The sequence below is a fragment of the Humibacter sp. genome (genome assembly GCF_051954055.1).
GTDB lineage: Bacteria > Actinomycetota > Actinomycetes > Actinomycetales > Microbacteriaceae > Humibacter.
In genome coordinates, this window is record NZ_JBQCIE010000033.1 from 1 (window position 1) to 57,671 (window position 57,671).

The 57,671-nt window shown below is 68.2% G+C and carries 51 protein-coding genes and 1 pseudogene (1 of these 52 running past the window's edge); 15 read left to right on the forward strand and 37 right to left on the reverse strand.

All coding sequences use genetic code 11. The annotated features are described in order from the left end of the window. Nucleotides 1-34: 34 nt before the first annotated feature. Nucleotides 35-979 (forward strand): annotated as a pseudogene (locus ACTHNC_RS03610) (sugar phosphate nucleotidyltransferase); the annotation flags it as partial. Beyond that, the gene (serB, locus tag ACTHNC_RS03615; RefSeq protein WP_440293230.1) at nt 976-1,635 is read left to right on the forward strand and encodes a phosphoserine phosphatase SerB; all 660 of its coding nucleotides are present in this window, start codon (nt 976-978) and stop codon (nt 1,633-1,635) included. The pseudogene ACTHNC_RS03610 and the gene serB, both read left to right, overlap by 4 nt. Before the next feature lie 74 nt (nt 1,636-1,709). Here the strand turns inward: serB and ACTHNC_RS03620 are convergent, their stop codons facing one another. Together ACTHNC_RS03620 and fabG are read right to left on the reverse strand one after the other, a co-directional pair. Then, nucleotides 1,710-2,864 carry an SURF1 family protein gene (locus tag ACTHNC_RS03620; RefSeq protein WP_440293231.1) on the reverse strand — a complete coding sequence of 385 codons (1,155 nt, stop codon included), beginning with the start codon at nt 2,862-2,864 and terminating at the stop codon, nt 1,710-1,712. Between the two features lie 211 nt (nt 2,865-3,075). Continuing rightward, nucleotides 3,076-3,786, reverse strand: a complete 711-nt coding sequence (fabG, locus tag ACTHNC_RS03625) for a 3-oxoacyl-[acyl-carrier-protein] reductase (RefSeq protein WP_440293232.1) — start codon at nt 3,784-3,786, stop codon at nt 3,076-3,078. A gap of 168 nt (nt 3,787-3,954) precedes the next feature. On the opposite strand from fabG, the gene ACTHNC_RS03630 reads away from it, so the two are divergent. Together ACTHNC_RS03630 and ACTHNC_RS03635 are read left to right on the forward strand one after the other, a co-directional pair. Next, nucleotides 3,955-4,377 carry a DUF3099 domain-containing protein gene (locus ACTHNC_RS03630; protein WP_440293233.1) on the forward strand — a complete coding sequence of 141 codons (423 nt, stop codon included), beginning with the start codon at nt 3,955-3,957 and terminating at the stop codon, nt 4,375-4,377. Beyond that, nucleotides 4,374-4,601, forward strand: coding sequence for a hypothetical protein (locus ACTHNC_RS03635; protein ID WP_440293234.1), 228 nt, complete (start codon nt 4,374-4,376; stop codon nt 4,599-4,601). Before ACTHNC_RS03630 ends, ACTHNC_RS03635 begins: the two co-directional genes overlap by 4 nt. Before the next feature lie 15 nt (nt 4,602-4,616). Here ACTHNC_RS03635 and ACTHNC_RS03640 read toward each other — a convergent pair whose 3' ends face one another. The 10 genes from ACTHNC_RS03640 to ACTHNC_RS03685 form a co-directional block, all read right to left on the reverse strand. Continuing rightward, a complete protein-coding gene (locus ACTHNC_RS03640; RefSeq protein WP_440293235.1) occupies nt 4,617-6,215 on the reverse strand; it encodes an ABC-F family ATP-binding cassette domain-containing protein in 1,599 nt (532 codons plus the stop codon). A gap of 99 nt (nt 6,216-6,314) precedes the next feature. Next, on the reverse strand, nt 6,315-6,644 hold the full coding sequence (locus ACTHNC_RS03645) for a metal-sulfur cluster assembly factor (RefSeq protein ID WP_440293236.1): 330 nt from the start codon (nt 6,642-6,644) through the stop codon (nt 6,315-6,317). Nucleotides 6,645-6,649: 5 nt separating this feature from the next. Then, nucleotides 6,650-7,456, reverse strand: coding sequence for a Fe-S cluster assembly ATPase SufC (gene sufC, locus ACTHNC_RS03650; protein ID WP_440293237.1), 807 nt, complete (start codon nt 7,454-7,456; stop codon nt 6,650-6,652). A gap of 3 nt (nt 7,457-7,459) precedes the next feature. Next, nucleotides 7,460-7,786: a non-heme iron oxygenase ferredoxin subunit gene (locus ACTHNC_RS03655; RefSeq protein ID WP_440293238.1), complete on the reverse strand. Its 327-nt coding sequence runs from the start codon at nt 7,784-7,786 to the stop codon at nt 7,460-7,462. After that, the gene (sufD, locus tag ACTHNC_RS03660; RefSeq protein ID WP_440293239.1) at nt 7,783-8,943 is read right to left on the reverse strand and encodes a Fe-S cluster assembly protein SufD; all 1,161 of its coding nucleotides are present in this window, start codon (nt 8,941-8,943) and stop codon (nt 7,783-7,785) included. Before sufD ends, ACTHNC_RS03655 begins: the two co-directional genes overlap by 4 nt. Nucleotides 8,944-8,946: 3 nt before the next feature. Next, entirely contained in the window at nt 8,947-10,365 is a 1,419-nt protein-coding gene (gene sufB / locus ACTHNC_RS03665; RefSeq protein ID WP_440293240.1) for a Fe-S cluster assembly protein SufB, read from the reverse strand. Between the two features lie 227 nt (nt 10,366-10,592). Next, nucleotides 10,593-11,276: a DUF899 domain-containing protein gene (locus ACTHNC_RS03670; RefSeq protein WP_440293241.1), complete on the reverse strand. Its 684-nt coding sequence runs from the start codon at nt 11,274-11,276 to the stop codon at nt 10,593-10,595. Nucleotides 11,277-11,407: 131 nt separating this feature from the next. Beyond that, on the reverse strand, nt 11,408-12,220 hold the full coding sequence (locus ACTHNC_RS03675; protein ID WP_440293242.1) for a carbohydrate ABC transporter permease: 813 nt from the start codon (nt 12,218-12,220) through the stop codon (nt 11,408-11,410). Next, entirely contained in the window at nt 12,221-13,225 is a 1,005-nt protein-coding gene (locus ACTHNC_RS03680) for a COX15/CtaA family protein (protein WP_440293243.1), read from the reverse strand. 2 nt (nt 13,226-13,227) lie between these two features. Continuing rightward, nucleotides 13,228-14,148, reverse strand: coding sequence for a heme o synthase (locus tag ACTHNC_RS03685; protein ID WP_440293244.1), 921 nt, complete (start codon nt 14,146-14,148; stop codon nt 13,228-13,230). A gap of 262 nt (nt 14,149-14,410) precedes the next feature. Between ACTHNC_RS03685 and tkt the strand changes: the two genes are divergently transcribed. From tkt to pgl, 6 genes are read left to right on the forward strand one after another with little or no spacing between them, the layout of a single operon-like run. Beyond that, a complete protein-coding gene (gene tkt, locus ACTHNC_RS03690) occupies nt 14,411-16,504 on the forward strand; it encodes a transketolase (protein ID WP_440293245.1) in 2,094 nt (697 codons plus the stop codon). 49 nt (nt 16,505-16,553) lie between these two features. Next, nucleotides 16,554-17,681 carry a transaldolase gene (gene tal / locus ACTHNC_RS03695; RefSeq protein ID WP_440293246.1) on the forward strand — a complete coding sequence of 376 codons (1,128 nt, stop codon included), beginning with the start codon at nt 16,554-16,556 and terminating at the stop codon, nt 17,679-17,681. Further along, the gene (locus tag ACTHNC_RS03700; protein WP_440293247.1) at nt 17,678-19,291 is read left to right on the forward strand and encodes a glucose-6-phosphate isomerase; all 1,614 of its coding nucleotides are present in this window, start codon (nt 17,678-17,680) and stop codon (nt 19,289-19,291) included. Before tal ends, ACTHNC_RS03700 begins: the two co-directional genes overlap by 4 nt. 18 nt (nt 19,292-19,309) lie before the next feature. Then, nucleotides 19,310-20,848 carry a glucose-6-phosphate dehydrogenase gene (gene zwf / locus ACTHNC_RS03705; RefSeq protein ID WP_440293248.1) on the forward strand — a complete coding sequence of 513 codons (1,539 nt, stop codon included), beginning with the start codon at nt 19,310-19,312 and terminating at the stop codon, nt 20,846-20,848. Continuing rightward, complete coding sequence (locus tag ACTHNC_RS03710) at nt 20,845-21,810, forward strand: glucose-6-phosphate dehydrogenase assembly protein OpcA (protein WP_440293249.1); 966 nt, start codon at nt 20,845-20,847, stop codon at nt 21,808-21,810. The genes zwf and ACTHNC_RS03710 overlap by 4 nt, the downstream gene beginning before the upstream one ends. Next, nucleotides 21,807-22,577, forward strand: a complete 771-nt coding sequence (pgl, locus tag ACTHNC_RS03715; protein WP_440293250.1) for a 6-phosphogluconolactonase — start codon at nt 21,807-21,809, stop codon at nt 22,575-22,577. The genes ACTHNC_RS03710 and pgl overlap by 4 nt, the downstream gene beginning before the upstream one ends. A 104-nt stretch (nt 22,578-22,681) precedes the next feature. On the opposite strand, the gene ACTHNC_RS03720 is transcribed toward pgl, so the two are convergent. The 8 genes from ACTHNC_RS03720 to rapZ all read right to left on the reverse strand — a co-directional run bounded on the left by ACTHNC_RS03720 (nt 22,682) and on the right by rapZ (nt 29,223). Beyond that, complete coding sequence (locus tag ACTHNC_RS03720) at nt 22,682-23,050, reverse strand: RNA polymerase-binding protein RbpA (protein WP_440293251.1); 369 nt, start codon at nt 23,048-23,050, stop codon at nt 22,682-22,684. 42 nt (nt 23,051-23,092) lie between these two features. Next, entirely contained in the window at nt 23,093-23,338 is a 246-nt protein-coding gene (gene secG / locus ACTHNC_RS03725; protein WP_440293252.1) for a preprotein translocase subunit SecG, read from the reverse strand. Between the two features lie 51 nt (nt 23,339-23,389). Beyond that, entirely contained in the window at nt 23,390-24,136 is a 747-nt protein-coding gene (gene tpiA / locus ACTHNC_RS03730) for a triose-phosphate isomerase (RefSeq protein WP_440293388.1), read from the reverse strand. Nucleotides 24,137-24,201: 65 nt separating this feature from the next. Continuing rightward, complete coding sequence (locus ACTHNC_RS03735; protein ID WP_440293253.1) at nt 24,202-25,419, reverse strand: phosphoglycerate kinase; 1,218 nt, start codon at nt 25,417-25,419, stop codon at nt 24,202-24,204. A gap of 22 nt (nt 25,420-25,441) precedes the next feature. Then, nucleotides 25,442-26,452 (reverse strand): type I glyceraldehyde-3-phosphate dehydrogenase, encoded by a 1,011-nt coding sequence (gene gap, locus ACTHNC_RS03740; RefSeq protein ID WP_440293254.1) that lies wholly within the window; start codon nt 26,450-26,452, stop codon nt 25,442-25,444. 100 nt (nt 26,453-26,552) lie between these two features. Continuing rightward, a complete protein-coding gene (locus ACTHNC_RS03745) occupies nt 26,553-27,179 on the reverse strand; it encodes a superoxide dismutase (protein WP_440293255.1) in 627 nt (208 codons plus the stop codon). A 97-nt stretch (nt 27,180-27,276) separates the two neighbouring features. Continuing rightward, the gene (gene whiA, locus ACTHNC_RS03750) at nt 27,277-28,254 is read right to left on the reverse strand and encodes a DNA-binding protein WhiA (protein ID WP_440293256.1); all 978 of its coding nucleotides are present in this window, start codon (nt 28,252-28,254) and stop codon (nt 27,277-27,279) included. Nucleotides 28,255-28,338: 84 nt separating this feature from the next. Then, complete coding sequence (rapZ, locus tag ACTHNC_RS03755; protein WP_440293257.1) at nt 28,339-29,223, reverse strand: RNase adapter RapZ; 885 nt, start codon at nt 29,221-29,223, stop codon at nt 28,339-28,341. Between the two features lie 422 nt (nt 29,224-29,645). Between rapZ and ACTHNC_RS03760 the strand changes: the two genes are divergently transcribed. Beyond that, the gene (locus ACTHNC_RS03760; RefSeq protein WP_440293258.1) at nt 29,646-30,332 is read left to right on the forward strand and encodes a M23 family metallopeptidase; all 687 of its coding nucleotides are present in this window, start codon (nt 29,646-29,648) and stop codon (nt 30,330-30,332) included. Nucleotides 30,333-30,367: 35 nt separating this feature from the next. Here the strand turns inward: ACTHNC_RS03760 and uvrC are convergent, their stop codons facing one another. Beyond that, a complete protein-coding gene (gene uvrC / locus ACTHNC_RS03765; RefSeq protein WP_440293259.1) occupies nt 30,368-32,341 on the reverse strand; it encodes an excinuclease ABC subunit UvrC in 1,974 nt (657 codons plus the stop codon). 6 nt (nt 32,342-32,347) lie between these two features. After that, nucleotides 32,348-35,269: an excinuclease ABC subunit UvrA gene (uvrA, locus tag ACTHNC_RS03770; RefSeq protein ID WP_440293260.1), complete on the reverse strand. Its 2,922-nt coding sequence runs from the start codon at nt 35,267-35,269 to the stop codon at nt 32,348-32,350. Nucleotides 35,270-35,401: 132 nt separating this feature from the next. On the opposite strand from uvrA, the gene ACTHNC_RS03775 reads away from it, so the two are divergent. After that, nucleotides 35,402-35,626, forward strand: a complete 225-nt coding sequence (locus ACTHNC_RS03775; protein WP_440293261.1) for a hypothetical protein — start codon at nt 35,402-35,404, stop codon at nt 35,624-35,626. Here the strand turns inward: ACTHNC_RS03775 and ACTHNC_RS03780 are convergent. From ACTHNC_RS03780 to uvrB, 7 genes are read right to left on the reverse strand one after another with little or no spacing between them, the layout of a single operon-like run. After that, nucleotides 35,610-36,125, reverse strand: a complete 516-nt coding sequence (locus ACTHNC_RS03780) for a hypothetical protein (protein WP_440293262.1) — start codon at nt 36,123-36,125, stop codon at nt 35,610-35,612. The genes ACTHNC_RS03775 and ACTHNC_RS03780 overlap by 17 nt on opposite strands. Next, on the reverse strand, nt 36,122-37,456 hold the full coding sequence (locus tag ACTHNC_RS03785) for a DUF58 domain-containing protein (protein WP_440293263.1): 1,335 nt from the start codon (nt 37,454-37,456) through the stop codon (nt 36,122-36,124). The genes ACTHNC_RS03780 and ACTHNC_RS03785 overlap by 4 nt, the downstream gene beginning before the upstream one ends. Beyond that, on the reverse strand, nt 37,453-38,481 hold the full coding sequence (locus tag ACTHNC_RS03790) for an AAA family ATPase (RefSeq protein WP_440293264.1): 1,029 nt from the start codon (nt 38,479-38,481) through the stop codon (nt 37,453-37,455). Before ACTHNC_RS03790 ends, ACTHNC_RS03785 begins: the two co-directional genes overlap by 4 nt. A gap of 6 nt (nt 38,482-38,487) precedes the next feature. Then, nucleotides 38,488-39,063, reverse strand: a complete 576-nt coding sequence (locus ACTHNC_RS03795) for a hypothetical protein (RefSeq protein WP_440293265.1) — start codon at nt 39,061-39,063, stop codon at nt 38,488-38,490. Then, a complete protein-coding gene (locus ACTHNC_RS03800; protein WP_440293266.1) occupies nt 39,060-39,836 on the reverse strand; it encodes a DUF4129 domain-containing protein in 777 nt (258 codons plus the stop codon). Before ACTHNC_RS03800 ends, ACTHNC_RS03795 begins: the two co-directional genes overlap by 4 nt. 9 nt (nt 39,837-39,845) lie before the next feature. Next, a complete protein-coding gene (locus ACTHNC_RS03805; protein ID WP_440293267.1) occupies nt 39,846-40,619 on the reverse strand; it encodes an HAD-IA family hydrolase in 774 nt (257 codons plus the stop codon). After that, the gene (gene uvrB, locus ACTHNC_RS03810; protein ID WP_440293268.1) at nt 40,616-42,685 is read right to left on the reverse strand and encodes an excinuclease ABC subunit UvrB; all 2,070 of its coding nucleotides are present in this window, start codon (nt 42,683-42,685) and stop codon (nt 40,616-40,618) included. The genes ACTHNC_RS03805 and uvrB overlap by 4 nt, the downstream gene beginning before the upstream one ends. 251 nt (nt 42,686-42,936) lie before the next feature. Here uvrB and ACTHNC_RS03815 point away from each other — a divergent pair, with 251 nt between their 5' ends. Then, nucleotides 42,937-44,262, forward strand: coding sequence for an MFS transporter (locus tag ACTHNC_RS03815; RefSeq protein WP_440293269.1), 1,326 nt, complete (start codon nt 42,937-42,939; stop codon nt 44,260-44,262). Here the strand turns inward: ACTHNC_RS03815 and ACTHNC_RS03820 are convergent. Genes ACTHNC_RS03820 through ACTHNC_RS03835 form a run of 4 tightly spaced genes read right to left on the reverse strand, consistent with a single transcriptional unit; the run spans nt 44,246 to nt 51,876 of the window. After that, nucleotides 44,246-45,739: a class I adenylate-forming enzyme family protein gene (locus tag ACTHNC_RS03820; RefSeq protein WP_440293270.1), complete on the reverse strand. Its 1,494-nt coding sequence runs from the start codon at nt 45,737-45,739 to the stop codon at nt 44,246-44,248. The genes ACTHNC_RS03815 and ACTHNC_RS03820 overlap by 17 nt on opposite strands. Before the next feature lie 23 nt (nt 45,740-45,762). Beyond that, nucleotides 45,763-49,230: a thiol reductant ABC exporter subunit CydC gene (gene cydC, locus ACTHNC_RS03825; protein ID WP_440293271.1), complete on the reverse strand. Its 3,468-nt coding sequence runs from the start codon at nt 49,228-49,230 to the stop codon at nt 45,763-45,765. 17 nt (nt 49,231-49,247) lie between these two features. After that, nucleotides 49,248-50,276 (reverse strand): cytochrome d ubiquinol oxidase subunit II, encoded by a 1,029-nt coding sequence (gene cydB, locus ACTHNC_RS03830; protein WP_440293272.1) that lies wholly within the window; start codon nt 50,274-50,276, stop codon nt 49,248-49,250. A 31-nt stretch (nt 50,277-50,307) separates the two neighbouring features. Then, nucleotides 50,308-51,876 carry a cytochrome ubiquinol oxidase subunit I gene (locus ACTHNC_RS03835; protein WP_440293389.1) on the reverse strand — a complete coding sequence of 523 codons (1,569 nt, stop codon included), beginning with the start codon at nt 51,874-51,876 and terminating at the stop codon, nt 50,308-50,310. Between the two features lie 135 nt (nt 51,877-52,011). Here ACTHNC_RS03835 and ACTHNC_RS03840 point away from each other — a divergent pair, with 135 nt between their 5' ends. After that, on the forward strand, nt 52,012-52,371 hold the full coding sequence (locus ACTHNC_RS03840; protein ID WP_440293390.1) for a BlaI/MecI/CopY family transcriptional regulator: 360 nt from the start codon (nt 52,012-52,014) through the stop codon (nt 52,369-52,371). Between the two features lie 39 nt (nt 52,372-52,410). After that, nucleotides 52,411-53,397, forward strand: coding sequence for a M56 family metallopeptidase (locus ACTHNC_RS03845; RefSeq protein WP_440293273.1), 987 nt, complete (start codon nt 52,411-52,413; stop codon nt 53,395-53,397). Between the two features lie 23 nt (nt 53,398-53,420). On the opposite strand, the gene coaE is transcribed toward ACTHNC_RS03845, so the two are convergent. From coaE to ACTHNC_RS03865, 4 genes are all read right to left on the reverse strand, one after another. Further along, nucleotides 53,421-54,041, reverse strand: coding sequence for a dephospho-CoA kinase (gene coaE, locus ACTHNC_RS03850; RefSeq protein ID WP_440293274.1), 621 nt, complete (start codon nt 54,039-54,041; stop codon nt 53,421-53,423). Between the two features lie 2 nt (nt 54,042-54,043). Then, on the reverse strand, nt 54,044-54,622 hold the full coding sequence (locus ACTHNC_RS03855; protein WP_440293275.1) for an MOSC domain-containing protein: 579 nt from the start codon (nt 54,620-54,622) through the stop codon (nt 54,044-54,046). Nucleotides 54,623-54,737: 115 nt separating this feature from the next. Continuing rightward, nucleotides 54,738-56,195 (reverse strand): 30S ribosomal protein S1, encoded by a 1,458-nt coding sequence (gene rpsA, locus ACTHNC_RS03860; protein ID WP_440293276.1) that lies wholly within the window; start codon nt 56,193-56,195, stop codon nt 54,738-54,740. Between the two features lie 232 nt (nt 56,196-56,427). Next, on the reverse strand, nt 56,428-57,671 hold the 3' portion of the coding sequence (locus ACTHNC_RS03865) for a DUF885 domain-containing protein (protein WP_440293277.1). Its footprint extends 430 nt past the window's final position; 1,244 of the gene's 1,674 nt are visible here — the last part of the coding sequence; its start codon lies off the right edge, out of view; it ends in the stop codon at nt 56,428-56,430.

Sequence of the window (57,671 nt, forward strand, 5' to 3'; positions counted from 1 at the left end):
CGAAAAGCAGCGACTAGGCTAGAGAGGTTTATGGGGTTCGCCCGACGACTTCTTGCTTATCTTTAACTTTATCATAGACGTGATGCCCTATTTGGTGGTGGTGGGCGGCGCCCACCACGTGTACCGCATGGACTTCGCTCAAATGCTGGATGCCCACATCGCGTCGGGCGCGGCGGCCACGGTCGCCGCCATCCGTCAGCCGATCTCGCTGGCCAACCAGTTCGGGGTGATCGAGGTCGACCCGGCTCGAACCGAACGCATCGCAGCCTTCCGCGAAAAGCCGAACGACCCGGTCGGCCTGCCGGACGCGCCCGACGAGGTGCTGGCATCCATGGGCAACTACGTCTTCGACGCGCAGGCGCTCATCGACGGAGTGCAGCGCGACGGCGAGCGGCCGGACTCCAACCACGACATGGGCGGCGACATCATCCCCGACTTCGTCTCGCGCGACGAGGCGGCCGTGTACGACTTCAAACGCAACGACGTTCCCGGCTCGACGGACCGCGACCGCTACTACTGGCGCGACGTGGGGACGATCGACTCCTTCTTCGAGGCGCACCAGGACCTCGTCTCCGCGTTGCCCATCTTCAACCTCTACAACGACGACTGGCCCATCTTCAGCCAGCAGCTCAACTCGCCGCCGGCAAAGCTGGTGCGCGACGTGCGCGGCGCGATCGGAACCACGATCGACTCGATCGTCTCGCTCGGCTCGGTGATCAGCGGTGCCCACCTGGAGCGCAGCGTGCTCGGCCCGTGGGCGAAGGTGGAGTCCGGCGCCCACGTCGTCGACTCGGTCATCTTCGACCGTGCCGTGATCGAGCCGAACGCGTTCGTCGGCCGGGCTATTCTCGACAAGGACGTCATCGTGAGCGAGGGGGCGAAGATCGGCGTCGACCCCGAGCGCGACCGCGCCCGCGGTTTCACGATCACACCGTCCGGCCTCACGGTCGTCGGCAAGGGAGTTCACGTCGTTCCATGAGCGCAGCCGAGTCCACGTCCGCCCGCTTTCTCGTGGTGCTCGATGTGGACTCCACGCTCATCCACGATGAGGTGATCGAACTCCTCGCCGAACACGCCGGCGCCGGTGAGCTGGTGGCGGGCATCACCGAGCGCGCCATGCGCGGTGAGCTCGACTTCGAGCAGAGCCTCCGGGAGCGCGTCGCCACGCTGCGCGGTCTCAGCGAGGATGTCTTCACGGATGTCGCGCGTCGCATCCGAGTCACCGACGGCGTTCCGGAACTGGTGGAAGCAGTGCACGCTGCCGGCGGGCTGGTGGGTGTTGTCTCCGGCGGGTTCCATGAACTGGTCGACGGGCTGGCCGAGCGGCTCGGGCTCGACAGGTGGCGTGCGAACCGGCTCGAGGTGGTGGACGGCATACTCACCGGCGCGGTCGACGGACCGGTGGTGGACGCGGCCGCGAAGGAGGCCGCGCTCACGGAGTGGGCGAAGGATGCCGGCGTGCCGGCTACCAGGACCGTCGCGATCGGAGACGGCGCGAACGACCTGCGCATGATGACGGCAGCCGCGCTGTCGGTGGCGTTCTGCGCCAAGCCGGCCGTACGGGCGGAGGCGAACGTCGCGGTGGACAGCCGCGACCTTTCGCAGGTGCTGCCGCTCCTCGGCCTTCGCGGCTAGATCTCTGCACCGCGATCGGTTGATCGCCCGTTAGCCGAGGCCAGAAGAACGGCCCACCGCAGGTATCCGGCTCGTCACCGGCGCTCGTCGGCCTCGTCAGGGCCTGCATTCTGCGACGTTGCGGCGGATTCAGCGGACTCGGGAGCATCCGTAGCGCGGGAATCCGTCTCCGCGTGTTCGTCTTCGCCGGCTCGAGAGCCGGAGGCGCCCAGCACCAGCACGTGCCCGTGCTGCGACGGGTGTTCCTCGATCGGCTTCTGCTGGTCATCCTCGTCGCTCGCGTCGAACGGGATGGGCGTTCCGGTCAGGGCGGGCTTCGGTGCGGCGCCCGGTTCGATGGCGGGGCCGGCTGGGCCCATCCATCGGCTCAACGACACGTAACCGTCGAGCGACTCGTCCTCGATCTCCTCGTCGGTGAACGCTTTGCGTGCCCGCTTGCGCACCCGTTCCGCCTCGCGCCGCTGCTCCTCCGGGTCGTCAGCGTTGAGCCTGCGGAACTCCCGCACCGCGGCGCGCCACAGCACGAAGAACCCGATCAACACGAACATGAGCCACTGGATCATGTACGAGTAGTGATATCCGACGCCCTCGGCAGGCGGCGTCGCCTGAATGCGCGCCAGCTCTTCCGCGGAGGATCGCGGCGACACGATCACTCCCCAAGCGGCGGAGTACACACGCTCGCCGACGACGGGTGCGAGCTCCGACAAATCGACGGACTCGATCTGATTCGCGTTCACTCCCCCTTCGCCGCGCTTGGCCTGACTGGCCTGCAGGCGGGCGACGAGGTCCACGGCCCCCGTCGGGGGCTGCGGTCTCGAGACCGGCTCCGCCCCGCTTCCGGATGCTGCGACCCACCCTCTGTCGACGAGGAACATCGCGCCCGACTCGAGCCGGAAGGCGGTGATCACATCGAACCCGGTCTCGCCGCTGCGCACGCTGTTTCGCAGGTAGTACTGGTGGCCGGCATCCCAGTGTCCGCGCATACTCACCGCGCGCCACACCTGGTTCGGCGAATACGACGTCAGCGTCGGGAGGGCGGTCGTCAGCGGAACGGTCTCCGCTGCGAAGTTGGCCGAGTACAGGTGGTTGTCGGCCGAGGCCTGCCGTCCGCGGTCGTACTGCCACAGCGCCAGGCCGCCGCAGATCAGGGCGAACACGACGGCCGCGGCGAAGTAGGCGATCCACCGTCCGGTGCGCAGGAACTGCCACCCGGTAAGCCCTTCGGTCACCGAGTCGTAGACGGCGGCGGGCTTCGCGACCGCCCCGGGAGCGACGGTGCGACGGGTCAGCTCGCTCGCCGTGCGTGCGACGGCGTCACCCGGATGCCTGTCGGTAGACGTGCTCGGTCCTCTCTCGTTCCCGGGTCGACGCTAGTCGGTGTTGCTGTGGGATGCCCTGGGCAGCGGGAGTGCGGCCACGCGGGCGAAGGGTGCGCGATCCCTAGTGGCCCATGCCCATGCCGCCGTCGATGGGGATGACGGCGCCGGTGATGAATCCGGCGTCGTCGGATGCAAGCCAGGCGACGGCCTTGGCGACCTCGGACGGATGCCCGAAGCGGCCGACCGGGATCGCCTTCCTGTAGTCGGCCTGCTGCTCCTCGGGCAGCGCCGCGGTCATGTCCGTCTCGATGAAGCCGGGAGCGACGACGTTCGTCGTGATTCCGCGTCCGCCGAGTTCGCGGGTGAGCGACCTGGCGAAGCCGACGAGGCCGGACTTCGAGGCCGCGTAGTTCACCTGGCCGGGCGAACCGTAGAGTCCCACGACGCTGGAGATGAGCACTATGCGGCCGAAGCGGGCTTTGAGCATCCCCTTCGACGCCCGCTTCACGACACGGAAGGCACCACCGAGATTCGTGTCGACGACCGCGTCGAAGTCGTCGTCGCTCATGCGCATCAGGAGGGTGTCGCGGGTGATGCCCGCGTTCGCCACGACCACCTCGACGGGGCCGAGCTCCGCCTCGACGGCGGTGAACGCCGCGTCGACCTGCTCGCTGTCCGTGACATCCGCGCGCACCGTGAGCGATCCGTCAGGTCCCTCGCCGCTACGGGCGGTCACCGCGACGCGGTGCCCCTGCGCGATGAACTCCTCGGCGATGGCGCGGCCGATGCCGCGATTCCCTCCAGTGACCAGCACGGTGCGGGGTGTCGTCATGGGCATTCCTCGTGGGTGTGGAGCGGATGCAAACGGGCTCCAGTCTACGAGGCCGTTGGGCCGGAATCCGCACGAGCGGAATCGGTCGAGAACCGTTCGGGCCGGGGCGCGGCACGTAGGCTGGAGGGGCGGGACGCGCCGGCGATCCGCTCCCCCAGGAGCCATGCGATGAAACATCAGTCGATCACGTCGTTGCCGCCGGCACCGGCGGCTGATCGGGGTCACCGCATGCTCGAGTACACGGTGATGATGTCGATCCGCGTGCTCTGCCTGGTCTCCTTGCTCTGGGTGCGTGGCTGGTGGATCCTCATCCCCGCGGCCGGCGCTGTCTTCCTGCCGTACTTCGCCGTCGTGGTGGCCAACGTGACGAGGGCGCGCACGTCCGCGCCGGAGCGACCGGGCAGCATCGTGCGCATGGACGGCGTTCCGGGCGCCGCCACCTGGGAGCAGACCGACGAGGAGGCGCCGCGGTCCTCGCCCGGCGAGGAGCAGGGGCAGGCGGAGCCGAGCGCGCCGACGCATCCCGAGGAGCAGGCGCATCCAGAGGAGCAGGCGCAGACCGGGACCACCGACCAGGGCCCGCCGACATGAGCCTGCTCGACGTGCTCGGCGGTGCTCCGGAGACCGCAATGTGCTCGCGCGCCGGTTGCCGTGAGCAGGCGACGTGGCGCATCGACTGGCGCAACCCGCGCATCCATGCCGAAGACCGCCGCAAGACCTGGCTGGCGTGCGACGAGCACGTCGAGTTCCTGCGTGGATTCCTCGCATCGCGAGACTTCCCGCTGACGGTGGAGTCGCTCATCCCATCGACCTGACGCGACCGGACCGCACTAGGCCAGCGCGATCAGATCCGCGTAGTCAGCGTTCCAGTGATCTTCGACGCCGTCCGGGAGGATGAGCACTCGCTCCGGGTTGAGCGCCTCGACTGCCCCCGGGTCATGCGAGACCAGCACGACTGCTCCCTCGTAGTGCGCGAGGGCATCCAGGATCTGCTCGCGACTGGCCGGGTCGAGGTTGTTGGTCGGCTCGTCGAGCAGCAGGACGTTGGCACCGGAGACCACGATCATCGCGAGCGCGAGCCGGGTCTTCTCGCCCCCGGAGAGAACGCCGGCCGGCTTGTGCACGTCATCGCCGGTGAATAGGAACGAGCCGAGCACCTTTCGCGCCTCGGTCTCCGTGAGGTTCGGCGAGCTGGAGACCATGTTCTGCAGAACAGTGCGGCCCACGTCGATCGTCTCGTGCTCCTGCGCGTAGTAGCCGATGCGCAGCCCATGTCCCGGCTCGATCGAACCGGTGTCGGGCACATCGATGCCGCCGAGGATGCGCAGCAGCGTCGTCTTGCCTGCCCCGTTCAGCCCGATCACGACCACCTTCGAGCCGCGGTCGATCGCGAGGTCCACCGCGGTGAAGATCTCCAGCGAGCCGTAGCTCTTCGACAGATCGGATGCCATCAGCGGGGTTCGTCCGCAGGCCGCCGGCGTCGGGAATCGCAGCTTCGCGACCCTGTCCTGCTGCCTGACCTCCTCCAGGCCGCTCAGCAGACGCTCAGCGCGCGCCACCATCTGGTGGGCGGCGGCGGCCTTCGTCGCCTTCGCACCGAACTTCGCGGCCTGAGCCTGCAGCGCTGAGGCCTTCTTCTCCGCGTTCGCCCGTTCCTTCTTGCGGCGCTCCTCGTCCGCCGCCCGCTGAGCCAGGTACGCCTTCCACCCCATGTTGTAGGTGTCGATGACCTGGCGGTTCGCATCCAGGTAGAAGACCTTGTTGACCGTCTCCCCCACGAGCTCGACGTCGTGGCTGATCACGATCAGCCCGCCCTTGTAGCTCTTCAGGAACTCGCGCAGCCAGACGACGGAGTCCGCGTCGAGGTGATTGGTGGGCTCGTCGAGGATCATGGTGTCGGCATCCGAGAACAGGATGCGCGCAAGCTCGATGCGGCGGCGTTGGCCGCCGGACAGCGTCCGCAGCGGCTGGTCCAGGATGCGGTCGGGCAGCGAGAGATTGTGCGCGATCGACGCCGCCTCGGCCTCCGCCGCGTAGCCGCCCTGCGCCTCGAATCGCTCGGTGAGGCTCGCGTAGCGGCGCATCGCCTTGTCCGCTGCAGCTTGGTCGTCCGATCCCATGTTCATCGACGCCTCGTGCATGCCGAGCGCGAGCGTGCCGAGCCCTCTCGCGTCGAGGATGCGCGTGCGCGCCAGCATGTCGGGGTCGCCTGTGCGAGGGTCCTGCGGCAGGTATCCGATGTCGTCCGACCGCTCGACGCGGCCATCGGTGGGCAGCAGGTCGCCGGCGAGCACCTTGGTGAGGGTGGTCTTTCCGGCCCCGTTGCGCCCCACGAGACCGATCTTGTCCCCCGCGGCCACACGGAACGTCACGCCCGACATCAGGGTGCGCGCGCCGACGCGGATCTCGAGGTCGTGCACGGCGAGCACAGGCGTGGTCCAGTTCTGTCGGAGTGAAGGATGGCGCGCGAAAGCGCCATACGAGTTTAGTCGGGCGGCTGGATGCCGAGAACGCAGTCGAAGAACCCGCTAAATGGCGAAGCCAAGCGCTCGCATCATGTCGCGGCCGTCTTCGGTGATGCGCTCGGGGCCCCACGGCGGCATCCACACCCAGTTGATGCGGAAGCGCTCTACGATGCCGTCGAGGGACTCGGCGGTCTGCTCCTCGAGCACGTCGGTGAGTGGGCATCCAGCGCTGGTGAGCGTCATGGAGATGACGAGCGCATCGTTCTCGTCATCCCAGGACAGGTCGTAGATGAGCCCGAGGTCGACGACGTTCACGCCGAGCTCCGGGTCCATCACGTCCTTCAGCGCCTCTTCGACCTGGTCGTAGAGTGCGGGAGCGAGGGTGGAGGGCATATGAATCAGCCTACGCTCGCGGCCTGATCGTCGGTCAGGACGGCATCCGTGTCTTCTTCGCCCTCTGAGACGAAGCGCACGTAGCCCTCCTCCTCCAGCTGCTCGGCGAGCTCGGGGCCGCCTTCCTCTGCGACGCGTCCCGCGACGAACACGTGCACGAAGTCCGGCTTGATGTAGCGCAGGATACGGGTGTAGTGCGTGATCAGCAGAACACCGAGGTTGGTGTTGTCGTGTGCCCGGTTGACGCCCTCTGAGACGATCTTGAGCGCGTCGATGTCGAGGCCGGAGTCGGTCTCGTCGAGCACCGCGAACTTCGGCTTCAGCAGCTCGAGCTGCAGGATCTCGTTGCGCTTCTTCTCACCGCCGGAGAAGCCCTCGTTGACGTTGCGGGAGGCGAACGAGGCATCCATCTTGAGGTTGGCCATGGCCGTCTTGACGTCCTTGGTCCACGTGCGGATGCTCGGAGCCTCGCCGTCGATCGCGGTCTTGGCGGTGCGCAGGAAGTTCGTGTTCGTCACACCGGGGATCTCCACCGGGTACTGCATCGCGAGGAACAGGCCGGCCCGTGCGCGCTCGTCGGCGGTCATCGAGAGAACGTCGACGCCGTCGAGCTCGATGCTGCCGCGGGTGACGGTGTACTTCGGGTAACCGGCGATCGTGTACGCCAGGGTCGACTTGCCGGAGCCGTTCGGGCCCATGATGGCGTGGATCTCACCGGTGTTGATGGTGAGGTCGACGCCGCGGAGGATCTCCTTGGTGCCCTGGTCTGTCTCGACGGTGACGTGCAGGTCGCGGATTGCGAGTGTTGACATGGATCAGATGGCTTTCGTGATGGTCGGGTCGATGAAGATGTCTCCGTCGACGAGCTCGACGGTGAAAACAGGGACCGGCTCGTAGGCCGGGAGGTTCAGCGGCTGTCCGGTGAGCAGAGAGAACTGCGAGCCGTGCGCCCAGCACTCGATCGCCTCGCCCTCGATGAAGCCCTCGGACAGCGAGATGTCGCCGTGCGTGCAGGTGTCGCCGATGGCGTGGATGTCGCCGGCCGAGTCCTTCACGAGCGCGATCGGCACACCGCCGACCACGACGCGCTTCGCCTGGTTCTCGACGAGCTCTGACGCGCCGCAGACGCGCTCGGCGCTCATCGGGCATCCCCCGCAACGCCGCCGGAGAGCTCGGTCTCGATCGCTGCCTGCAGGTGCTCCTCGAGCTCAGGCGAACCGATCTGCTGAACGATCTCGACGAGGAACCCCCGCACGACGAGACGACGCGCCTCGTCCTCCGTGATGCCGCGCGACTGCAGATAGAACAGCTGCTCATCGTCGAACCGGCCGGTCGCGCTGGCGTGTCCGGCCCCGACGATGTCGCCGATCTCGATCTCGAGGTTCGGCACCGAGTCGGCGCGCGCCCCGTCGGTGAGAACGAGGTTGCGGTTCTGCTCGTAGCTGTCGGTGCCGACCGCCTTCTGGCCGATCAGCACATCGCCGATCCAGACCGTCTGGGCGGATGACCCCTGCAGGGCACCCTTGTACGTCACGCGGCTGCGCTGGTGCTGCTCGTCGTGGAAGACATACACCTGATGCTCGATGTACTGACCGGCATCCGCGAAGTACGCGCCGTACGCCTCGATCTCGGCTCCCGGTCCCGTGAGGTGCACTGCCGGGTTCAGGCGGATGAACGCACCGCCGAGCGAGACGACCACGTGCTTGAGCAGCGCGTCGCGGCCGACCGACGCGAAGTGCGTCGAGACGTGCCTGGAGGCATCCGTCCACTCCTGCACGCTCACCAGGGTGAGTCTCGCGCCCTGGTCGAGGATCACCTCGACGTTCTCGGTGAGGCTGGCGTCTCCGGTGTTGCGCAGCAGCAGCGTGGCCGTGCTGCCCGCGGTGGCGTGGATGACGGTGTGCGCCGCGCGGTCGGATGTTCCGAGCGCGGAGCGCGTCAGGCTGGCCTCCCCCGCATCGCCGGACACGGTGACGAGCAGCGCTTCGCCGAAGGATGTCCACGCTGCAGCGGATGCCTTCTCCTCCGGCACGCCCGCCGTGCCGATGAGCGCGTGGTCGCGAGCGACCCACTCGGCGGTCACACCGCCGGCGGCGTACTCCGAGGTACGCAGGTCGTAGTCGTACCTGGAGCCGTCGAGGCCTGCCTCGAACAGCTCTGCGATGCGTGCGACCGGCGTGTAGCGCCAGGTCGCCTCACGGCCGGTGACGGAGTCGAAGTCGGCGACGTCGGTGGACTTGAAGCGCTCGGATCGGGTCTGGACGGGAACGAAGGCTGGTTCGGTCTCGATGATCGTCATTCCTCAGCCCACGCTGCCTTCCATGCCCATCTCGATGAGCTTGTTGAGTTCGAGCGCGTACTCCATCGGGAGCTCCCGCGCGATCGGTTCGATGAACCCGCGCACGATCATGGCCATCGCCTCGTCTTCGGGGAGGCCTCGGCTCATCAGGTAGAAGAGCTGCTCCTCGCTCACGCGGGAGACGGTCGCCTCGTGTCCGAGCTGCACGTCGTCGACCCGGATGTCGATGGCCGGGTACGTGTCGCTGCGCGAGATGGTGTCGACCAGCAGCGCGTCGCACCGCACGGTGTTGGCGGCGTGGTGGGCATCCTTCTCCACCCGCACCTCTCCGCGGTACCCTGCACGTCCGCCGCCCCTGGCGATCGACTTGGAGACGATCGATGACTGCGTGTACGGCGCCATGTGGATCATCTTGGCGCCGGCATCCTGGTGCTGGCCGGGGCCGGCGAACGCCACGGAGAGCGTCTCGCCCTTGGCGTGCTCCCCCGCCAGGTAGATGGACGGGTACTTCATGGTCACCTTGGACCCGATGTTGCCGTCGATCCACTCCATGGTGGCGCCCTCGTGAGCGATGGCGCGCTTGGTGACCAGGTTGTAGACGTTGTTCGACCAGTTCTGAATCGTCGTGTAGCGGGCACGGGCGCCCTTCTTCACGATGATCTCGACGACCGCGGAGTGCAGCGAGTCGGACTTGTAGATCGGGGCGGTGCAGCCCTCGATGTAGTGCACGTAGCTGTCTTCGTCGGCGATGATGAGCGTGCGCTCGAACTGGCCCATGTTCTCCGTGTTGATGCGGAAGTAGGCCTGCAGCGGGATGTCGACGTGCACGCCCTTAGGCACGTACACGAACGATCCGCCCGACCAGACGGCCGTGTTGAGCGAGGCGAACTTGTTGTCGCCGGCCGGGATCACGGTGCCGAAGTACTCCTCGAAGAACTCGGGGTGCTCGCGCAGTGCGGTGTCGGTGTCGAGGAAGATCACGCCCTGGCTCTCGAGGTCCTCGCGGATCTGGTGATACACCACCTCTGACTCGTACTGTGCAGCCACGCCGGCGACGAGGCGCTGGCGCTCCGCCTCGGGGATGCCGAGCTTCTCGTACGTGTTCCGAATGTCTTCGGGCAGGTCCTCCCAGCTCTGGGCCTGCTTCTCCGTGGAGCGCACGAAGTACTTGATGTTGTCGAAGTCGATCTCGGAGAGGTCGGCTCCCCACGTCGGCATCGGTTTGCGCTGGAAGAGCTGGAGCGCCTTCAGACGGCGCTGGAGCATCCATTCCGGCTCGTTCTTGAGGGCGGAGATGTCGCGGACCACCTGATCGGAGAGACCGCGTCGGGCACTGGCCCCCGCCTCGTCTGAATCGGCCCAGCCGAACTCGTACTGGCCGAGGCCGGCGAGTTCGGGACGGTCGATGAGAACGTCTGACATTGTGATTACCTCGTTTTCCTGCCGCCCGTGACCGGCTTCAGACCGGCTCCCACCTACGTGTTCGTGTCATCGCGGGTCGGTGACACCGAGGCAGGATTGTGCGGATGGCTTGCGAGTGCGAACGGTGCACTCCTGAACCAGTCGATTCTACAGGGCGGCCCCGTGCCCGGGCCGAATATGCGCCGGATGCTCAGCGGATGCCGCGGGTCGGACCGGCCCTGTGGCGATCAGTCGCCGCGCGCACCGTAAGCGGCCGCGATCTCCTGTGGGGACGTCCATCTGCTGTAGGTCGGCGACTGCGGCCAGCCCTCTGGCGAGTCCTGCCACTCCTCCTGCCGGCCGTACGGCAGCAGGTCGATCAGCGGGAACGTGTGGCTGAGCTGTTCGACTCCACGCCCGCTCGTGTGCCAGGTGCGGTAGACGGCGTCGCCGTCGCGGAGGAACACGTTGACGGCGAACCCACCACCGGCCGGCGCACCCACGTCGGCGCCGAACGGGCTGTTCGCCGTGGAATACCAGTCGAAGCGATTGCCCACCTTGCGCTTGTACGCGAGCGCCTCATCGATCGGTCCCTGCGTCACGATCACGAACCGCGCGTCGTACGGCTCAAGGAACTCGAATCGCGTGAACTGGGCGGTGAAGCCGGTGCAGCCGGGGCACTGCCACTCCTCGCCGTCGAACCACATGTGGTTGTACACGATGAGCTGGCTTCTGCCCTCGAAGACGTCGACCAGTCGCACGGGGCCGTTCTCGCCCTCCAGCGTGTAGTCGGGCATCCGCACCATGGGCAGACGCCTGCGCTGCGCGGCGATCGCGTCCAACTCCCTCGTCGCCGCCTTCTCACGGATGCGCAACGCTTCGAGTTCGCGTTGCCAGGTCTCGTGGTCGGCGACGGGCGGTAATGCGGTCATGAGGTCTCTCCCACCGGTTCACTGTGTCGTAGTCGCTCATGGCCACGTTAGGCGCGGCCTGCGACAAAGGCCACAGTGGGCGCAGATCCTGCAGTCGCCGAAGGGATCTGGCGCCGTCGAAGGGAGCGGGATCAGCGATCGGCGAGCGAGCCGGCGATCCCACCGACCGAGAAGTAGCGGTTGAGCAGCCCGAAGATGAGCAGAGGCGGGATCACGATGACCAGCACGAGCCCGGGAGTGCGAGCGGCCTGCAGTCCGATCGGCAGCGTGTAGAGCGCGTTCGACTTGATGAACACGAGTGCGACCAGGTAGTCGTTCCAGGTGAGCAGGAAGCAGTAGATCGCGGTGGAGACGATGCCTGGCCAGCAGCTGGGCAGCACGACCCGCACGAAGGAGCCGAGCACGCTGCATCCGTCGAGCCAGGCCGATTCCTCGAGACGCACGGGCACCGCGTCGATCGCGGCGGTGAGCATCCACACCGCCACCGCGACCGAGAGGCCGATGTAGATGATCGTGAGACCACCGAGCGAGTCGACAAGACCCGCTCCGGCGAACAGCACGAAGAGCGGGATGACCAGCACGACGACCGGGAGCGACTGCACGACGAACAGCACGAGCGAGAAGGCGGCGACGAGCCTGCCGCGTCCCCGCGAAAGGGCGTAGGCGGCGGGTGCGGCGATCACGATCGCGACGGCGGTCGTCGTCGCCACGAGCAGGCTGTTGCCGAGCCAGGTCAGCGCCGGCGTGAAGGTGAAGGTCGCGATGATGCCCGCCAGCGGACCGCCGCCTCCCTGTCGGCCGCCGGGAGCACCGGGCAGGAATGCCGCAGTGAGAACGGGCCAGAGCGGTACGGTGACCAGTGCGCAGATGACGGCGATCGCGACGAGGCGGGCCGCAGAGGAGGCCGCGGAGCGCGCCCTGCGGCGCACCGACGCGGCCGGCACTCAGTTCGCCCGTTCGGGCAGCGGCTCGGCGTTCGTCGCATGATCCGCGTCCGAGGTCGCATCGGCCGCTGCCATGTGCACGCTCGGGAACAGCCCGGGGTTGACGTCGAGCAGCACGCGGAGCACACCGACCCAGACCAGCGCTGCAAGCAGCAGGTGGATCGCCACGAGCAGCGAGGGAAGCGCGGTCAACGACTGCGCGAGCCCGACGGCCGCCTGCACGATGACGACCGCGATGAACGTCGCCGTCCGGCGCAACGGGATGACGGCGTGCGAATGCCACAGCACGACGCCGAGCACGATCGCGACCACGAGCGTGAGAGTTCCGAGCACGCCGTGCACGATCGTGATGTCGATCCAGTCGAATGCCATGCGCGGCACCTCGACGGTGTCGCCGGAGTGCGGCCCGGACCCCGAGACCAGTGTGCCGATCACGATCAGCACCGCGGTCAGTGCCGCGAGCACCCAGCTGAGAACGCGGGCAGGCGGCGTGATGCGGGAAAGCGCATCCTTCGAGACGGCCGCCTCGTGCACACGATGCCACGTGAGCGTCGTCGTGGTGAGAAGACCCATCGCCATCACGAAGTGGAACGCGACGACGTACGGGTTGAGACCGGTCCACACACTGACCCCGCCCGCCACCGCGTTGACCAGGACGAGCCAGAACTGCGACCAGGCGAGCCGGGTGATGCTGCGGACCCGCGGCTTCTGCAACCGGGCGGCGATAATCACCCACGCGACCGCGATGCACAGCACGACCGTGAGCATGCGGTTCGAGAACTCGATGACGGCATGAATGCCCATGGCCGGAGTGGGCGTCAGCGACGTCGTGTCGCAGGTCGGCCAGGTCGGGCATCCGAGTCCCGACCCGGTCACGCGCACGATGCCGCCGCCGAGCACGATGAGCACGCTGACGACGAGGGACGCGGTGGATGCCCAGCGCAGCGATCGGGGCGAGAGCGTGTAGCGGTCGGCGAGCCAGCCGAGCGGGGTGATGATTCTCACGATCAGAACGGCAGAAGCGGGTCGATGGCGATCGCGAGGAACAGCACCGACAGGTACGTGATGGAGCCGTGGAACACACGCATGGGCGACGGGTTCTCGTGCCGGATGGCCAGCGAGTAGAGGCGGTGTGTCTCGTAGATGAACCAGACGCCCGCCGCCAGCGCGGTCAGCGTGTAGACGACACCCATGTGCGCCACAGGCACGAGGAGCAGGGAGCAGGCGACGGTCGCCCACGCGTACAGGATGACCTGCAGCCCGACGACGGCGCGGCCACGGGTCACGCCGAGCATCGGGACGCCGACGGACTTGTAGTCGTCGCGATACCGCATCGAAAGCGGCCAGTAGTGCGGAGGCGTCCACAGGAAGACGACGCCGAAGAGGATGAACGGTGCCCAGTCCAGCGACCCCGTCACCGCGGCCCACCCGATGAGCACGGGGAAGCATCCCGCGATGCCGCCCCAGATGATGTTCTGCTGGGTGCGGCGCTTCAGCCACAGCGTGTAGACGAACACGTAGAACAGGATCGCCACGACCGACAGCAGTGAGGCCAGCCAGTTCGTCGTGAAGTAGAGCCACGCGGTCGAGGCAACGGCGAGCGCCCAGGAGAAGACGTACGCCTCGCGCGGAGTCAGCTCCCCCGTGACCAGAGGACGGTTCTTCGTGCGCCGCATGATCTTGTCGATGTCGCGGTCGATGTAGCAGTTGAACGCGGCCGCGGAGCCAGCGCTCATCGCACCGCCGATCACTGTCGCGGCTACCAGCCAGAGGTTCGGCACGCCGCCTGCCGCGAGGAACATCACCGGGATCGTGGTGACGAGCAGCAGCTCCATCACCCGCGGTTTGGTGAGGGAGACGTAGGCGGCGGACTTTCGCCGGAACCCGATCCTGGCCGGTGCTGTCCGGCTCGTGGCGGCTACGTCCATCGCTCCTCAATCACGTCGACACTCAACGTCCAATCCTAGGTCATGGCGCGGGTGCTCATCCCCGGCGTCACACTCGTTCACACGGGCGCCGGGTTTTGTCGGGTGCCCACAGCGCAGGGCCTCCTCAGCCCGCTGGAAACTGGCAATCTCCCTATACTTGGGTGTGCTCGCCTATCGATGCGCGCGCACTACCTCTCACCGGTGCGGGTCCGTTCGACGGGCCCCTCGTTCGCACCGACGAATAAAGAAGGGTCAGTCTCAAGTGGCAGCACTGCAATGGGATCCCATTGACAACAAGGCCGTCGACACCGCCCGCGTCCTCGCAGCGGATGCCGTCGAGAAGGTGGGAAACGGGCATCCCGGCACCGCCATGAGCCTGGCACCGGCCGCGTATCTGCTGTTCCAGCGCGTGATGCGTCGTGATCCGAGAGACCAGCACTGGCTGGGTCGCGACCGCTTCGTGCTCTCCGCCGGTCACACCTCGCTCACGCAGTACGTGCAGCTCTACCTCGGCGGATACGGGCTCGAGCTCGATGACCTGAAGGCGCTGCGCACCTGGGGTTCGCTGACGCCGGGTCACCCCGAGTACCGTCACACGGACGGCATCGAGATCACCACCGGTCCGCTCGGCCAGGGACTCTCCTCCGCCGTCGGCTTCGCCTACGCTTCGCGATTCGAGCGCGGCCTGTTCGACCCGGATGCTGCACCTGGCACCAGCCCGTTCGACCACTTCGTCTATGTGATCGCCAGTGACGGCGACATGGAGGAAGGCGTCACGAGCGAGGCATCCTCGCTCGCCGGTCACCAGGAGCTCGGCAACCTCGTCGTGCTGTACGACAGCAACCAGATCTCCATCGAAGACGACACGAACATCGCGTTCACCGAAGACGTGAAGGCCCGCTACGAGGCCTATCACTGGCATGTGCAGGTGGTCGACTGGAAGAAGACCGGCCAGTACGTCGAAGACGTTCAGGAGCTCTTCGACGCCATCGAAGAGGCCAAGGCCGTCACCGACAGGCCGTCGCTGATCGTGCTGAAGACCATCATCGGCTGGCCCAGCCCGAAGAAGCAGAACACGGGCAAGATCCACGGCTCTGCTCTCGGTGGCGACGAGCTGCGTGCCGTCAAGGAGGTGCTCGGTTTCGACCCCGAGCTCACCTTCCAGGTCTCCGACGAGGTCATCGAGCACACTCGCAAGGCGATCGAGCGCGGTGCGCAGGAGCGCGCCGAGTGGCAGGTCGGGTTCGACGCCTGGGCCGAGGCGAACCCCGAGCGCAAGGCGCTGCTCGACCGGCTGCTGACCGGCGATCTCCCCGACGGCGTCGAGGCGGCCCTTCCGGTGTTCGAGCCCGGCAAGGATGTCTCCACGCGCGCCGCGAGCGGCAAGGTGCTGAACGCGATCGCGCCGATCGTGCCGGAGCTGTGGGGAGGCTCGGCCGACCTCGCCGAGTCGAACAACACGACGATCGAGTCGGGTGCGTCGTTCGTGCCGAGCGAGCGCTCCACGCACGAGTGGGCGGGCAACCCATACGGCCGCGTGCTGCACTTCGGCATCCGCGAGCATGCCATGGCGGCCATCCTGAACGGCATCGTGCTGCACGGCCCGACCCGTCCGTTCGGCGGCACCTTCCTGATCTTCAGCGACTACCAGCGTCCCGCGCTGCGTCTGGCCGCGCTGATGAGCGTGCCGTCCATCTTCGTCTGGACACACGACTCCGTCGCCCTCGGCGAGGACGGCCCGACCCACCAGCCGATCGAGCAGCTGGAGACGCTGCGCGCCATCCCGAACTTCACGCTGGTGCGTCCCGGCGACGCCAACGAGGTCGCGTACGCGTGGCTCGAGCTGCTCAAGCGTCGCGGCGGCCCGATGGGCATCGCGCTGACCAGGCAGAACATCCCGGTGTTCGAGCGCGGCGATGGCGAGGCGTCCGGTGACACGTTCGCCTCCGCGGCGAACGTCGCCAAGGGCGGATACGTGCTGGCTGAGGCGCCGGGCGGTACACCCGACGTGATCATCATCGCGACCGGCTCAGAGGTGCAGCTGGCTGTCGACGCCCGGGAGAGGCTGAAGGCCGACGGAGTGAACGCACGCGTCGTCTCGATGCCCAGCCAGGAGTGGTTCCAGGAGCAGAGCGCTGAGTACCGGGAGTCGGTGCTGCCGGCATCCGTCACCGCCCGCGTCTCCGTGGAGGCCGGTCGCGCGCTCACCTGGCTGCCGTACATCGGCGACAAGGGCCGCAGCGTGTCGATCGAGCACTTCGGCGCATCCGCCGACTACAAGACGCTGTTCCAGAAGTTCGGCATCACCGCCGACGCCGTCGTGAATGCCGCCAAGGAGACGATCGCCGCCCAGTAGGCGCGGTCGGGCGAGCGAAAGAACCGCAAGAGAAGAAGAGGCGAGAAGAATGACCGAATCCAGCACAGCACGGCTTGCCGCCGAGGGCGTGAGCATCTGGCTCGACGACCTGTCCCGCGACCTGATCAACTCGGGCGGACTGCAGAGGCTGATCGACACCCGCAACGTGGTCGGCGTCACCTCCAACCCGACGATCTTCGCCACGGCCCTCTCCAAGGGCAACGCGTACGACGAGCAGGTGCGCCAGCTCGCTGCAGAGGGCAAGGACGTGCACGAGGCCGTCTTCGAGATCACCACGACGGATGTGCGCAACGCCGCCGACGTGTTCGCTCCCGTCTACGAGGCATCCGGCGGAGTGGACGGCCGGGTCTCGATCGAGGTTGAGCCGGGTCTTGCGCACGACGCGGAAGGCACCATCGCCCAGGCCAAGCAGCTTTGGGAGAAGGTCAGCAAGCCGAACGCGATGATCAAGATCCCCGCGACGGTCGAGGGTCTCGAGGCCATCGCCGCTGCCACGGCCGCCGGCATCAGCGTGAACGTCACGCTGATCTTCAGCCTCGAGCGCTACCGGCAGGTGATCAACGCCTACCTGAGCGGTCTCGAGCAGGCGAAGTCCGCCGGAATCGACCTGTCGACCATCCGCTCGGTCGCCTCGTTCTTCGTGTCCAGGGTGGACACCGAGATCGACAAGAGGCTCAGCGCGATCGGCACCGACGAGGCCGAGGCGCTCAAGGGCAAGGCGGCCGTCGCCAATGCGCGACTGGCGTACCAGGTGTTCGAGCAGGCGTTCGACTCGGAGCGCGCGAAGGTGCTGCTGGCGGCGGGAGCCAACAAGCAGCGGCCGCTGTGGGCATCCACCGGTGTGAAGGACCCGTCGTACCCCGACACGCTGTACGTCACGACGCTGGTCGCGCCGGACGAGGTCAACACCATGCCGGAGAAGACGCTGGAGGCCACGTTCGACCATGGCGAGATCACCGGCAACACGATCGCCGGCACGTACGACGAGTCGAACGACGTGCTGAACAAGATCGCGGCACTCGGCATCTCGTACGACGACGTCACGCAGACGCTCGAAGACGAGGGCGTCGAGAAGTTCGACGTGTCGTGGGCTCAGCTGCTCGACACGGTCACCGCGGCGCTCGAGCAGGCGGGCGCGGCGGAGACCGTGCGGTGAGTTTCAAGATCCACGTCTCGGGCGACGCGGAAGCGGCGGTCAGATCGACCGTGCCCGGCCTGGTGAACGACCTGGTGGCCTCCGGGATCACCGCCCAGGATCCGGCACTCTGGGGACCGGACGCGGAGGCCGAGGCGGGCATCCGCCTCGGCTGGACGGAGGCCGTCGCGATCTCCCGTCCGCTCGTTCCGCAGATCGTGGAGCTGCGCGAGAGGTTCCTCGCGGCCGGCATCGACCACTTCGTGCTGAGCGGCATGGGAGGCTCGTCGCTCGCCCCCGAGGTGATCACGCGTACCGGCAACCTTGAGCTGACCATCCTGGACACGACCGATCCCGGACACGTGCTCGATGCCGTGAACGACCGGCTGAGCACGACCGTGCTCGTCGTGTCGTCGAAGTCGGGCTCCACCGTGGAGACCGACAGCCACCGTCGCACCTACGAGAAGGCATTCCGGGATGCCGGCATCGATCCCGCCGAGCGCATCGTCGTGGTCACCGACCCTGGATCTCCGCTCGATGTGTCGGCACGAGAGGCCGGATACGCGGTGTTCAACGCAGACCCGAACGTCGGCGGCCGCTACTCGGCGCTGACGGCGTTCGGCCTCGTTCCCGCCGGCCTCGCGGGCTTCGACATCGAGGAACTGCTCGAAGAGGCGGAGACCATCGCGCTGGAGCTCGCGATCGATGACGAGACGAATCCGGGCCTGATCCTGGGTGCCGCGATCGCCGGCTCGAAGCCGCTGCGCGACAAACTGGGCATCGTCTCCGACGGGACGCACATCGTCGGCTTCGCGGACTGGGCCGAGCAGCTCATCGCCGAGTCGACCGGCAAGGAGGGCAAGGGCCTTCTGCCCGTCGTGCTCGATGTGGTCTCCCCCGAGCTGTCGGAGGGCCTGGCCGATCTGCAGGTCGTGCGGCTGGTCGACAACGCCGCGGCTCACCACCTCTTCCCCGCCGATCGTCACCGTGGCGAGATCCTGGTCTCCGGTTCGCTCGGCGCCATGTTCCTGGTGTGGGAGTACGCGGTAGCCGTGGCCGGGCGACTGCTCGGCATCGATCCGTTCGACCAGCCCGACGTCGAGTCCGCCAAGAAGGCGGCACGCGGCCTGCTGGATGCCCGCCCCGAGCCGACGGAACCTGCTTTCGTGGACGCCGGCATCGAGGTGCGCGGCGATCCGGCCGTGCTTCGCGGTGCGACGACGGTCGGCGCCGCCATCAGCGCGCTGCTTCAGCAGCTGCCCGCGGACGGGTACGTCGCCGTCCAGGCGTATGTGAACCGGGTGGCGCTGCCGCAGCTGGCGGGCATCCGCGACCTGCTGGCAGCGCGGGCGAAGCGCCCCGTCACGTTCGGCTGGGGACCGCGCTTCCTGCACTCGACGGGTCAGTTCCACAAGGGCGGACCGGCGGTCGGAGTCTTCCTGCAGATCCTGTCCCGCGAGTCGGTCGACCTCCAGGTGCCCGACCGCCCGTTCACGTTCGGCCAACTGATCCAGGCACGGGCCGACGGGGATGCCGCAGTGCTTGCACAGCACGGACGTCCCGTTCTCACCATCACCCTCACCGACCCCACCACGAACGTCGAGACGCTGTTCGGCGACGTGGACGACTGAACCGACACGAGGAGATCCATGTCACCGGTGGAGATCACCGCGGATCACAATCCGCTCCGGGTGCCGGAGGACCGCCGGCTCAACCGCATCGCCGGCCCGAGCAGCCTCATCATCTTCGGCGTGACGGGCGACCTGTCCCGCAAGAAGCTGATGCCCGCCGTTTACGACCTCGCCAACCGAGGGCTGCTTCCGCCCGGCTTCGCGCTGGTCGGATTCGCCCGGCGCGACTGGGCGGACCAGGACTTCGAGAAGGTCGTCTACGACGCCGTGAAGCAGTACGCCCGCACCGAGTTCCGCGACGAGGTGTGGCGCCAGCTGGCTCAGGGCATCCGCTTCGTCCCCGGCGAGTTCGACGACGACGCCGCGTTCGAGCGGCTCAAGCAGACCGTCGAGGCCCTCGATCGCGAGCGCGGAACGATGGGCAACCACGCGTTCTACCTGTCGATCCCGCCGAAGGCGTTCCCGCTCGTCACCGAGCAGCTGCGTCGCTCCGGACTGGCCGAGCAGTCGAAGGGATGGCGCCGGGTCGTCATCGAGAAGCCGTTCGGCTCCGATCTGAAGACGGCGCGCGAGCTCAACAAGGTGGTCGAGTCGGTGTTCCCGCCCGACGCCGTATTCCGCATCGACCACTACCTCGGCAAGGAGACGGTGCAGAACATCCTGGCGCTGCGCTTCGCCAATGAGCTCTACGAGCCGATCTGGAACGCGAACTACGTGGACCACGTGCAGATCACGATGGCCGAGGACATCGGCGTCGGCGGCCGTGCCGGCTATTACGACGGCATCGGCGCGGCGCGCGACGTCATCCAGAACCACCTGCTGCAGCTGCTCGCCCTGACGGCGATGGAGGAGCCGGTGTCGTTCGACGCCGCCGACTTGCGGGCCGAGAAGGAGAAGGTGCTCAAGGCCGTTCGGCTGCCGAAGGACCTGGCGACCGCGACCGCACGCGGGCAGTACTCGGGCGGATGGCAGGGCGGCGAGAAGGTCGTCGGCTTCCTCGAGGAAGACGGGATGAACCCGCACTCCACTACCGAGACGTACGCCGCCATCAAGCTCCAGATCGGGACCCGCCGATGGGCAGGGGTTCCGTTCTATCTGCGGGCGGGCAAGCGCCTCGGCCGCAGGGTCACCGAGATCGCGGTGGTGTTCAAGCGCGCCCCGCAGCAGCTCTTCGCCGAGTCGCAGACCAGCGCGCTCGGCCAGAACGCCCTGGTCATCCGGGTGCAGCCTGACGAGGGCGTGACGATCCGATTCGGCTCCAAGGTTCCTGGCGCCGGCATGCAGGTGCGCGACGTGAGCATGGACTTCGGCTACGGCCACGCGTTCACCGAGGCCAGCCCCGAGGCGTACGAGCGCCTCATCCTCGACGTGCTTCTCGGCGACCCGCCGCTGTTCCCGCGTCACGAAGAGGTCGAGCTGTCGTGGAAGATCCTGGACCCGATCGAGGAGTTCTGGGCATCGCACGGCGTACCGGAGCAGTACCGTCCGGGAACCTGGGGCCCGGCATCCGCTGACGAACTACTCGCCCGCGACGGGCGGACCTGGAGGCGCCCATGATCGTCGATCTGCCCGACACGACCAGCAGCAACGTGTCGAAGACCCTCATCAAGATCCGCGAGGAGGGCGGAGCGGTCGCGCTCGGCCGCGTTCTCACCCTGATCATCGCCACCCGGCTCGGCCAGGAGGAAGAGGTCATCGAGGCGGCGAACGAGGCATCCCGCGAGCATCCGATGCGCGTCATCGTCGTCTCGACCGCCGACCCGGATCATCCGCACGCGGATGCCGCGAGCAGGCTGGATGCGCAGATCCGCGTCGGAGGCGACGCCGGTGCGAGCGAGGTCATCGTGCTACGCGCCTACGGCGAGACCGCCAGTGACGAAGAAGGCCTTGTGACGGCGCTGCTGCTGCCCGACGCCCCTGTCGTCGTGTGGTGGCCGGGGACGGCGCCCGACGTGGTGTCCACGTCGGCGCTCGGCCGCATCGCCACGTGCCGCATCACGGATTCGTCGTCGGCAGGCGACCCGCACGAGGCGCTGCTGCACCTTGCAGAGACGTACGCGCCTGGCGACACCGACTTCGCGTGGACCAGGCTCACGCTGTGGCGGGCCCAGCTCGCCGCCGCGCTCGACCAGCCGCCGTACGAGGCCGTCGAGTCGGTCGAGGTGTCAGGTGCGCCCGACTCCCCGTCGACGGTGCTGCTGGCCGCGTGGCTGCGACTGCAGCTGGATGCTCCTGTGCAGCACGACCTGACGGCGCGGCAGCGCGGACTGAGCGGCATCCACGGGGTGCAGCTGCGCCGCGCGTCGGGCACGATCGAGCTGGTGCGCGACATCCCGGATGTCGCGACGCTGAGCCAGCCCGGCGAGCCGACGCACGATCTCGCCCTCCCCCGGCGCAACCTGCGCGACTGCCTCGCGGAGGAGCTGCGCAGACTCGACCCGGACGAGCTGTACGGCAGGGTCCTCACCAAGGGCCTCCCGTTGCTGGAGGCAGAGGAGCAGGAAGCGGCGGCACGATGACCGGCGAACGCCGCGTGCTCGTCCATCCCGACCGGGACGCCCTGGTCTCGGCCGTGGCGGCTCGCTTCCTCTCGAAGACCGCAGACCTCGTCGCCGACCGGGGCAAGGCCCACGTGTGCCTCACCGGCGGAAGCGTGGGCATCGGAGTGCTCGCCGCCGTCGGCGACTCCGCGACGCGCGACTCGGTCGACTGGTCGAGGGTGCACGTCTGGTGGGGTGACGAGCGCTGGGTTCCCGCCGATTCCGAGGATCGCAACGACAAGCAGGCGAGGGACGCGCTCCTCGACCGCCTCGAGATTCCGGCGGAGAACGTGCACGCATTCCCGGCATCCGATTCCAGTCTCGGGCTGGACGAGGCCGCGGACGCTTATGCGCGCGAGCTGGCACGGTACTCGAAGAAGGGCCTGCCGTATCCGCGCTTCGACATCACGTTCCTGGGCGTCGGGCCGGACGGACACATCGCCTCGTTGTTCCCCGACCGCTCGGGCATCCGCGAGACGGAGCGCAGTGTCATCGCCGTGCGCGACTCCCCCAAGCCGCCCTCTGAGCGACTCAGCCTCACCAGACCCGTGCTGAACTCGTCGGCACGCATCTGGCTCGTGCTCGCCGGCGCGGACAAGGCATCCGCTCTCGGACTCGCGTTGGCCGGTGCCAGCTACACGGAGGTGCCCGCTGCAGGCGCGAAGGGCCGCAAGCGCACGGTCTTCTTCGTCGACCAGGATGCCTCCGCCGAGGTCCCGGAGAGCCTCATCGCACAGGAATACTGAACGGCCCAGGAATACCGAGAGGCGAGGTCAGAGCGCGGTCGTGCGTTCAGCCCTCGCCTCTCAGCCGATCACGTATCCGATCGCTCAGCGCGGATGCCGTTCGATCAGTTCGTGGGCGTGAGCCTGCCGCGACGCTCGCGGAGCTGCTTCAGCGCCTCGTCGAGGAGCTGCTCCGCCTCTTCCTCGGTGCGGCGTTCCTTGACGTAGGCGAGGTGCGTCTTGTACGGCTCGAGCTTGGCCATCGCCGGAGGGTTCTCCTTGTCCCGGCCCGCCGGTAGACCCGACGTCGGGCAGTCGATGATGTCGGGGATCTCCTCGTCGGGAAGGTTCGCCGCGAAGTAGCGGACGGTCTCGTTGCCGAGCGCGTCCCAGTACTGCACGGCGATTCGCTCCGCGTGGAAGCCGTGGTCCTGCTCGCCCATCGGGCCCGATCCGACCCGGGACCCCCTGATCGCGCTGCCGCCAGCTGACATGAATCCTCCTTGATCGCGCGAAAGGTAACGACGGATGCGTCGCTACGCGCTGAACTTCGTGATGAGCCCCAGCACGACGATGCAGGCGAACCAGACCAGCCCGAGGATGACCGTGATGCGGTTGAGGTTGCGCTCAGCCACACCGGAGGCTCCGAGGTTTGAGGTCATTCCACCGCCGAACATGTCGGACAGACCGCCCCCGCGCCCCTTGTGCAGCAGGATGAGGAGGGTCAGCAGGAGGCTCGTGATGCCGAGCAGCACCTGGAGAACGACCGTGAGAATCTGCACGAGTGAAGGGCCTTTCGGGTTGCGGGACCGAGGATCAGTATATCGATTTCCTCAAACCCCGACGTGCTTCTGGTAGCGCACGATCGCCGAGAAACCTTCCACGTCGAGGCTCGCGCCGCCGACGAGCGCGCCGTCGACATCCGGCTGGCGCATGAATCCCGCGATGTTGTCCGACTTCACGGAGCCGCCGTAGAGGATGCGCGTCGCCTTCGCGGTCTCCTCGCCGAGCCGTTCGGAGATGGCGGCACGGAGAGCAGATGCGACCTGCTGCGCCTGCTCAGGCGTCGCCGCCTGCCCCGACCCGATCGCCCAGACCGGCTCGTATGCCACGACGAAGTCGGTGCCCTTCGGCAGCGACTCCAGCACGGCGTTCAGCTGCGCGACCGGTACGGCACTGGCGCCGTGCGTCTCGAGGTCCTCGGCTGTCTCGCCGACGCAGATCATGGGGATCAGTCCTGCGCCGAGCGCCGCAGTGGTCTTCGCCGCGACGACCTCGTCCGTCTCGCCGTGAAGCGTGCGCCGCTCGGAGTGGCCGATGACCACGTAGGTGCAGTCCAGCTTTGCCAGGAACTCCGCAGCGATCTCTCCGGTGAACGCCCCAGGAGCGTGCCGGCTGACATCCTGCGCCCCGTACACGATCGGCAGCTTGTCCGCCGAGACCAGGGTCTGCACGCTGCGCAGGTCGGTGAACGGCGGGAAGACGGCGACCTCGACCGCACCGAAGTCGTGGCGGGCATCCTTCAGGCTCCACGCCAGCTTCTGCACGAACGCGATGGACTGCAGGTGGTCGAGGTTCATCTTCCAGTTGCCCGCGATGAGCGGAACGCGTGCGCCCTGCGGCTGGCCGCCGCCCCGAACGGTGGTCACGCCTGCCATCCCAGCACCTCCAGTCCTGGCAGCGACTTGCCCTCGAGGAACTCGAGGCTCGCTCCCCCGCCGGTCGAGATGTGACCGAACTGATCGTCGTCGAATCCGAGTGCGCGAACGGCCGCGGCGGAGTCTCCGCCGCCGACGACGCTGAGTCCGCGCGTCTCAGTGAGCGCCTGGGCGACAGCGCGGGTGCCGTCCGCGAACGGCGTCAGTTCGAACACGCCCATCGGGCCGTTCCAGAACACAGTGACCGACTCGCGGATGATCTCGGCGAACTTCGCCGCCGTCTCCGGGCCGATGTCGAGACCGAGGCCGGACGCGCCCCACGGTGTGTCCTCGATGCCGGCGATCGGGCGCACCTCGTGCTGGGCGTCCGCACCGAACTTCGACGCGACGACGATGTCGGTGGGCAGGATGAGTTCGACACCGAGCTCCTGCGCCTTCTCCAGGTAGCCGCGCACGGTTTCCAGCTGGTCCTCCTCGAGGAGGCTGGACCCGACCTTGTAGCCCTGCGCCGCGAGGAACGTGAACAGCATGCCGCCGCCGATGAGCAGTGTGTTCACGCGCGGCAGCAGGTGCCCGATCACGCCGAGCTTGTCGGAGACCTTCGAACCGCCCAGCACCACCGTGTACGGCCGCTCCGGGCTGTCCGTGAGGCGCTCCAGCACGTCGAGCTCGGTCGCGATGAGCAGGCCGGCCGCGCTCGGAAGCGCTTTGGCGAGCTCGTAGACGCTCGCCTGCTTGCGGTGAACGACGCCGAAGCCGTCGGAGACGAACGTGTCGCCGAACTCCGCGAGCTTCGCGGCGAATGCGGCACGCTCATCCTCTGACTTGCTCGTCTCCTCCGGGTTGAAGCGGAGGTTCTCGAGCACCGCGACGTCTCCGTCGGCGAGTGAGGCGACGGCATCCTTCGCCGACTCGCCCACCGTGTCGGTGGCGAAGCGCACCGGCTTGCCCAGCAGCTCGCCCAGTCGACGAGCGACCGGCGCGAGGCTGTACTCCGGGTCGGGAGCGCCGTCCGGGCGTCCGAGGTGCGAGATCACGACGATGCGTGCGCCCTGCTCGATGAGGGCGTTCAGGGTGGGCAGCGACGCGCGGACGCGGCCGTCGTCGGTGATCTCCCCATCCTTCAGCGGGACGTTGAGATCACAGCGGACGATGACCGTGCGACCGGCGAGCGCACCCAGTGAGTCGAGAGTGCGGAGCGTCAATCGAGTTCCTCGGTGTCGCGGATCAGAGACGCTCGGCGACGTACTCGGTCAGGTCGACGAGGCGGTTCGAGTAACCCCACTCGTTGTCGTACCAGCTGGAGACCTTGACCAGGTTGCCGCTTGCGTTCGTGAGGCCCGCGTCGAAGATCGACGAGTGCGGGTTGTGCTGGATGTCGGTCGAGACGATCGGGTCGTCGTTGTACTGCAGGATGCCCTTCAGTCGTCCGTCGGCCGCGGCGGCCTTGTACGCCGCGTTGATCTCGTCGACCGTGAGGTTCTCGCGGCCGGTGACGAGCGTGAGGTCGACGATCGAGCCGACCGGCACGGGCACCCGGTACGAGGAGCCGCTGAGCTTGCCGTTGAGTTCGGGGAGGACCAGGCCGATCGCCTTCGCCGCACCGGTGGATGCCGGCACGATGTTGATCGCGGCGGCGCGTGCGCGGTGCAGGTCCTTGTGCGGGCCATCCTGGAGGTTCTGGTCTGCCGTGTAGGCGTGCGCGGTCATCATGAAGCCGCGCTCGATGCCGAACGTGTCGTTGAAGACCTTGGCCAGCGGGGCGAGGCAGTTCGTGGTGCACGACGCGTTCGAGATGATGTTCATCGTCGCCGGGTCGTACTTCTCCTCGTTCACGCCCATGACGAACGTGCCGTCCTCGCCGGTGGCGGGTGCGGAGATGATGACCTTCTTGGCGCCGGCCTCGATGTGCTTGCGTGCCAGGTCGGCGTTCGTGAAGAAGCCAGTCGACTCGATGACGATGTCCACGCCCAGCTCGCCCCACGGCAGGTTCGCCGGGTCGCGGTCCGCGAGCACCTTGATCGGCTTGCCGCCCGCCACGATGCTGTCGTCGGTGACCTCGACCGTCGCGTCGAGCCGGCCGCCGACCGAGTCGTACTTCAGAAGGTGTGCGAGGGTCTTCGTGTCCGTCAGGTCGTTGACGGCGACGATCTCGAGATCGCTGCCCTTCGCGAGTGCTGCGCGGAAGTAGTTGCGGCCAATGCGGCCGAACCCGTTGATGCCGATCTTCACGGACACGAATGTCTCCTGTTACTGGGGCGCCGTTCAGCGCTGGATTCAATGGGGGACGAACGGACGACGGTGTCCCGGGCGGATCCCGTCCGGGACACCGACCCGATTACGACAGTACCAGCAGGCCCGAGGTCTTCTCGCGCGCCCGCGTGAAGCGGTCCTGCACGTCGGCCCAGTTGGTGATGTTCCAGAACGCCTTGACGTAGTCCGCCTTCACGTTCTGGTAGTCGAGGTAGAACGCGTGCTCCCACATGTCGAGCATGAGCAGCGGAACGGTCGCCGTCGCGAGGTTGCCCTGGTGATCGTAGAGCTGCTCGATGATGAGCTTCTGGCCGAGGGAGTCCCAGGCGAGGATCGACCATCCGGAGCCCTGGATACCCAGTGCCGACGCCGTGAAGTGCGCGCGGAACTTGTCGAACGATCCGAAGAACTCGTCGATCGCTGCGCCCAGCTCGCCGGTCGGCTTGTCGCCGCCGTCCGGTGACAGGTTCGTCCAGAACACGGTGTGGTTGACGTTGCCTGCCAGGTTGAAGGCGAGATCCTTCTCCAGCTTGTTGATGTTCGTCAGGTCGTCGTTGTCGCGCGCCTCGGCGAGCTTGGCGAGAGCGGTGTTCGCCCCGTCGACATAGGCCTTGTGGTGCTTGTCGTGGTGCAGTTCCATGATCCGACCGCTGATGTTCGGCTCGAGCGCCGAGTAGTCGTATGGAAGGTCAGGAAGCGTGTAGTCAGCCATTCACTCTCTCCTCGTGATCGACCCGCGTGCGATGAGCGCAGCGCGGTCTGAGCAACCGTTCCAGTTTAGTGATCGCTGCCCCAGCCCGGCAGGCGCGCTACAGGTCGAGATCGGCGGGGAGGCTGGCCTCTGTACCGGGGATGCCCAGCTCGGCAGCGCGCTTGTCGGCCATGGCGAGCAGACGGCGGATGCGGCCGGCGACGGCATCCTTCGTCATCGGCGGGTCGGCGTGGTGGCCGAGCTCGTCGAGGCTCGCGTCGCGGTGCGAGAGTCGCAGTTCGCCCGCATAGCGGAGGTGATCCGGGATGGTCGGACCGAGGATCTCCATGGCCCGCTCCACGCGAGCGCAGGCGGCGACCGCTGCCTGCGCGGAGCGCCGCAGGTTCGCGTCGTCGAAGTTCACCAGGCGGTTGGCGGTGGCGCGCACCTCACGCCGCTGTCGCAGCTCCTCCCAGGTGCGCACCGTGCCGGTCGCGCCCATGCGTGCGAGCATCGCGCTGATCGCCTCTCCGTCGCGGATGACGACGCGGTGCACCCCTCGCACCTCGCGTGCCTTCGCGGGGATGTCGAGACGGCCGGCAGCGCCGACGAGCGCCATGGCGGACTCGTTGCCGGGGCAGGTGACCTCCAGGGCTGCGGAGCGTCCGGGATCGGTGAGGGAGCCGTGCGCCAGGAACGCCCCGCGCCACACGGCGGCGAGGTCTTCCTTCGAGCCCGTTGTCAGCCGGTTCGGCAGACCTCTGATCGGCCGTCGGTGCTGGTCGAGGAGTCCGGTCTGGCGTGCGAGCGTCTCTCCCCCGTCGAGCACACGGACCGTGTACACCGTGTTCTTGCGGATGCCACCCGCGGAGGTCACGGAGACCTCGCTACGCACCCCGTACAACTCGGCGAGGGCCTTGCGCACGTGGCGGGCCAGTGCCGGAGAGTCCAGTTCGGCCTCGACGGCGATGCGACCGGAGATGAGATGGAGGCCGCCTGCGAGGCGCAGGATGGTGGCCAGTTCGGCCGCGCGCACCGTGTTCTTGCCCGCCTCGACGCCGAGGAGCTCTTCTTTGACGTCAGCGGTCAGTGCCAATCGCGTGGTTCCGTTCTGTATTGAAAGGTCTCGAGTCGTTCGTGGCTGCCGTTCGGGCAGGGTGGAGACGCGGTACGCGATGCATCATTCCCGGCCGAGATCGCGATGCTTGATCGCCACCGCGACGCCGGGAGCATCGCGCAGACGCGCGGCCAGCGCTTCCGCGATGGCCACCGAGCGATGCTTGCCCCCCGTGCAGCCTACCGCGATGGTTGCGTGTCGCTTGTTCTCCCTGCGATAGCCGTCGAGCACCGGCCGCAAAGCCTTCGCGTAGTCGTCGACGAACTCCACGGCTCCCGTCTGTTCGAACACGAACTCGCGAACCTCGGGGTCGAGACCGGTCAGTGCACGCAGGTCCGGCTGCCAGAACGGGTTGGGCAGAAAGCGCGCGTCCGCGACCAGGTCGGCATCCGGCGGCAGCCCGTACTTGAAGCCGAAACTCATCAGGGTGAGCTGGATGTCCGCGGAGTCCTGCGCGGCGAAGATCTGGTTGATCTCCACGGCCAGCTGGTGGATGTTGAGGTCCGACGTGTCGATGATGATGTCGGCCGATTCGCGGAGCTCGCGTACGCGGGCGCGTTCGGCCGTGATGCCATCGAGGATCGTGCCGGTGCCCTGCAGAGGATGCGGACGACGCACGGATTCGAAGCGGCGCACGAGCGCGGCATCCGTCGCATCGAGGAACAGCACGCGCACCTGAACGCCGCTGCGCAGCGACTGGATCATCTCCTGCAGGTCGAAGAAGAGCCCGCGGCCGCGCACATCGACGACCGCTGCCACCCTCGGTAGGCGCGACCCCGCGCGCCCGGCCAGATCGATGAGCGGGCGCAGCATCTGGGGCGGGAGATTGTCGACGACGTACCAGTCGAGGTCTTCCAAAGCGTTGGCCACCGTGGAACGGCCCGCCCCGGACATACCGGTGACGATCAGCAGCTCCTGCTGCTCCGAACCCTCGGGTTCCTCCCCCATGCGTCCTCCACCGCGCCGCGTGCTCCACCAAGCCCGTCGCAGGTGCTCGACGCTCGACGCGATCGGGCTCGTACCAGCCTATCCGCAACACCCGTTCCGTCAGGGGCCGCGGACACTGGTCGCAGGGGTCCCGAAGCGAGCGACGGATGCCTACCACGCGTCGGAACGTGACAGAACCGTAATCTTCGAGTATTTTCAGACGGTCGGTCTTCACCCCCAACACGTTCCCGCACGGGTTCGGCAACGCCGGGGACCGGCGACGACACGAATCGCCTATGAACGAATCCCGCACAAGACACCGGGCCGACCCGGCTGACATCCGCCGAGCACGCACCTCGCGCGCAGGAACCGGCGACGGACGGCAGAGTTCCCGGCGCGGCTCTCGCGACGTTGGGAGAACCGTCCGGCGGGTTGTGCGGCCGGTGCTCATCTTCAGCGTCGTCGCCGGCATGTTCGCGACCGTGTCGCTGCCCGCGTTCGCCTCGTCGCCTCATGGCGACCCGGTGGCGACGATGTCGTACCACCACGGCACTGCTCAGCGACTGGCCGTCGGCGCCGTCGCCGCGGCCGATGCGCAGCACGACGACTACACCGCGACGACCCAGGAGGAGCTCGACAGGGCGAAGGCGGCCGCCGCAGCGGCGGCGAAGGCCAAGCAGGCCGCGTCGGCGCTGGGCAACGTCGACCTGAGCATGGTCGCGCCGGGCACCGGCGCGGTGCGCTGGCCTCTGCCCTACTACGACTCGATCGGCGACGGGTTCATGTCACGGGGCGGCGAGCACCAGGGCGTCGATCTGCTCGTCGGTGCAGGCACCCCGATCTTCTCCGTGGCGGCCGGCACGGTGAAGGTCTCGAGCGAGAGCTACTACGGCTACGGCGTCGGAATCGTCATCGAGCACGTGATCGGCGGCCAGCGAGTGGAGACCACCTACGGGCACATGACGTACGGCAGCCGTGCGGTCCAGGTCGGAGACAGGGTCGCCGCCGGCCAGCTGATCGGTCTCGTCGGCAGCACGGGACAGTCGACCGCGAACCATCTGCACTTCGAGGTGCGGGTGAACGGCGGACTGGTCGATCCGCTGGCCTGGCTGCGAGCGAACGCCGGCTGACGAGCATCCTGCCGCTGGCATGTCAGCGCCGGGGTTCAGCCCCGCAGCGCCTCCTCGACGGTCGCCGCCAGCCGTGGGCCGATTCCGCGCACCTCTGCGATCTGCTCGACGCCTGCCTTCTTCAGCTCGGCGACCGAGCCGAAGTGCCGCAGCAGCTCCTTCACCCTGGCCGGACCGAGGCAAGGAACGTCGGCGAGCACCGAGGCGATGTCGCGCCTGCGACGAGCGCGCTGGTACGTGATGGCGAAGCGGTGCGCCTCGTCGCGGATGCGCTGCACGAGGAAGAGGGCATCGCTGTTGCGGGGCAGAATGACCGGGTAGTCGGAGTCCGGCAGCCAGAGCTCCTCGAGCCGCTTGGCGATGCCGGCGAGCTGGATGCCCGTCACACCGGACTCCTCCAGCGCTCGCCTGGCAGCGGCGACCTGCGGCTGCCCGCCGTCGACGAGCAGCAGCTGCGGAGGATACGAGAACTTGCGCGGGCGCCTGCCGACCTCGGGCTGTGCGATGTCGTCCGTCGTCCTGGTCGCGCCGGCGTCAGCGGCGTCCGGGACAGCGCCCTCCGGGACGTCTACGCCCGTGCCCTCCGGGTCGGACTTCAGATAGGCGAGCCGCCGGGTGAGCACCTGGTAGATCGACTCCGTGTCGTCGGTGGACGCGGGGATGCTGAACCTGCGGTACTGGTCCTTGCGCGGAAGGCCGTCTTCGAAGACCACCATGGACGCGACGATGTTCGTGCCGGAGAGGTGCGAAACGTCGTAGCACTCCATGCGCAGCGGCGCCTCGTTCATGCCCAGCGCATCGCGGATGTCTTCCAGCGCCTGCGATCGTGCGACGAAGTCCGCGCTGCGTCGCGTCTTGTACAGCATCAGCGCGTTCTTCGCGTTCGTCTCAGCCGTCTGCGCCAACGCCGCCTTCTCGCCGCGATGCGCGACGCGCAGACGCACCTTGGACGGCGTCACCCCCCTGCTCCGCGTACCCTCGGCGCCCTGAGTGCGGCGCGCGCCGAGCCACTGCTCGAGTTCCGCAGCATCCTCCGGCAGTACGGGGACGAGGATCTCGCGCGGTGGCGCGAACTCCCCCTCGTACGCGTTTTCCAGCACCGTCTCGACGAGCTGGGCGACGTCGACGTCGAGCTCCTTGTCGACCACCCAGCTCCGGGTTCCACGGATGCGGCCGCCGCGCACGATGAACTGGTGCACCGCCGCCGCCAGCTCGTCGTCGGCGATGCCGAAGACGTCCGTGTCGACGTCGTCGGAGAACACGACAGCCGTCTTCTCCATCACGGCCCGCATGGCCTGGATGCTGTCGCGGTGCCGTGCCGCCGCCTCGTACTCCTGCTGCTCCGCGGCCTCGCGCATCCGCTGCTCGAGCGCGCGAACGTAGCTGGTGTCGTTGCCCGCCATGAACGACACGAAGTCGTCCGCCACCTCACGATGCTCCTCGAGCGTCACCCGGCCGACACAGGGCGCGACGCACTTTCCGATGTCGCCGAGCAGGCACGGGCGTCCGGTCAGCTCAGCTCTGTGATACACGCCGTCCGAGCAACTGCGCATCGGGAACGCCTTGAGCATGAGGTCGAGCGTCTCGCGGATGGCCCACACCTTCGTGTACGGCCCGAAGTAGCGAGCGCCCTTGATGCCGCGATTGCGGGTGACCATGGCGCGCGGCACCTCGTCGGCCAGCGTGACCGCGAGGTAGGGGTACGTCTTGTCATCGCGGAACTGCACGTTGAACGGAGGGTTGAACTCCTTGATCCACGTGTACTCGAGCTGCAACGCCTCGAACTCGTTGGCGACGACCGTCCACTCCACGCTCGCCGCCGTGGTGACCATGCGCCTGGTGCGCTCGTGCAGGTTCCGCAGCGGCTGGAAGTAGTTGCTCAGACGGGCGCGCAGGTTTTTCGCCTTGCCCACATACAGCACGCGCTTCTTGGTGTCGCGGAACCGGTACACGCCAGGACCGGTCGGGATCTCGCCGGTCTTCGGGCGGTACGGGACGGTGTCTGCCATCTCGGATCAGGCGGTCTTCTGCTCGACGCGGGAGTCGGCATCCAGGATCTCGCGCAGGAAGACGCCGGTGTGGCTGCCCTTGACCGTCGCGACCTTCTCCGGGGTGCCGGTCGCGACGATGCGGCCACCACCGGAGCCGCCCTCCGGACCGAGGTCGATGATCCAGTCCGCGGACTTGACCACGTCGAGGTTGTGCTCGATGACGATCACCGTGTTGCCTTTGTCGACCAGGCCGTTCAGCACCTCGAGGAGCTTGCGCACGTCTTCGAAGTGCAGCCCGGTGGTCGGCTCGTCGAGCACGTAGACGCTGCGGCCGTTGCTGCGTCGCTGCAGCTCCGTCGCGAGCTTCACGCGCTGGGCCTCGCCGCCGGAGAGTGTCGTCGCACTCTGCCCGAGCCGCACATAACCCAGGCCGACGTCGACAAGGGTCTGCAAGTAACGGTGGATGGCCGAGATCGGCTTGAAGAACTCCGCGGCCTCCTCGATGGACATGTCGAGCACCTCGGCGATGTTCTTGCCCTTGTAGTGCACCTGGAGCGTGTCGCGGTTGTACCTGGCTCCCCCGCAGACCTCGCACGCGACGTACACGTCGGGCAGGAAGTTCATCTCGATCTTGATCGTGCCGTCGCCTGAGCACGCCTCGCAGCGCCCGCCCTTGACGTTGAAGCTGAACCGGCCGGGCAGATAGCCGCGCGCCTTCGCCTCGGCGGTCTCGGCGAACAGGGTGCGGATGCGGTCGAACACGCCCGTGTACGTCGCCGGGTTGGACCGCGGAGTCCGGCCGATCGGTGCCTGGTCGACGTGGACGACCTTGTCGAGATGCTCCGTTCCGGTGACGCGGGTGTGCTTCCCCGCCACCTTGCGGGCACCGTTGAGACGGTTCGCCAGCACCCTGTACAGGATGTCGTTCACCAGGGATGACTTGCCGGAGCCGCTCACGCCGGTGACGGCGACGAAGACGCCGAGCGGGAAGTCGACGGTCAGGTTGCGCAGGTTGTTGGCGTTGGCGCCGACGACCCGGAGCATCCTCCCCGGGTCGACGGGCCTGCGGGTCGCGGGCGTCTCGATCGCGCGTCGGCCGGCGAGATAGTCGCCGGTGAGGGACTCCGAGTTGTCGAGGAGCTCGTCGTAGGTGCCGGAGTGCACGACTCGGCCGCCGCCCTCGCCTGCGCCGGGTCCGATGTCGACGATCCAGTCCGCTGTGCGGATGGTGTCTTCGTCGTGCTCGACCACGATGAGCGTGTTGCCGAGGTTGCGCAGGGCGACGAGGGTGTCGATCAGCCTGCGGTTGTCGCGCTGGTGGAGTCCGATGCTGGGCTCGTCGAGCACGTACAGCACTCCGGTGAGACCGGAGCCGATCTGGGTGGCCAGCCGGATGCGCTGCGCCTCACCTCCGGAGAGCGTCGCGGCGGCGCGGCCCATGCTGAGGTAGTTCAGCCCGACCTGGATGAGGAAGTCGAGACGCACCTTGATCTCGCGCAGGACCTGCGCGGCGATGACCTGCTCCCGCTCGGTGAGCTCGAGCTTGTTCATGAACGCTCTGGCGTCGGCCAGGCTCAGGTCGGCGACGTCGGCGATGCTGTGGCCGTGGATGAGCACGGCGAGCACCTCGGGCTTCAGCCGCTTGCCCTGGCACACCGGGCATGGCACCTCGCGCAGGTACTCGGCCCAGCGCTGCCGCTGGGTGTCGGAGTCCGCCTGCAGGTACTGCCGCTCGATGTACGGCACCACGCCCTCGAAGCCGGAGGTGTAGCTGAGCTCGCGGCCGTAGCGGTTGCGCCACTTGACCTTGACCTTGAAGTCCTTGCCGCGCAGGATCGCCTCGCGCACCGTGCGCGGCAGCTCGTCCCACGGAGCGTCGAGATCGAAGTCGAGATCACGGGCGAGGCCGTCGAGCAGCTTGTCGTAGTACTGGTACAGGCCTTTGCCCTGCGTGCTCCACGGCAGGATCACGCCCTCCGAGATGCTGAGCGAGGGGTCGCCGAGAAGCAGCTCCTCGTCCACCGACATGCGGGTGCCCAGTCCCGAGCACTCGGGGCACGCACCGAACGGTGCGTTGAACGAGAACGTACGCGGCTCGATCTCGGTGAGCTGGATGGGGTGGCCGTTCGGGCACGCGAGCTTCTCACTGAAGCTGCGCGTGGCATCCGGACCGGACTCGTCGACGAAGCTGACGGAGACGAGTCCGTCGGTGAGGCGGAGCGCGGTCTCCAGCGAGTCGGTGAGGCGGGTGAGGATGTCCGGCCCTGCGACCAAGCGATCGACCACGACCGAGATGTCGTGCTTGTACTGCTTCTTCAGCGTGGGCGGGCTGGAGAGCTGCACCTGTTCGCCGTCGACGAGGGCACGCGAATAGCCCGATGCCGACAGCTCGGCGAACAGGTCGACGAACTCGCCCTTCTTCTGCTTGACCACCGGGCTGAGAACGAGGTAGCGGGTTCCGGACTCCAGCTCCATGAGCTGGTCGGCGATCTGCTGCACCGTCTGCCGCTGGATCACCTCGCCGCAGACAGGGCAGTGCGGAACACCGATGCGTGCCCACAGGAGTCGCATGTAGTCGAAGATCTCGGTGATGGTGCCCACCGTCGACCGCGGGTTGCGGTTCGTGGACTTCTGGTCGATGGACACCGCCGGGCTGAGACCCTCGATGAAGTCGACGTCGGGACGGTCCACTTGACCCAGGAACTGCCTGGCATAGGCCGACAGCGACTCGACGTAGCGGCGCTGTCCTTCGGCGAAGATCGTGTCGAATGCGAGCGATGACTTTCCCGACCCGGAGAGTCCGGTGAAGACGACCAGCGAGTCACGCGGGATCTCGACATCGACGTTGCGGAGATTGTGCACGCGGGCACCGCGAACGCTCAGTTTGGAGTGGGCTTCCACTTTCGAGATCGACACGGCGAAAAGTCTAGGTAAGGCCGCTGACATTCGCCCAAGGCGAACGTCGTGCGAGCTCGCTTGCATGACTGAGCCGCGGAAGAATGTTGAGCGGCGAAGCCGCGATCACATCCGCCCAAGGCGAACGTCGTAAGCGTCGGTGGTGCGCGTTAGCTTTGCCGCATGGCAGCCATGGCAGACGGTGTGGGTCGGGACGACGACCGGGCCCGCCGCTCCGACTTAGAAGACGGCGCTCGTGGCTTCGTCGTGGATGCCGCTCCCGCTCCCTTGGTCGGCGCGATCGACTTCTCCCGATCCGATCTCTTCGACGCTTTGTCGAGGCGGCTCGTCGAGCTGGCCGAGCAAGAGCCGTCCGAGCACGGCGACGTGCTCATCGCCTGCGGATGACGAGAACGACGAGCACGCCGACGCAGACCGCGCCAACGGCCGCGAACGCGCCGGGCATGGACGGCGGCAGCGGGTGCGCGGAGGCGAGAACGAGCACCGCCAGGAGCACGCACTGAGCGGGCACCTGAATGGCCAGCCAGTGAAGAAACGGCCCCCGAAGAACGCGGATGTGCAGCACGCCGCCCGGCTCGACCACGATCGAGAGTGCGCCGATCACGTGCAGAAGGTGCACGACGGCGAGTGCGGCGTATGGATGCCAGTCCGCCGGTTCCGGCGCCCTGGCGAGTTGCGCGAGCGCGATGACGAGCGCGCATCCCCAGGCGGCGAGCGTCGCGGGGAACAGGGCCCCGAGGAGGGCGAGCGCCAACCCGAGGTAGCCGAACGGCGCCGGAACGAGTAAGAGCGCGGCGCCACCGCCGACCAGCGCGACGGCCAGCCGCGGAACGAACCCCGGGAGGTGTGCACCGACGGAGATCGTGGCGTGCAGGCGTTCGCTCATGGCCGCCTCGGGCGGCTCACGGAGCGGAGATCGGCGGCGAGTTCGGCCGGCGACCGATGCCAGGCGACGACGTCGGCGCCGACCGCTCGCAGGTCGAGCAGCCTCTCGTCACGACGGCCGAGCACCACGCGCAGTGCCAACAACTGGCGACGGTTCAGAGCTCCGGCGTCCGGCCGGGGCAGCGTATCGACAGCCAGCACGCGGTGCCCTGCCGCTCGCCACAGGGCCGCGAGCCGCACCGCGTCGCCGTCGAGGAACGTGGAGAGCAGCACGATCATCGCCCCCGGCGCCACGAGCGGCGTGCGGGCACGGGTGAGGAAACGCGGATGCGGCGCCGTGCGGGCGATCGCCGCCTTCAGCCGCTCCCGCTGCCTGCCTCCCGAGCCCCGAGGCACCGCTCCCCCTGCGCGTGATAGCACCTGGAACGCCACAGAGTCGCCGGCGTCGAGGTAGGCGGAGGCGAGGCTCCAGGCGGCGTTGCGTGCGACATCCATCGACGTCGTCCCGGTCAACGTCGGGTCGCCGAGCGTCCATTCGGCGACGGCCTCCCCCACCTCGTCGGCGTCGTCGAACACGATCGCGACGTCGACGTCGGAGGTGGCGTTCGTGCGTCTTACATACAGGTCGCCCGGTCGCCGAGCCAGGCGGGCGGTGGCCTTCCAGTCCACCCGGCGAAGGCGATCCCCGCTCACGAACGGGTGGATGTCGCGGAACTCGCCGCCGTCGCCCGGACGGCCGGACTGGTGCGCACCGGTGAGCCCGCGCAGCCGTTGAGGGACGGGCAGGAACCGGATCGGCGTGAGTTCCGGCTCGACGACCACGTGCAGGGATGTGGGTGGTGCGGCGTCCGCAACGAACGCCGCGGAACGGCTCACCGCGCGCTGCTCCACCGCGAGGAGCTCCTGCTCCCCCGAGTGCGCGAGGGGTACCCTCGCGTGCAGCTCGGCGGGCGGAGCCACGGCGAACTGCTGCACCTCGAATCCGAGAGTGGTGATGCGCAGCAGCACGAGCTCCACCTCGACGGGTGCCTTCACCTCGATGCGAACCGGTGCGGCCGGCCGGTGCGCATCGCCACGAGCACCAGCCACTGGCGGCCGAGACCGTTCCTGCTCCGGCGAATGCTCGGCCGGTTCCGCCTCCTGCGTCTGCGTGAGCGTCACCTCGACCGAATCGGTCGTCGTCGGCCGTCTCGTGGCGACGGCGACGGAGGCGAAGAGCGCCACGCCGATGAGTGCGACGTCGGCGCGACCGAACACGATCGCGGCGCCGCACACGATCAGCGCGCACAGCGTTCCTGCCGCGGGGACGGCGGTGCGACGCCAGAGCGTCACGACCCGGTTCCGCTGTGCACCGTGCCGCCACGCGCCACCACCGGTGGGCCGGACACCATGTCGACGATGCCCGCGACGATGCGCGCGGCATCCGTTCCTGCCGCCCACGCCGCGGGCGTCAGAGTGAGGCGGTGCGCCAGCGCCGGAACGGCCACGCGCTTGACGTCGTCGGGCGTGACATAGTCCCTGCCGTCCATCACGGCCAGCGAGCGTGCGACGAGCATCAGCGCCTGCGAACCGCGAGGCGACGCTCCCACCTCGACGGTGCGGTCGGCGCGCGTGGCAGCGGCGAGGTCGACGCAGTAGCGCAGGATGTCCGCGTCGACGTGCACGCGCTCGACGCCCGCCTGCATGGCCAGCAGCCCTTCGGCATCCGTCACCGGGGCAACCGTGGCGACCTCCTGCCGTCGCGCCAGCCGGTTCGCGAGCACGCGCTCCTCCTCTGTGCGGTCCGGGTATCCCACGCTCAGCCGCACCAGGAACCGGTCGAGCTGAGCCTCGGGGAGGGCGTAGGTGCCCTCGTACTCGATCGGATTCGCGGTGGCGATCACGTGGAACGGGGCGGGCAGCGCGAAGCTCGTCCCCTCCACCGTCACCTGCGCCTCCGCCATGGCCTCCAGGAGTGCTGACTGGGTCTTCGGGGCCGTGCGGTTCAGCTCGTCCGCCAGCAGCAGCCCGGTGAAGACCGGCCCCGGCCGGAAGACGAAGTCGCCGCTCGTCGGCGCGTACACATACGAGCCGGTGATGTCCGCGGGCAGCAGATCCGGGGTGCACTGCAGGCGACGGAACGGCAGGCCCATCGCCGACGCGAGGCTGCGCGCAGCGAGCGTCTTGCCGAGGCCGGGGACATCCTCGAACAGCACGTGCCCGCCGGCGAGGATGCTTGCCATCGCGATGCGCAACGGCTCACCCTGCCCGATCACGACGCTCTCCACGGCGGCCAGTACCGCCGCCGACGTCTCCGCGATGGACGTGATGGATGCCGGCGCCGCCTGCGGGGTCTCTGCGATGTTGTCGTCGGTCACGAAAGTTCAGTGTCCTCTTCTGTCGAGCTCGGATGGTCCGGCGGGTGCGGATGGTCTGGCGGGCGCGGATGGTGCGTCGAGCGCGAATGGATCCCTGACCGCCGCATCCAGCACATCGAGGCAGCCCACGAGCTGTCCGGCAGAGGGAAGCACGCCGTGCACAGGGTTCAAGGCCCCGTATGCCGGCTCGCCGATGAGCGCGACGATCGCCTCCCGGTCCCCAGGCGACGACAGGTCGAGCCCGAAGCGTGCGAGACGCACGGCGGCGAGCTCGCGCACAGCCTTGAACCCCGGCTCGCGCACTGAACCCCTGCGCATCTGGAAGCCCCAGGCCAGCCGTGAGACGTCCGACCGCGTGCCCGGGCGCGGAGTCGGACGCTCGAACGGCCAGCGCACCGCGCTCGGCCCGCTGTAGGCGGCCCACGCGAAGCCGATCGCGACCGCGAGCAGCCCGATGGCGCAGGCGAATCCGAGATCCACGCCGAGATACCAGAGCACGACGCTCACGATCACACCGGCGATCACTGCACCGACGGCTCTGCCCTTTGTGAGCCCCCGAGTGCGGCCCTGCTCATCGGTCACGAGACGCGTCCCCGATCCCCGAGCGAGCCTGCAGCTCCGTGTGCAGCCCCGGTCGCCTCATGCCATGAATCCCGCAACCGCGCGAGGCACGCGCGGGCGAGCTCCACGGTGCCCGCATCGACCGAGTGGCCGCCGAACCGAACGCCCTGGTACAGGTCGAGCAGCGTGAGCGCCGCATCCCGATCCGTGCCGAACCGGGTGACGATACGGGTCGTGTATTCGCCCGGGGTCTCGGACGGCCGTCGTCCTGCACCGGATGCCTCAGCGGCGTCCTGTAGACCCAGCCAGGCGCGGACGATCGCGTCGTGCGGCTCCCTTGCCTCGTCGAGCAGCGCGATGGCGCGGTCGATGCCGCGTACAACGGCTGGAGCGATCGGATCGTCGGTGCGTGTGTCGGCCGTCGCGGCGGACACCGCTACGACGCGGCCGTCCTGCGGCTCGGTGAGGATCCGGGAGCGACGCAACATGCACCTCACCAGGTAGACGAGGATGGCCGCCACCGCGATCGCCGCCAGAGCGGCCCAGAGCAGCCACAACTGCAACTCACCGGGCGAGAAGTGCTGCGCGTGGGTCGGAGCGGGTCCGCGGGTCTGGAACGGAGCGGGCGCGACGGAGGGACGAGCACCGTTGCCGGCCGTCGGGAGCCAGCGCGGGGGCCCAGCGCGGAGCGGTCCGGAGACGAGTGTTCCCCCGACGAGCACGAGCCCGAGCACCGTGACGGCGACGATCAGTCCGACAGCCGATCGTCGACGAGCATCGCCGCCCTTGCCCACTCGTTCACGTTAGGGCACGTTGCCCAGCCCGTGCTGGACTGCGGTGTGCTCGATGGCGTCACGCTGCCCGTCGACCGTGGCCGAACGGATGATCCGCACGGCCTCCGCGTGCGTGACGCCGCCGTTGACGAGGTAGGAGCCCTCGACGAGAACGGCGCGGATGCCCGCCGCGGTCGCGCCCTGCACGTCGGCCACCGGGTTGTCGCCGATAAGCCACGTCTCGGCCGGATGACCGAGTTCGGCGAGTGCGTGCGCGAAGATCTGCGGGTGGGGCTTCTCCCACCCGATCGCGGCCGAGGTGAACACCCGGTCGAAGAACCCGCCGAGCCCGAGCGCATCGACGAGCTGCGGAAGCTCCGGCACATGGTTGCTGAGCACCGCCTGCCGCGCGCCGGCGGCCTGCAGCGCGCTCAGGGCATCCGTCGCACCGTCGATGACCCGCCAGGTCGAGACATCGCCGAACCTCAGACGCACCGCCGAGGCGGCGTCGTCGACGAGGGCGTCGGGTACGCCTGCGCGAAGGTAAGCGGCCCGCAGCACGGGCTGCAGCGCTGCCCACCACGCGTCCGGATCGGTGAGGTGACGACGATCCACCGTCGTGTCCTGCCACGGGAACCCGGTGCGCAGGTGCACCTCGATGTCTGCCGCGGCAAGACCGCTGCCCGGCATGAGCGACTCGAGCACGTCGATCATGCACGACGACCAGTGTCCGGGCCGCTCGGCGATGGTGCCGTCGAAATCCCACAGCACGACCGTGTGCGACAGGTCGCGACCAGCGGTCACGCGTGCCCGACCTTCTCCATCTGGCGCAGGTCGCGTTTCAGGTCGGCCAGTTCGTCGCGCAGCCGGGCGGCGAGTTCGAACTTCAGCTCGCCGGCGGCGGCGAGCATCTGGTCGTTCAGGTCCGCGATGATCGACTCGAGCTCCTCGGCGCCCTCCGCCGCGATTCCCTCCCGACGAAGGTTGGGCGTCGGCGCCTTCTTCTTCGACGAGCCGGTCCGCGCGGCGAGCATCTTCTGCGTGTCCGCTCCCTCTCGCGCCAGCACATCCGTGATGTCGGCGATCCGCTTGCGCAGCGGCTGCGGGTCGATGCCGTTCGCCGTGTTGTACTCGACCTGCTTCTCCCGCCGGCGATTCGTCTCGTCGATCGCCTGCTTCATGGAATCGGTGAGCACGTCGGCATACATGTGCACCTCGCCGGAGACGTTGCGCGCGGCACGACCGATGGTCTGGATGAGCGACGTCGACGACCGCAGGAATCCCTCCTTGTCGGCGTCGAGGATGGCCACCAGCGACACCTCCGGAAGGTCGAGTCCCTCGCGCAGCAGGTTGATGCCGACGAGCACGTCGTAGACACCCTGACGCAGCTCGGTGAGCAGCTCGACGCGGCGCAAGGTGTCGACGTCGGAGTGCAGGTAACGCACCCGCACGCCGGCCTCCGCCAGGTAATCGGTGAGCTCCTCGGCCATCTTCTTCGTCAACGTCGTGACGAGAACGCGCTCGTCGCGCTCGACGCGAACCCTGATCTCCTCGAGCAGGTCGTCGATCTGGCCCTTTGTGGGCTTCACCACGACCTCGGGGTCGACGAGTCCGGTCGGACGGATGATCTGTTCGACGACGCCGTCGGCGATGCCCAGCTCGTACCGCCCGGGCGTCGCCGACATGTAGACCGTCTGTCCGATGCGCTCCGTGAACTCCTCCCACTTCAGCGGCCGGTTGTCGAGCGCACTCGGCAACCGGAAGCCGTGCTCGACGAGGGTGCGCTTGCGCGAGGCATCCCCCTCGTACATGGCGCCGATCTGGGGAACGGTCACGTGCGACTCGTCGATGATGAGCAGGAAGTCGTCGGGGAAGTAGTCGAGCAGGCAGTGCGGCGCCTCTCCTGGCGCCCGGCCGTCGATGTGCCGCGAGTAGTTCTCGATGCCCGAGCAGAAGCCGATCTGCTCCATCATCTCGATGTCGAACGAGGTGCGCATCCGTAGCCGCTGCGCCTCGAGCAGCTTGCCCTGTCGCTCCAGCTCTTCCAGCCGCTCAGCCAGCTCCACCTTGATCGTGCCGATCGCACGCTGCATCGTCTCCGGGCTGGCGGCGTAGTGCGTTGCCGGGAACACCGAGACGGCATCCAACTGCTTGATGACCTCCCCGGTGAGCGGATGCAGCGAGTACAGAGCCTCGACCTCATCGCCGAACAGCTCGATGCGGATCGCGTGCTCCTCGTACATCGGGATGATCTCGATCGTGTCGCCCCGGACCCGGAACTTGCCACGGGAGAAGTCGACGTCGTTGCGCTGATACTGCATGTTCACGAACATGCGGATGAGGTTGTCCCGACCGATCTGCTGGCCCACCTGCACGGCGGCCATCGCATCCAGGTACTCCTCCGCCGCGCCCAGACCGTAGATGCAGGAGACTGTCGAGACGACCACGACGTCGCGGCGGCTCAGCAGCGAGTTCGTGGTCGAGTGTCTGAGGCGCTCCACCTCCGCGTTGATCGACGAGTCCTTCTCGATGAAGGTGTCCGTCTGCGGAACGTACGCTTCCGGCTGGTAATAGTCGTAGTACGAGACGAAGTACTCGACCGCGTTGTGCGGCATCAGGTCGCGGAACTCATTCGCGAGCTGGGCGGCGAGCGTCTTGTTGTGCGAGAGCACCAGCGTCGGGCGCTGCACCTGCTCGATGAGCCAGGCGGCCGTCGCGGACTTTCCTGTGCCGGTCGCGCCGAGCAGAACGACGTCCGTCTCCCCCGCGTTGATGCGGGCGGCGAGCTCCTTGATCGCCTGCGGCTGGTCGCCGCTCGGGGCGTATTCGCTGACCACCTCGAACGGGCGAACGGCGCGGGTCGGTTGCATGGTTTCAAGTCTAGGAAGAGCGTCTGACAAGCGATTGAGTCGAGAGCGATCGGAGCTCGCTCCGATCGCCGAGGCGATCGAGCTTGTTGAGCGGCGAAGCCGCGAACACATTGGCGGGCGACCACGCTCGGAGCGGATCGTCAAGGCCGTGCCGCATTCTCAGCAAAATGCTGGGCCGCGCAATCGGTGCGCTTACGGTAAAAACGTACCTTTCGGAGAATGTACTCAGACGCGGGTGACGGAACTAGACGATGACGGCGACGACGGCGACGAAGCAGACGGCGAAACGCGGAACACCCATTCTCTGGCATCGTCGACGGGGCCGGGTCGTGGTGCTGCTGTGCATCATGTACTTCATCGCATACTTCGACCGGAACAACATCGCGACGGCCGGGCCGAGCATCATCAAGGAGTTCCACCTCACCAACGCCGAATTCGGGCTCGCCGCATCGGTGTTCGCGCTGTTCTACGCGCTGCTGCAGATCTTCGGCGGTTGGATCGGCGAGAAGATCGGACCGCGCCGCGGCCTGCTGATCCTCGGCCTCCTCTGGGGGCTCTCCACCCTGTTCACCGGACTCGCAGTCGGACTGGTCACGCTGCTGGTCGCTCGCGCGATCCTCGGGTTCAGCGAGTCGGCGACCTTCCCGACGGCCACGCAGGCGATGAGCCGATGGGTGCCGCCGGATCGCAACGGATTCGTGCAAGGCATCGTGCACTCGGCCTCCCGCCTCGGCACGGCACTGGCACCGATCGCTGTCGCGGCCATGATCCTCTGGAGCGGATGGCGCTCCTCCTTCATCTACGTCGGCATCCTGAGCATGCTGTGGGCCTTGATCTGGTACGTCATGTTCCGCGACCGGCCCAGGGAGATGAAGGGGATCACGAAGCAGGAACTGGCCGAGGTGCCCGACCTGCCGAAGGCGGCCGACCTGCCGCCCGTGCCCTGGAAGCGGCTGATCCGCACGATCCTGCCGGTAACGCTCGTCGATTTCGCGTACGGCTGGGTCGCGTGGGTGTTCTTCACCTGGATCCCGACCCTGCTGTCGGACGTCTACCACCAGGACGTCGCGAAGTACGGCCTGCTCACCTCGCTCGTGCTGATCGGCGGTGTGGTCGGCGACACCCTCGGCGGGGTCGCCAGCGACTGGCTGCTACGCCGCGGATGGTCTGCCCGCAACTCGCGCCGCGCCCTTCTGCTGATCGGCTTCATCGGCGCAGGAGTCTGCCTCGTGCCGCTCGTCTTCACACCGCCGCTCACGCTGACGGTGGTCTCGCTGGCGCTGTCGTTCTTCTTCCTCGAGCTGACGAACGCGCAGCTCTGGGCGATCCCAATGGATGTTGCGCCGCTCTGGTCGGGAACGGCGAGCGGCATGATGAACACCGGCTTCGGCATCGCCGGCATCGTGTCGCCGATCATCGTCGGTTCGCTGGTGGACTGGACGGGCGGGTTCGCGTGGCCGTTCGCTCTCTCGATCGGCATCCTGGTGGCGGCGACCGTGCTGGCGGGCATCATGCGCCCCGGGCCCGTGCCACCGAACGTGCCTGCAGAGGACGCGGCGATCACCGGTCAGGCGTGAGCGTTCCCCTCAGCCGCACGCGCTGCACCTTGCCGGTCGGCGCGCGCGGCACGTCGTCCACCACCGTGATGGTGCGGGGCCGCTTGAACCGGGGAAGTCGCTCCTCGGCGAGCGCGGTGAGGCGCTGAACGAGCGTGCGGTCACCCTCGTCGCTGCGCACCGGCTCCGCCGGGATCACGAACGCGACCGGTACGGCGCCGAGCACGTTGTCCGGCGCACCGACCACCACAACCTCGCGTACGGCCTGGTCTTCGAGGAGCGCCTCCTCGACTTCGAGCGGGTACACCTTCTCGCCGCCGCGGTTGATGACATCGTCGACGCGGCCGGCGAGCGTGACGTAGCCGTCGGCATCCACCGAACCGAGGTCTCCCGTGCGCAGCCAGCCGTCCGCATCGAACCGGTCGGCTGCCGCCCCGGCGAAGTAGGAGCTCACGACACCGGCGCCGCGGATCCACAGCTCCCCCACCTCGCCGGGCTCGGCGAGGCCTGCGCCGACGCGCACCTGCACCTGGGTGCCGACCGGAACGCCGACGGTTCCGGCGCGCGGGGCATCCACCGGCGTCGCCGTGATCTGGCTGGAGGCCTCGGTCATGCCGTAACTGACCACGAGCGGGATGCCGGCGAACGCCTCGGCCACAGGGCCGGGAAGCGGGGCGGATGCAGTGCGAATGAGCCTGAGCCCGGCCGGAGGCTCGATCGCCTCGGTGGCGAGCACGGCGAGGATCGCCGGCACCGCGTTGATCCAGGTGATGCGGCGATCGGACATCAGTCGCCAGAACCCGGTGCGATGGAAGCGCTCGTCGAGCACGAGCGTGGAACCCGCGACGAGTGCAGAGAGCAGACCGACCACCTCGGCGTTGATGTGGAAGAGCGGAAGCGGATTGTAGCCGCGGTCCTCTGCGGTGAGGCCGAGGTGGGCGGCCACAGCCGCGCCGACGAACGCGAGCTGCTCCGCCCGGAGTTCGACTCCCTTGGGCGTGCCGGTCGAGCCGGACGTGAAGAGCATCGCCGAACCGCCGTCCCGGAAGACGGATGCGGCACCGGCGCCGCTCGCGAGCTGCCCGTCGAGCTGGGGCGGGTCGATGCGTCGAACGCCGGCCGCGTTCGCGAACGAGGCATCCGCCGTGACGATGGCGGATTCATCGCCGTCGGATGCGATGAGTCCGGCCAGGCGCGCGACGTCGGCGGGAGCGAGCGCGGGATCGAGCGGAACCGACCGATGCCCCGATGCGATGACCCAGAGGTGTGCGACGGCGAAGGTCAGCGGATCGGGCTCACGAACGAACACGGTCGTGTGCGCGTCAAGCCCGGAACGGCTCGCGAACGCGGAGGCGGCGCACGCGACCTGCGTGAACGTGAGGCTGCGATCGCTCCGCGCGTCCTCGAGGTACACGCGATCGCCGTCGGAGGCTGCTCGATCGATCAGGAGCCGTCCGATCGAAGGGATGCCTGCACCGTCCGTCCGTTCGCCGCTCATCCCATCGACGATATCGGCGCCGGCTATGCGGCAGCCGTGTGCGGGATCGGTGCCGGCCGTGCTCTTCCGGTGGCGGTTCCGGACAGCTCGATCACGTGTTCGGCACGTCGAGCCTGCTCGGCGTCGTGCGTCACCAGCACGGTGGTGCGATCCCGCAGTGCAGTGCGCAGGTCGGCGATGAGTGCTGCGGACGCCTGCTCGTCCAGTTGCGCCGTCGGCTCGTCGATCAGCACGACGTCACCGCGTGCGAGCAGCGTGCGCGCCACGGCGACCCGCTGACGCTGTCCGCCGGAGAGGTGCTCCCCCGCCGGGCCGATCCGGGTGTCGAGGCCGAGCGGAAGCGTCGCGACGAGCGGTGCGAGACCGACGCGGTCGAGGGCATCCAGGAGCTCGTCGTCGCCGGGACGCTCGGAGCGGGGTCTCGCGATCACCAGGTTCGCACGCAGGGTCGAGTCGAAGAGATGGCCCTCCTGCGGGCACCACGCCACCCGGGTGCGCAACCGGTTCGGCGGCACGGTGCGGGCATCCACAGTGCGGGCGCGAGCTGAGCCGGGTGTCTCCTCGTCGAGCAGATAGTGCCCGGTGAGCGGGTCCGCGAAGCGGAGCAGGAGTGAGAGGAGCGTGGACTTGCCGGAGCCGCTCGGGCCGGTGACGGCGAGCCACTCGCCACGACTGACGGAAGTGTCGATGCCGGTGAAGACCGGATGCGTCGCACCCGGGTATTGGAACGACACTCCATCGAGCCTGATGCCCTGAACGGCGCCGGGCGCCACGCTCACGCCCGCCCTGTGGGAGACACCCGCCGAAGCATTCGTCGCCGCATGCACCTGCGAGAGCACGCCCGCCAGCGCCGGCGCACGGCACGCCGCCGCGACGCCGTCGAGGAGTGGTTCGATGAGTGCGAGCGGCACGAGAACCAGTACGGCGACGAGCTCCGGGCGCAGAGCGCCGGAGGCGATCGATGGCGCGGCGAGCGGAAGCATCACGACCGCGGCGGCGCAGCACGCGAGAACGACAAGGGCGGATGCGACGCCCTCGGCGTGTGCGATGCGGCGCTCGCCGCGTGCTGCTGCCGCGCCGGCGTCGTCGATGCGACGGATGACGCGCTCGGCTGCGGCAGGGGTGAGGTCGTCGCGGGCGACGAGCAGGTCGGTGAACGCGGTGAGAACCGCCGACCGCGCGAGCTCCGTCTGCCTCGCAGCCGAGCGACCCGCCGCGAACGCGACGGCCGGTGCGCCTCCGAGAGCGATGACAGCGAGCCCGGCCACGACGCCGAGGGCGGGGAGGTGAAGCGCGCCGAGGGTGGCGGCGGCGCCGGCGACAACGACAGCGGCCGCGGCGGGCGGCTGGACCACGCGGGGAATGAGGTCTCGTGCTCGGTCGGCCGCTCCGACGAGCGTGGCGAGGGCATTCGACGGCGAGAGAGCCCGGCGACCGGCCGGTCCTGCCTCCGCAAGTGCACGCCAGAGGCACAGGCGAAGCGCGGTGGTCGCGCGGAACACGGCGTCGTGCGTGAGCAGGCGCTCGGCGTAGCGCAGCGCTGAGCGGCCGATGCCGAAGAAGCGGACGCCCACGATCGCCACGAGCAGGTACATGATCGCCGGCTCCTGGCTGGCTCGAACGATGAGCCAACCGGAGAGTGCGGTGAGCGCGATCGCGAAACCGCTGGAGAGCACGCCGACGAGAACGGCAGCGAGCATCCGCAACGAGACCGGACGCAGGAAGGCGACGAGTTCGCTGACAACCCCGCGCGCCTTGTCCGGCCTGCGGGTGCCGGGGCCTGCAGTCGGCTCGCCGGCAGCTTCTTCCGGTGCTCCGGCTCCGCTGTCGATGGCCGCAACGTCGCCGATCGTTCCGTCCGGCGCCTCGGCCTTCGTGAAGCTGTTCGCGGAAGTGCCGATGGACACGACCCGGTCGGCCAGCAGCCGGACGGCCGGGTCATGGGAGGCCACCAGCACGGTGACGCGTCCGCGAAGTCGTGCGATCTCACGACGGATGCCGGCGGCCGAGTCCGCGTCGAGGTGCGCAGTCGGCTCGTCCAAGAGCACCAGTCGCGCCCCGGCGGTGACCGCGGCGAGTATCCGGGTGAACGCGAGCCTGCGCGCCTCACCGGGGCTCAGCTCCGCCGGATCGCTGTCGGCGAGGCCGGCCAGGCCCACACGGTCGAGCAGGGCGCGTGCATCCGCGGCGCCGAAGCCCTTGTCGGGGCCGTAGAGTCGCACCTCGTCGAGAACCGTGCGCGACGAGAAGTGCGGGTGCTGCGGCATCCACGCCGTGCGCTCTGGGCGGGGCGCGACGACGCCGCCCGCGACCTCCGCATCGTCGTCCAGCGCAGCTCCGCGACCGGCCAGCACGGCGAGCACCGTGGACTTTCCTGCACCGCTGTCGCCTGCCAGAAGAGTGACAGCGCCTTCCGGCGCCCGGAACGACAGCCGGTCCACGGCCGGTTCCGTGCGGCCCTGGTAGCGGACCGTGACTTCGTGGACGACGACGCTCGCACCGCTGCGCCGGGTGAGGTTGTTCCGAGCGACTGGCCGCGAGAAGGCGGCCCGTGCTCGGCGCAGCGCCTCCCGTCCGGTGTCCGATGCGTGGAAGGCGGCGCCGACGTCGCGAAGCGGCGCGTAGCACTCGGGCGCGAGGATGAGCGCGACGAGTCCGGCCTCCAGCGGCAGGTCTCCGCCCAGAAGTCGCACACCGATGATCACCGCGACCACGGCGACGGAGATGGTGGACAGCAGGTCGAGGGCGAGAGAGGACAGGAACGCCGTGCGCAGCGCCGTCATACTCTTCGCCCTGTGGCTCTCCGAGATCTCCGCGAGAGCTGCGGACTGCTCCCTGTCCCGGCCGAGCCCGACCAGCACGGGCAGCCCGCGTGCGAGTTCGACCAGGTGGTCGGAGAGCCGGCCGAGCGCATCGAGCGACGCCGCCACCCTGTGCCGCGTGTGCAGGCCGATGAGCGCCATGAAGAGCGGGATGAGCGGAACCGTGAGCACGACAACGAGCGCGCTCACCCAGTCGGCGGCCAGGATGCGCGCACCGACGAGCAGTGGAACCGTCGCGGCGCTGACCAGCGACGGCAGGTACGACGTGTAGTACGCGTCGAGATCGTCGAGGCCCGTCGCTGCAAGGGCGGTGTCCGCGCCGACTCCGCCGCTGCGTCGACGGAGGTACGACCGGGCGAGAAGGATGCGCAGCCCCTGCTTGACTCCCGCCGCTGCGGACTGCGAGACGACACGCAAACCCCACACCGCCAGTGCGCGAACGAGCGCACCCCCCAGCCCCTCCAGCACGGCAGCGCTCACGTCGCCGTGCGCGATCACCGTGACGATGCCGGTGGCGAGCGCATCGGCCACGAGCACGAGCCCCAGCGCCTTGAGTGCGCCGAGCAGGCCGAGCAGCAGCAACCGCTTCGTGCCCACTTCGGCGACGCCGTCGACGGGCGATGGTCGTGTCGAGCCCGCCCCCGGTGTCGCGGGAGTGGTGGTCGCCACGGGTCGCGCATCCTTCGTCACCGCGGCTTCACCGCCGCTTCGACGGGCCGCACCGCGGGGATGCTCGCACCCGCGATGCGCTTGCGGAAGACCCAGTACGTCCAGCCCTGATATGCGAGCACGGCCGGGATGCCGAACGCCGCGACGACGCTCATCACGCCGAGCGTGTACGACGAGCTGGACGCGTTCGAGACCGTGAGGTCGAACGCCGGGTCGATCGTCGACGGGAGCACCACCGGGTACGCGTTCGCGAAGATCGAGGCGACGCCGAGCAGGAGGAAGCCGGCCATCCCGGCGAACGCCGCTCCTTCGCGTCCTCGCCTGGCAGACAGGAACGCCCACCCGCCGGCCGCCACGGCGCCCGCCACCAGCAGCCAGGTGTATGCCTTGCCGTTCATGAGTTGGACCGCCACCACCCAGAGCGCGAGCGGAACCAGGAGCGCGGGCATCCAGCGGGCGAATCGGCCGGCCCGCAGACGCACGTCGCCATCGGTCTTCAGTGCGAGGAACGCTGCGGCGTGCACGAGGCAGAATCCGACGACCGCGAGACCGCCGACGAGGGCCCAGCCGTTGAACCACGCGAAGGGCCCGCCGACACCGTCGCCGTTCCGGTCGACCGGCAGCCCCGTCGTCGTCAGCGCCAGCGCGGCGCCGACCCCGAATGCGGCGACGAGGGAGCCGAGCCCGAGGGCGAGATCCCAGCAACGCGTCCAGCGGGCGGTGTGACCCTTGCCCCGGTACTCGATGGCGACGGCCCGGAAGATGAGACCGAGCAGTACGACGACGAACGGCACGTACAGCGTCGAGACCAGCGACGCATACCAGAATGGGAATGCGGCGAACGTGGCACCGGCAGCGGTGATGAGCCACACCTCGTTGCCGTCCCAGACCGGCCCGATCGTGTTGAGCATCACGCGACGGTCGTTCTCGGTTCGAGCCGAGATCAGCATGTGCATCCCGACGCCGAGGTCGAACCCCTCGAGGAACAGATAGCCGGTCCAGAGCACGGCGATCAGGATGAACCACAGGGTGGGAAGGAAGTCCACGGTCCGTACCTTTCTCTACTAGTCCGGGCGGTCAGTACGCGAAGGCCAGCACATCGTCGTCAGCGGGTGCGTCCGGGTCCTTCGGTTTCTCGCCCAGCTCCGGGATGGCGCTCGCCACTCCCCCGCGGATGTACTTCACGAGCAGCCGCACCTCCACCACCATGAGCACCGCATAGACGAGCGCGAACGAGCAGAGCGAGAACAGGATCTCGCCGAACGTCACCCCGGGAGAGACGGCTGCCGCGGTGAACATGAACACGCCGTCGACACCGCCGGGGGTCGGGTTCGGTGCCACGACGAACGGCTGCCTGCCCATCTCGGTGAAGATCCAGCCGGCCGAGTTCGCGGCGAAGGGCGACAGGATGCCGGCGACGGCAAGCCACATCAGCCACCTGAACCGCGGAACGGTCCCTCGGCGGGTCAGCCACAGCGCGACGACGGACGCGAACGCGGCCAGAGCGCCGAACAGGATCATCAGCCGGAACCCCCAGTAGGTGACGGCCATGACCGGCACGTAGTCGATCTTCTGCCCGGCCCGTGCGCCCAGCTTCGGATCGTTCGGCAGGTGCGTTCCGTACTTCTGCTGATAGGCCGGCACGAGTTCGTTCACGCCGCGCACCGGCTCGTTGAAGTCGCCATTGGCCAGGAACCCGAGCACGCCGGGGATCTCGATGACGTTGACGACCCCCTTGCAGTCCTTGGAGGCGATGTCACCGAAGGCCAGAACGGAGAAGCTGGTACCGGTGTGGCAGGCGGCCTCCGCCGACGCCATCTTCATCGGCTGCTGCACGAACATCAGGCGGGCTTGGGCGTCGCCGGTGATCGCGACGCCCGCGAACGCGATGATCGCCGTGACGGCGCCGATGCGTAGGGAGGTGAGCCACACGCGGTGATCGGCCGTGTCACGGCCGGGGATATCGGGCGCCTCACCGACGATCACCCGCTTGTCCGGACCGAGCCGGTCGATGCCGTCGCGGCGACGCTGCCACAGGTGGTACCACCCGACACCCAGCAGCATGGCGCCACCGACGGACAACGCGCCGAAGATCGTGTGCGTGAACGCGGCGATGGCGGTGTTGTTGCCGAGCACGGCCCAGACATCCGTCATGATCGGTCTGCCGTCCACCAGCTTCACGCCGACCGGATGCTGCATCCACGAGTTCGCTGCGATGATGAAGTACGCCGAGACCACAGAGCCGGCGATCGCCAGCCACAGACAGGCGAGGTGGATGCGCTTCGGCAGCTTGCCCCAGCCGAAGATCCAGGCGCCGAGGAACGTCGACTCGACGAAGAACGCCAGCAGGGCCTCCATCGCCAGCGGCGCGCCGAAGACGTCGCCGACGAAGCGGCTGTACTCGCTCCAGGCGAGACCGAACTGGAATTCCTGCACGAGGCCGGTGGCGACGCCCATGATGAAGTTGATCAGGTAGATCTTTCCCCAGAACTTCGTCATGCGGTAATAGCGGTCGTTCCCCGTGCGCATCCAGAGCGTCTGCATGAGCGCGACCAGTGGGCCGAGGCCGATGGTGAGCGGCACCATCCAGAAGTGGTAGACGGTTGTGATGCCGAACTGCCAGCGGGCGATCAGAAGCGGATCCAGCTCGGTGGTGATGTGCACGTCGCCTCGATTCGATCGGTTCTACGCTACGTAGAATTCTACGCGCTGTAGAACGTTGTATCACGGTCAGCGGAAGATTTCTACGAGCGGTAGAATCTAGACATGGCAAGTCGCACGGTGGTCAAACTCGGTGAGCTCGAACGCGCGATCATGGACGTCGTGTGGGACGCACCGGCACCCATCGCGGCGACCGATCTGCGCGACGTGCTCAAGGCATCCGGTCCGGAGGGCAAGGAGCCCGCCATCACGACCGTCATGACCGTGCTCTCCCGGCTGGAGGGCAAGGGCTTCGTGGTGCGCGACAGGGATGCCCGCCCGCACCTCTATCGGCCGGCGATGAGCCGTGAGGAGCACGTGGCCGAGCTCATGCACGAGGTGCTCGGCTCGGCATCGGATCGCGACGCCGTGCTCGCCCGTTTCGTCGGGCAGGTCACGCCCCACGACGCGGAGCGGCTGCGCAAGCTGCTGGAGGCGTGAGGCCGATGAGACCTCCCGTTCCGCGAGGCGATCGCTAGCGTGCTCGCCGTCGCAGCGTCGCTGGCGCTCCTCGCGTTCGCGCTGGCCTGGCCCGTGCCGGTCGTACTGGCAGGGGCACGCTGGCCGCGCCGCATGCCCGGCGCTGCGCTCGTGCTGTGGCAGGCGATCGCGCTCGCCGGCGGCCTGTCGATGATCGGCTCCCTACTCGTCTTCGGGCTCATCCCGTTCGGCGACGACCTGCCGCACGCCGCCGGCGCGTTCACGGCGGATCTCTTCGCCGGACGCCTGCCCCACGACGCCGACTTCTTCGAGATGTTCGCGCTTGCCGGAGCCGTTCTGCTCGGCGTGCACCTGCTGCTCAACCTGGTGCGCACCAGCTGGCGGGCGGAGCGGCAGCGCCGGCACCACGTGCACCTGCTCCAGCTGCTCTCCGACCCGATGCCGGAGCGTCCGGGCACCCGCGTGATCGACCACGCGGCCCCCGTCGCCTACTGCCTGCCAGGCGCCCCGCACGCCACAACGGTGCTGTCGGCCGGTCTGCTCGAGCTGCTCAGCGACGACGAGCTCGCCGCCGTCGTCGCACACGAACGCGCGCACGTCACGCAGCACCACCACGTGCTGCTCGTCGCGTTCAGTGCCTGGCGGAGCGCACTCCCCTGGTTCCCGATCGCGACCCGCGCGCACGAGGCGGTCGGACTGCTGATCGAGCTCCTCGCCGACGACCAGGCACGGCGCACCGTCTCGCAGCGCAACCTGTCGCGCGCGGTCGCTCTCGTGGCGCTCGCGGGAGCGCCGGCAGACGGCGGTGCTCCCGTCACGGCGAAGGGCGTTCTCGCACCGACCGTGACCGGCGTGAACGTCGCCGCATCGCCGGCATCCGCCGGTGAGTGGGCGGATGCCCGGGTCGCCCGGCTCACGGATGTCGCGGCGCCCGCTGCTCCCGCGCTCCGGTTCACCGTGCTGGCCGGCGCCCTCGCGCTCGTCGTGCTTCCGACCCTGATGCTGCTGGGTCCCGCCTTGCGCTGACCGTGCGCTGACGGCTGCTCTTGCTAGACGCTGTCCTGAGCCGGATCGCGAAGCTCGCCCCAGAGCGCGTCGACACGGCGCAGCAGGTCATCCTTGCTGCCGTTGTTGTCGATCACGACATCGGCCACCGCACGTCGCTGCTCGTCGTCGGCCTGAGCACCGATGCGGCGCTCGGCGTCCGCCTCGCTCATGCCGCGTTCCACGATGAGCCGACGGATGCGTTCCGCCCTGTCCGCCTCCACCACGACGACGCGATCGAACCGCAGTGGCCGATCCGCCGACGCCTCGACGAGCAGCGGAACATCGTAGACGACGAGTGCGTCCGGGTCGGATGCCTCCGCCTGCACGAACCGCTCGAGCGCGGCCCGCCAGACCGCGGGATGCGTGATCGCGTTCAGATCCGCGAGCGCCGCGGGGTCGCCGAACACGATGGCACCGAGGGCTGGGCGATTGAGCGATCCGTCCTGGGCGATCACGGCGTCGCCGAACCGCTCCCGGATCGCAGCGAGTCCAGGGGTGCCTGGCTCGACGACCTCGCGGGCGAGCAGGTCGGCATCCACGACCACGGCGCCGTGCTCCGCCAGCCGATTCGACACCGTCGACTTGCCGGAGGCGATGCCCCCGGTGAGTGCGATGATCTGCACGGCTACACCGGCTCCATGGCGGTCTGTTCGCCGGACGGCAGCTCGGCTCGCACCGCGTCCCCTGGGCGCACGATGCCACCGGTGAGGACCACGGACATCACGCCGGCCTTCCGCACCACCGTGCCGTCCGGCAGCCGGAAGACCATCTCCTTCATCAGCCGCGGTGCGAGTCCGTTGATCTGCTCGCACGGGTTCCGCAGCCCGGTGAGCCGGATGCTCGCACTCTCGCCGATGTGCAGCACCGTTCCGGTCGGCAAGGCGAGCAGGTCGAGCCCGGCGGTCGTGATGTTCTCCCCCAGCTGTCCCGGCTCGACGTCGTAACCGTTCCTGCGCACCTCGTCGAACAGCTCGGAGTGCACCAGATGCACCTGACGGAGGTTGGGCTGGTGTGGATCGCGCGCCACCCGGGAGAGGTGCTGCACCGTCGTTCCGGCGTGTGCGTCGCCCTCGACGCCCCACCCCTCGATCAGTCGGATCTCCTCGACGCGCGGCTTGCTGAACCGATGCGCTTCGTCGCGGCTGACGGACACGACCCGTGCCGTGACGGCATCCTGCTCGGCTGTGGTCTCGCGGTGATCCATGCTCTCCATTCTGCCGGAGCATGGAGCACCGGCCGACCGGACCGACGGCATCCCGAAACGACGAAGCGGCCGGACCCAGAAGGACCCGGCCGCTTCGTGTGAACGCTAAATGCGATTACGAATTGCTCGACAGCTTCTCGCGGAGAGCTGCGAGCGACGCGTCGTCGGCGAGCGTTCCGCCGGAGTTCGTGTCGCTCGAGTAGGTGGCGCCGCCACGCGAGGTGGTCTCGGTCGCAGCGGCCTCCTCCTCGATGCCCTTGGCCACCTGGCGCTTGTGCGCCTCCCAGCGTGCCTGAGCCTCGGCGTACTCCTGCTCCCACTTCTCGCGCTGAGCGTCGGAGCCCTCGGTCCACTCGCCCGTCTCGGGGTCGAAGCCCTCCGGGTACTTGTAGTTGCCCTGCTCGTCGTACTCCGTGAGCATGCCGTAGAGCGCCGGGTCGAACTCGGTGCCCTCCGGGTCGACGCCCTCGTTCGCCTGCTTCAGCGACAGCGAGATGCGGCGACGCTCGAGGTCGATGTCGATGACCTTGACGAACACCTCGTCACCGACCGACACGACCTGCTCGGCGAGCTCGACGTGCTTGCCGGACAGCTCGGAGATGTGCACGAGGCCCTCGATGCCGTCCGCGACGCGCACGAACGCACCGAACGGAACGAGCTTCGTGACCTTGCCGGGTGCGAACTGGCCGATGGCGTGCGTGCGGGCGAAGACCTGCCACGGGTCCTCCTGCGTCGCCTTCAGCGACAGGGAGACGCGTTCGCGGTCGAGCTCGACGGAGAGCACCTCGACGGTGACCTCCTGACCCACCTCGACGACCTCGCTGGCGTGCTCGATGTGCTTCCACGACAGCTCCGAGACGTGCACGAGGCCGTCCACGCCGCCGAGGTCGACGAACGCACCGAAGTTGACGATCGACGAGACGACACCCTTGCGCACCTGGCCCGGGTGAAGGTTGGCCAGGAACGTCGAGCGGCTCTCGGACTGCGTCTGCTCGAGCAGGGCGCGGCGGGACAGCACGACGTTGTTGCGGTTCTTGTCGAGCTCGAGGATCTTCGCCTCGATCTCCTGGCCGAGGTACGGCGTGAGGTCGCGCACGCGGCGCAGCTCGATGAGGGATGCCGGCAGGAAGCCGCGCAGTCCGATGTCGACGATCAGGCCGCCCTTGACGACCTCGATGACCTGACCGGTCACGACGCCGTCGGCTTCCTTGATCTTCTCCACGTCGCCCCATGCGCGCTCGTACTGTGCGCGCTTCTTGGACAGGATGAGGCGGCCTTCCTTGTCCTCCTTCTGGAGAACGAGCGCCTCGACGGTGTCGCCGACGCCGACGACCTCGCTCGGGTCGACGTCGTGCTTGATGGAAAGTTCGCGGGAGGGGATCACACCCTCGGTCTTGTAACCGACGTCGAGGAGCACCTCGTCGCGGTCGATCTTCACTACGGTGCCTTCGATGAGGTCACCGTCGTTGAAGAACTTCAGAGTCTTCTCGACCGCGGCAAGAAAGTCGTCAGCAGAGCCGATGTCGTTGATCGCGACCTGCTTGGGTGCCTTGTCGGTCGTTGCGGTTGTCATTGAGTGGGTACTCCAGTTATGGACATGAATCAGGCCCGGAAGGATTGCTTCAGTTGGAATTCCCGCCGGGCAGGCGGATAGGAACGTCACAAAAGTGACTCTCCAGACTACCGTCGCACGGCAGCCACACGCAACAACGCCCATGCGGGCTCCGCTATTCCGCAGGCCGACCTCAGTCGAGGTCGTCCTGCGGAGCCATTACGGTCGGCGCGCGATCAGGAACGCATCGCGCTCAACCCAGCAGCGCCGTCTTCAGTGTGTCGAGGCCGACGCCGCCGATGTCGAGCGCCTTCTTGTGGAACGCCTTGATGTCGAATCCCTCGCCCTCTCGACGCTGGTACTCGTCGCGGAGCTGCTCCCAGATGCGCTGTCCGATCTTGTACGACGGCGCCTGCCCCGGCCAGCCCAGGTAGCGGTTCACCTCGAAGCGCACGAAACCCTCGTTCATGTTGACGTTCTTTCCGAGGAACTCGAACGCGTAGTCGCCGGTCCACGGACCCTCGCCGTCGGGGCGCTGCTTCGTCAGGTGCACGCCGATGTCGAGCACGACGCGGGCCGCGCGCATCCGCTGGCCGTCGAGCATTCCGAGTCGGTCGGCCGGGTCGTCGAGGTAGCCGAGCTGTTCCATGAGTCGCTCCGCGTACAGCGCCCAGCCCTCGGCGTGACCGGAGGTGCCGGCGATGCGCCGCCAGGTGTTCAGCTGCGCCTTGTTGTACGTGGCCGTCGCGATCTGCAGGTGGTGGCCGGGTACGCCCTCGTGGTAGACCGTGGTCAGCTCGCGCCAGGTGTCGAACTCGGTGACGCCTTCCGGCACGCTCCACCACATGCGCCCTGCACGGGAGAAGTCGTCGGCAGGTGGCGTGTAGTAGATGCCGCCCTCCTGCGTCGGCGCGATCATGCACTCCAGGTGGCGGATCGGCTCCGGGATGTCGAAGTGCGTCCTGCCGAGCTCCGCGACCGCTCGATCGCTGGTCTCCTGCATCCAGCGCTTCAGCGCGTCCGTGCCGTGCAGCTTGCGCGAGGGGTCGTCGTCGAGGAACGCGATCGCCTCGGCGACGGATGCCCCTGGCTTGATCTCGCGCGCGATCGACTCCTGCTCGTCCACCATGCGGCGCAATTCCTCGACGCCCCACTCGTAGGTCTCGTCGAGGTCGACCGTGGCGCCCAGGAAACTGCGGGATGCGAGGGAATAGAGTTCGCGGCCGACGGCATCCTGCTCCGGCGCGTGGGCGGCGAGCTCGTCCTCGAGGAACACGGCGAGCTCACCGTACGCGGCGGCCGCCTCGGCCGCCCCCTTCTCGAGGTCGCTCTTCAGCGAGTCGGACAGCTCGTCGTCGCCGGCCTTCGCCTCCCGCGCGAGTGCGAAGAAGAAGCCGTTCGATCCGACCTGCTTGTTCGCCTGCGTGATTCCCTCGCGCACCTGCCGGATGGCGGGCACGTTGCCGGTCTGGATGCCCGCACGGAGTGAGGCGATGT

Coding starts and splice junctions, on each gene's coding strand:
- serB (WP_440293230.1), top strand. CDS start 976: ATGAGCGCAGCCGAGTCCACGTCCGCCCGCTTTCTCGTGGTGCTCGAT.
- fabG (WP_440293232.1), bottom strand. CDS start 3,786: ATGACGACACCCCGCACCGTGCTGGTCACTGGAGGGAATCGCGGCATC.
- ACTHNC_RS03630 (WP_440293233.1), top strand. CDS start 3,955: ATGAAACATCAGTCGATCACGTCGTTGCCGCCGGCACCGGCGGCTGAT.
- ACTHNC_RS03635 (WP_440293234.1), top strand. CDS start 4,374: ATGAGCCTGCTCGACGTGCTCGGCGGTGCTCCGGAGACCGCAATGTGC.
- ACTHNC_RS03645 (WP_440293236.1), bottom strand. CDS start 6,644: ATGCCCTCCACCCTCGCTCCCGCACTCTACGACCAGGTCGAAGAGGCG.
- sufC (WP_440293237.1), bottom strand. CDS start 7,456: ATGTCAACACTCGCAATCCGCGACCTGCACGTCACCGTCGAGACAGAC.
- ACTHNC_RS03655 (WP_440293238.1), bottom strand. CDS start 7,786: ATGAGCGCCGAGCGCGTCTGCGGCGCGTCAGAGCTCGTCGAGAACCAG.
- sufD (WP_440293239.1), bottom strand. CDS start 8,943: ATGACGATCATCGAGACCGAACCAGCCTTCGTTCCCGTCCAGACCCGA.
- sufB (WP_440293240.1), bottom strand. CDS start 10,365: ATGTCAGACGTTCTCATCGACCGTCCCGAACTCGCCGGCCTCGGCCAG.
- ACTHNC_RS03670 (WP_440293241.1), bottom strand. CDS start 11,276: ATGACCGCATTACCGCCCGTCGCCGACCACGAGACCTGGCAACGCGAA.
- ACTHNC_RS03685 (WP_440293244.1), bottom strand. CDS start 14,148: ATGGACGTAGCCGCCACGAGCCGGACAGCACCGGCCAGGATCGGGTTC.
- tal (WP_440293246.1), top strand. CDS start 16,554: ATGACCGAATCCAGCACAGCACGGCTTGCCGCCGAGGGCGTGAGCATC.
- zwf (WP_440293248.1), top strand. CDS start 19,310: ATGTCACCGGTGGAGATCACCGCGGATCACAATCCGCTCCGGGTGCCG.
- ACTHNC_RS03710 (WP_440293249.1), top strand. CDS start 20,845: ATGATCGTCGATCTGCCCGACACGACCAGCAGCAACGTGTCGAAGACC.
- pgl (WP_440293250.1), top strand. CDS start 21,807: ATGACCGGCGAACGCCGCGTGCTCGTCCATCCCGACCGGGACGCCCTG.
- ACTHNC_RS03720 (WP_440293251.1), bottom strand. CDS start 23,050: ATGTCAGCTGGCGGCAGCGCGATCAGGGGGTCCCGGGTCGGATCGGGC.
- tpiA (WP_440293388.1), bottom strand. CDS start 24,136: ATGAACCTCGACCACCTGCAGTCCATCGCGTTCGTGCAGAAGCTGGCG.
- ACTHNC_RS03745 (WP_440293255.1), bottom strand. CDS start 27,179: ATGGCTGACTACACGCTTCCTGACCTTCCATACGACTACTCGGCGCTC.
- rapZ (WP_440293257.1), bottom strand. CDS start 29,223: ATGGGGGAGGAACCCGAGGGTTCGGAGCAGCAGGAGCTGCTGATCGTC.
- uvrC (WP_440293259.1), bottom strand. CDS start 32,341: ATGGCAGACACCGTCCCGTACCGCCCGAAGACCGGCGAGATCCCGACC.
- uvrA (WP_440293260.1), bottom strand. CDS start 35,269: ATGTCAGCGGCCTTACCTAGACTTTTCGCCGTGTCGATCTCGAAAGTG.
- ACTHNC_RS03775 (WP_440293261.1), top strand. CDS start 35,402: ATGGCAGCCATGGCAGACGGTGTGGGTCGGGACGACGACCGGGCCCGC.
- ACTHNC_RS03780 (WP_440293262.1), bottom strand. CDS start 36,125: ATGAGCGAACGCCTGCACGCCACGATCTCCGTCGGTGCACACCTCCCG.
- uvrB (WP_440293268.1), bottom strand. CDS start 42,685: ATGCAACCGACCCGCGCCGTTCGCCCGTTCGAGGTGGTCAGCGAATAC.
- ACTHNC_RS03815 (WP_440293269.1), top strand. CDS start 42,937: ATGACGGCGACGACGGCGACGAAGCAGACGGCGAAACGCGGAACACCC.
- ACTHNC_RS03820 (WP_440293270.1), bottom strand. CDS start 45,739: ATGAGCGGCGAACGGACGGACGGTGCAGGCATCCCTTCGATCGGACGG.
- ACTHNC_RS03855 (WP_440293275.1), bottom strand. CDS start 54,622: ATGGATCACCGCGAGACCACAGCCGAGCAGGATGCCGTCACGGCACGG.
- rpsA (WP_440293276.1), bottom strand. CDS start 56,195: ATGACAACCGCAACGACCGACAAGGCACCCAAGCAGGTCGCGATCAAC.